The organism is Corallococcus terminator (genome assembly GCF_049194865.1).
Taxonomy (GTDB): Bacteria; Myxococcota; Myxococcia; order Myxococcales; family Myxococcaceae; genus Myxococcus; species Myxococcus terminator_A.
This window is the reverse complement of the sequence record NZ_JBLZWL010000036.1, coordinates 1-57,671: the sequence shown is the minus strand read 5'-3', so window position 1 is coordinate 57,671 and position 57,671 is coordinate 1. Positions and strand designations below refer to the sequence as shown.

14 protein-coding genes and 3 pseudogenes (1 of these 17 running past the window's edge) are annotated in these 57,671 nt (G+C 67.9%); 1 reads left to right on the top strand and 16 read right to left on the bottom strand.

All coding sequences use genetic code 11. From position 1 onward, the window contains the following. The 15 genes and pseudogenes from ACN469_RS13200 to ACN469_RS13130 all read right to left on the bottom strand — a co-directional run. Positions 1–778, bottom strand: the 5' portion of a protein-coding gene (locus tag ACN469_RS13200; RefSeq protein WP_498767722.1) for a DUF6178 family protein. The gene continues 974 nt to the left of window position 1, outside the view; 778 of the gene's 1,752 nt are visible here — the first part of the coding sequence; its start codon is at positions 776–778; its stop codon lies beyond the left edge, outside the window. 97 nt (positions 779–875) lie between these two features. Continuing rightward, positions 876–8,228, bottom strand: a pseudogene (locus ACN469_RS13195) (SDR family NAD(P)-dependent oxidoreductase); the annotation flags it as partial. A gap of 45 nt (positions 8,229–8,273) precedes the next feature. Beyond that, positions 8,274–8,972, bottom strand: a pseudogene (locus ACN469_RS13190) (beta-ketoacyl [acyl carrier protein] synthase domain-containing protein); the annotation flags it as partial. 255 nt (positions 8,973–9,227) lie between these two features. After that, positions 9,228–18,980, bottom strand: a pseudogene (locus tag ACN469_RS13185) (SDR family NAD(P)-dependent oxidoreductase); the annotation flags it as partial. Then, positions 18,977–30,475 (bottom strand): SDR family NAD(P)-dependent oxidoreductase, encoded by an 11,499-nt coding sequence (locus ACN469_RS13180; protein WP_498767720.1) that lies wholly within the window; start codon positions 30,473–30,475, stop codon positions 18,977–18,979. The gene ACN469_RS13180 and the pseudogene ACN469_RS13185, both read right to left, overlap by 4 nt. Then, complete coding sequence (locus ACN469_RS13175) at positions 30,472–42,168, bottom strand: amino acid adenylation domain-containing protein (RefSeq protein WP_498767718.1); 11,697 nt, start codon at positions 42,166–42,168, stop codon at positions 30,472–30,474. The genes ACN469_RS13180 and ACN469_RS13175 overlap by 4 nt, the downstream gene beginning before the upstream one ends. Beyond that, positions 42,165–43,025, bottom strand: a complete 861-nt coding sequence (locus ACN469_RS13170; protein ID WP_498767716.1) for a class I SAM-dependent methyltransferase — start codon at positions 43,023–43,025, stop codon at positions 42,165–42,167. The genes ACN469_RS13175 and ACN469_RS13170 overlap by 4 nt, the downstream gene beginning before the upstream one ends. Positions 43,026–43,059: 34 nt before the next feature. After that, complete coding sequence (locus ACN469_RS13165) at positions 43,060–43,824, bottom strand: polyketide synthase (RefSeq protein ID WP_498767714.1); 765 nt, start codon at positions 43,822–43,824, stop codon at positions 43,060–43,062. Beyond that, positions 43,821–44,582, bottom strand: coding sequence for an enoyl-CoA hydratase-related protein (locus ACN469_RS13160; RefSeq protein WP_498767712.1), 762 nt, complete (start codon positions 44,580–44,582; stop codon positions 43,821–43,823). The genes ACN469_RS13165 and ACN469_RS13160 overlap by 4 nt, the downstream gene beginning before the upstream one ends. 1 nt (position 44,583) lies before the next feature. Further along, the gene (locus ACN469_RS13155; protein ID WP_498767710.1) at positions 44,584–45,816 is read right to left on the bottom strand and encodes a hydroxymethylglutaryl-CoA synthase family protein; all 1,233 of its coding nucleotides are present in this window, start codon (positions 45,814–45,816) and stop codon (positions 44,584–44,586) included. Between the two features lie 2 nt (positions 45,817–45,818). Then, positions 45,819–47,090, bottom strand: a complete 1,272-nt coding sequence (locus ACN469_RS13150) for a beta-ketoacyl synthase N-terminal-like domain-containing protein (RefSeq protein WP_498767708.1) — start codon at positions 47,088–47,090, stop codon at positions 45,819–45,821. 14 nt (positions 47,091–47,104) lie between these two features. After that, the gene (locus tag ACN469_RS13145) at positions 47,105–47,356 is read right to left on the bottom strand and encodes a phosphopantetheine-binding protein (protein ID WP_498767706.1); all 252 of its coding nucleotides are present in this window, start codon (positions 47,354–47,356) and stop codon (positions 47,105–47,107) included. A 19-nt stretch (positions 47,357–47,375) separates the two neighbouring features. After that, entirely contained in the window at positions 47,376–48,383 is a 1,008-nt protein-coding gene (locus ACN469_RS13140; protein ID WP_498767704.1) for a 3-oxoacyl-[acyl-carrier-protein] synthase III C-terminal domain-containing protein, read from the bottom strand. A gap of 31 nt (positions 48,384–48,414) precedes the next feature. Further along, positions 48,415–50,781, bottom strand: coding sequence for an ACP S-malonyltransferase (fabD, locus tag ACN469_RS13135; RefSeq protein WP_498767702.1), 2,367 nt, complete (start codon positions 50,779–50,781; stop codon positions 48,415–48,417). A 369-nt stretch (positions 50,782–51,150) separates the two neighbouring features. Then, complete coding sequence (locus tag ACN469_RS13130) at positions 51,151–53,391, bottom strand: hypothetical protein (protein WP_498767700.1); 2,241 nt, start codon at positions 53,389–53,391, stop codon at positions 51,151–51,153. Between the two features lie 482 nt (positions 53,392–53,873). Between ACN469_RS13130 and ACN469_RS13125 the strand changes: the two genes are divergently transcribed. Continuing rightward, positions 53,874–55,703, top strand: coding sequence for a DEAD/DEAH box helicase (locus tag ACN469_RS13125; RefSeq protein WP_498767698.1), 1,830 nt, complete (start codon positions 53,874–53,876; stop codon positions 55,701–55,703). A 50-nt stretch (positions 55,704–55,753) separates the two neighbouring features. On the opposite strand, the gene ACN469_RS13120 is transcribed toward ACN469_RS13125, so the two are convergent. Continuing rightward, the gene (locus ACN469_RS13120; protein ID WP_498767696.1) at positions 55,754–57,340 is read right to left on the bottom strand and encodes a DUF6119 family protein; all 1,587 of its coding nucleotides are present in this window, start codon (positions 57,338–57,340) and stop codon (positions 55,754–55,756) included. Positions 57,341–57,671: the final 331 nt, after the last annotated feature.

Below are 57,671 nucleotides of genomic sequence, written 5' to 3'. Positions count from 1 at the left end.
ACGCGGCGAGCTGCTCCGTGGGCGTCACCCGCGCGAGGTTCAGGAAGCTCGCCGCCGACGAAGGCGCCACGTAGCCCTCCTGCTCGCGACGGTCCTCCCGCTCGGCGGCCACGTCGGACTCCAGCATGTCCTCGCTGCTGAGCACGTTGTGCAGACCGCCGTTGTCCTCGATGTACTCGGTCGAGGCATAGCAACAGCGATCAAGCATCCTCGTCATGAAGTCATGACTGTTCTTATCCAGCTCGATGAGCACGGCGACGATGGCATCCCAGCTCTGATGGTCCTTCGCGATGACTTGATACTCCGCGAACTCCTCATACAGACAGCTCTCCAGCGCCTTGTCCGTCAAGTCATCATCGTCCGACCGACTGTTGCCCGACATCCGCTCGGCGAGCTCGTCGATGTTGATGACCAGGACATGTTTGCAGAGCGCCAGGGTGACGAGGTCCTCGTCCAGCTCCGTCAGCTTTTGCGCCGTGAACTCCACCCCGGCTTCCATCATCACCTGGAGCCAGAGACCAAACCGCTCGGCGTCGAACGTCGCGTCCTTGCCCGGCTTCTGACTCTTCCAGAGGTCTTCATCGAAGATCTGCTTGAGCTGCTCCGTCGTCGCCAGCGCGACGAGCTCGCCCGAGTCCTCCAGCCCGATGTGGTCGATGAGCTTGGAGAGCACGGGGGCCTCCAGGCTCTGGACGATGCTGACCAGCTCTGGCTCTTCCAGGATGCGCGTCAAGAGTTGCTGCGGACGGGTCGAAGAAGTTGAAAGGGCTTTCGTCATGGCGGCTCCCCACGAACCGGGTCGAAGCGGTGGTCATTGCCAGAATCCATACTAGAACACCTCGCGGTCCAACCACTGATTCCGTTGTGGTCTGACTTCAGGCACACCACTCATTTTCAGCCGCGCCATTAACAACCGTCTCTGGGACTGGCGCCTGGAGGCGGGCCACGTACTCGGCGAGGGATGCGAGTGTCCGGTGCGCGACGACGTCGCCCGGCTCGAGTTGGACGCCAAAGTCCTCCCTGAGCTTCGCCACCATGAACATGACGTTGATGGAGTCCAGGCCGTACTCACTGATGTCCACGTTCATGTCGACCTCGGACTCGTCGACCTTGAGAATCCTGGCGGCGGCCGCCCGCACTCGGGGAGCCACTCGAAGCCGGGCATCCGAGTCCAGGCCCTCCGTGGAGTCAGGGGCGCCGGCCTTGGGAGCCTCCTCGCGGGGCGACTCGAACGCGCGGATGGCCGAGGCGATCTCGGCGACGCTCTTCCCCGAGACGACCGTCATGGGCTCGAAGGCCGGACCGAAGAGCGCCTTGAGGCGCAGGATGATGGTCATCATGTCCAGGTGGTCCACCCCCTGGTCCTGAAGTGACTTCAGCACATCGAACTCGGAGAGCTGCCGCTTCATCACCGCGGCGACAATCTGGATGATCTGCCCCTGAATCGTCGACGGTGGTTCGACGATGGTCTGGAGGACGGACGGCGCGGTCACCGGAGGTGCCCCTGTCTGAACCTGGGGCCTGGCGTCCTCTCCCGTGAACCAACAACGCCGCTTCTCGAAGGCATACGTCGGCAGTGGGACGCGATGCGGCCGGGTCGGGTAGAGCGAGTCCCAATCGAACGTCACCCCCTCCACCCAGCGGCGGGCCACCTCGCGCGGCTCGAGGCCCCGCGTTGACTCCTGACCCCGCTTCTCTTCGGACGCGGTGCCCTCGAACACGCCCTGAGCGGCGCGTCCTTCGCAGAAGGCATCCAGTTTTTCGATCAGCGCGTCAACGGACGTGACAACGACAGCCAGACGCTCGGGCAGCTCTCTGCGGCCCACTTGCAGCGTGTACAGCACCTCCGCGAGCGAGAGCCGACCACTCCTCCGACGGAGGAAGGCCCGCATCCGGGCCGCTGACGCCTTGAGCCCCTCCGGGCGCTTCGCGGAAAGGACAAACACGCCCTCGGCCAGGGGGACCTCTTGCCTTCCCTCGCGAGCCGCCGCGTCGCCGACGTACTCCTCCAGGATGACGTGCGCGTTGGCCCCTCCCGCGCCAAACGAGCTGAGCCCCGCGCGTCGCTTCGCCGAGGGCCCGGCGTTGCTCGGGAGCACCCACGGCGCGAGCCGCTGCTGGACTCGGAAGGGCGAGCCGTCGAAGGCAATCTTCGGGTTCGGGACGTCCGCGTGCAGCGTGGGCACGAGCGTGCGCTCCTTGAGTTGAAGGATGACCTTCGTGAGACCCGCGATGCCCGCCGCCGACTCCAAGTGCCCGATGTTCGACTTGACCGAGCCCAGGGCGCAGAAGCCCACGTCGGACGTCTGAGTCCGGAAGGCCTTGGTGAGCGCAGCCACTTCAATCGGGTCCCCCAGCGCCGTCCCGGTGCCGTGCGCCTCCACGTAAGAGATGGTGTGCGCCGGGACGCCGGAGCGCTGGAGCGCCGTGGCGACCACCTCCGCCTGCGCATTCAGGTTGGGGACCGTGAAGCCGCTTGTCTTTCCTCCGGAGTTGACCGCCGTGGCCTTGATGACCGCGTAGATGAAGTCCTGGTCCCGGATGGCCTCACGCAGGGGCTTGAGCAGCACCGCGCCCACGCCCTCACCGTCGACAAAGCCATCCGCGCCCTCTCCGAACGTCTTGTTGCGGTCGCCGCGGGAGAGCATGTTCACGCCGCAGAGCCGCTTGTAGTGCAACGGGTGCAGGATGAGATTGACGCCCCCCGCGATGGCCAGGCGGCACTCACCTCGCCTCAGGCTCTCCACCGCGAGGTGCAGCGCCGTCAGCGATGAGGAGCACGCGGTGTCGACCATCAGGCTGGGGCCGTGCAGGTCCAGGTGGTATGAGACGCGGTTGGCGATGGCCCAGGGCGAGGCGTGCGCGCGAGTGAAGCCGCCCTTCCCATGGACCTCCCCGCTGAACAGCTCGTAGTCATGGTTCATCGCGCCGACGAAGATGCCCACCCGACGCTCGATGGCCTCCAGCGCCCTGGGCCCCTGGCCCCCGTCCTCGAGCGCCTGCCAGGCCGTCTCCAGGAAGAGGCGGGCTTGCGGATCCAACGCGTTCGCGTCCTCCGGCACCATGTTGAAGAAGCCGTAGTCGAACTTGTCCGCATCGGTGATGAAGCCGCCATGACGGCTGTAGACGTCACGCCCCTGCTCCTCCGGATTCCACCGCTCCGAGGGCACGGGCCCGATGCAGTCGCGCCCCTCCCGCAGGTTCTCCCAGAAGGCCTCCACGTTCTCGGCCTGGGGGTAGCGACCGCTGCACCCAATGATGGCGACATCGCCCTCCGCGCTCTCGAGCGGCGACGAAGCGCGGGGCCGCGACCGAGGCTCCGCGTCAAGCGGCGGTGGCGCGAGGGGTGCCCTCTGCTCGGCGGGGCGCTCCTCGGCCCCGAACAGCCTTCCGAGCGCCTCGGGGTGCACGGCGACGAAGTGCTCCGTCAGCTTCAGGAGCGTCATGTTCTCGAACAGCAACGTGGACGGCTGCTGGCCCAGGTCGTCCTCGAAGCGCCGGACGATCTTCAGGTTCACCAGGGAGTCGACGCCGAACCGCTCCAGCGGGGCATCCTCCGGCAGGCGCTCCTTCGCGATGCCGAGGACCTCGGAGAAGACCCTCCGGACGTAGTCGAGGACTCGCGCCTGGATTGCGCCAGGCGCGGCGACGGAGGGCTGCGTCCGGGGCGACGGGGTCGGGGACTCGGGGCGTGGAGGTGCCCGCATCGCCACCGCGTCACCATCGACCTGGGTGAGCCCGTCGCTGACGGCGAGCAGCAGACACTGTCGCGACAGCTCGGGGCCGCCCGCCACGGGAGAGCCGAGCGCGCGCACCGGATGGAAGCCGCCGCCCTGGAGCACCCGCAGCCACTGCCCCGCATCAAGGAGGGGTGAGCCTTCGAGTCGAGCCGCCGGGTCGTCGAAGCGCCACCACCCCTTCATCAGCCCGAACGTCATCGTGACGTAGCCCTGCACGGCCGTGGTGTCGCTCACCAGCAGGAGCCCCCGGGCCTTGAGCAACCGCTTGAGGTTCGCCACGGTGCGGCGGATGTCGCGGGTCGCGTGCAACACGTTCGCGCCCAGGACGATGTCGACACTCCCGGGGGAAACAGACTGCCGATCCACCGGGGTCTCCACGTCGAAGGTCACGAACTCGGCGAAGGGATGCTGCGCGCCGTACCTCGCGGCTCCATGCCGGACGAAGGCCTGGGAGATATCGGTGTAGAGGTACTTCACCCGGCCGCCCAGGCCCTTCAGTCGCGAGAGCACGAACTCGCTCGTGCCTCCCGTTCCAGCGCCCACCTCGAGCACCGTCACCGTGGCGGAGGCATCGAGCGCGAGTCGGCGCTCGACCTGGTTTCGCACGGCCTCGGCGGACAGGTGATTGAAGTAATCCGAGAGCGCCGAGCCGCGGTAGACCCCCTCCACGAGTGACGTCGAGCCCCCGGGGAACATCACCTCCGTGGAGTCGATGCGCCCGGAGAGCACCTCCGGATACGCCTGGACGCACGTCCGCAGCAGCCGGACATGCGGCTCCAGCTCCGGGAACTCCTGGACGAACCGCGCCTGCTCGGAGGCTCCCGCGCTCGCGGCCTCCACGCGCGAGGTGGTGATGAACGAGCGCCCCTCCCGCTGGAGGAGTCGCCCCCGCTCCAGCATGCCCAGCAATGCCTGGAGCAGCCGCTGGTGAGTGTCCACGACCTCCAGCCGCGCAGTCAGCTCGGAGAGCGTGGTCCGCTCACCGGCGCGGTGGAACACGCCCATCCGCTGAAAGGTCCCCAGCAAGAGGTCCTGGCTCAACACCTCGAGTCGCTCGAACGCGCCCTCCAGGTCACGCAACCTCCTCGGGTCTGCGGAGACCACCGGCAGCGGGTCCAGGGGGATTGCCTCGCTGTTCGCTGGGAGCAGCTCCTGGCGTCCGGCGGCATGGAGGTGCAGGGTGCCGAGCAGGGACAGGTCTCCCTTGAGGACCACCACCTGGCCCAGGCGCTCACGCTGCGCGAGGACACGGCGGATGATCTCCAACCCCTCCGCGGGCTCGATGGAACGCACACCGCGCTTCGCGAGCTCACTCCGGTAGCGCTCGGTGGCGACGATGCCGACGCTCCCCCAGTAGCCCCAGTTGATGACGACCACGGGGAAGCTGGCGTCGCGCCGAGACAGGGCTGCCTGGCCGTCCTCGAACCGTGACGCCGCTGCGTAGTTGCTCTGCCCCGCCTCACAGATGAAGGACTCGGCGGAAGAGAAGAACAACATGAAGTCCAGCGGTGCGCCCCGGAACACCTCAAACAGCGCCACGGTGCCAGCCACCTTGGGCCCGAGCACCTCCTCGAGGACCGGCTCGGTCATGTTCGCGAGGATGGCGTCCTTGAGGACGATGGCGGAGTGAACGACTCCGTCGACGGCGCCAAAGCGAGCCCGCGCCTGCCCGTGCGCGTCCTGCATCTGCGCGAGGTCGCTCACGTCCGCCGCCAGGTAGAGCACCTCGGCTCCGAGCCCCTCCAACTGGCGAAGCTGCTCCTGCATCCTCACGTCAGCGGGGCGACGGCCCACGAGCACCAACCGGGCGCGCACGGTCTCCGCCAGGCTCTTGCTCAACTCGAAGCCGAGTCCGCCCAGCCCTCCCACGATGAAGTACACCCCACGCTGTTTGAACGGCGCGGCACCGGGAGCAGGAGGAAGGACGAGCCGCTCCAGCACCTGCTCGTAGCGCCGCCCTTCGCGAAGCGCGACCTCGGCCTCGTGCGCCCGCGCCTGCTCGTCGATGAGGGCCCGCGCCATCGTGGGACTCGCGGGCTCCTGGGCGCCCACGTCCACGCAGACGACGTTCCAGCGGAGGAACTCGCGCGACAGGGAGCGCACGAAGCCGCTGACCGCCGAGGCCATGGGCCGGACCTTCTCGTCTCCCAGCGCACGGTGCGCATCCCGAGTCACCACCTTGAGCTCGAGCGAACGCGCGGAGAACCCCTGCGACACGAGGGACTTCACCAGACGGAACAACATGTGGAGCTGCTGTTCCTGGGCCGCGCGCACGTCACGAAGCGGGGCCAGCCCCTGAGAACGAGCCTGTCGCTCCCCTCCTCCCGCGGACAGGAAGTAGATCACCCCCGGCGCGACGGAGCGGTGAGCATCCCAGAGCTCGCCGGGCACCTGGTCATCGCGCAGCGGAATGCTCCGCACGTCCTCACCACGACGAGCGTGCTCCGCGACGAGCTCCGCGGCCAGCGCCTGCTCTTCAGCGTCGTGGGGCCGGAACAGGACGACTCCGGTACGCGCTCTCACGGAGGGCGCATCCCCGCCCGTGTCCGGGCGCGCCCGCTCCAGCCAGCGAGGGGCGAACAAGAAGCCCTCGAGGTGGTCCGCCAGCGGCCTCAGCACCACCTCGTCGAACACGGCCCGGGTGTCGCCGGCTTCGTCCAGCAGGACGACCTGGTAGGACGCTGCGCCCGGCCCCTTGCGTCGCGCATGCGCGAACCCCTTGGAGGGTAACGGCTTCAGGAGCCGCGCCGCGCCGATGGTGAAGGGGACGAGCGCCGAGGTCTGCTCCCGCGCCACTCCGCCCAGGCCGAGCACCAGGACTGACCGCAGCACACAATCCAGGAGGATGGGGTGCAGCGGCCGTCTCGCCAGCTCATTCGCTGTCTCGGGCGGGAGCTCCAGGTCGACGAGCGCCTCCTCTTGACCGGCCCAGCACGCCTTGAGTCCTCGGAAGCGCGGCCCATAGAACAAGCCCAGTGCCTGCGCCCGCGCATGGAGCGCCTCCACCGCCACGGGCTGCTGGCAGCGCGCCCTGAGCTCGGAGAGCACGAGCCGGCTGGCGGGTCCGCCCTCCTCGTCGGGAACGAGGTCACCGGACGCATGGGTGAGCTGCGTGCCATCGACGTCGCGGCTCCGCAGCACGAGCCGGTATGTGCCGCCCTGCTTCGTTGCCACGACTTCGAGGTCTCGGTCCTCACTCACGAACAGCGGTTGCAGGAACGCGATGTTGGCGAGCCCGAGGCGCCGTGCGCCCCCCAACAACCGCGCTCCCTCCGTCGCCAGCTCCAACCAGGCCGTGCCGGGAAACACCGGACGGCCATGCACCTGGTGCTGGCTCACGAGCACGTCTTGCGCCAGGACTCGGGCCTTGAAGACGACCCCACCCTCCTCGAGCCCTCGCGCGAGGTCGACCTGAAGGAGCGCGGACCCGGTGCCCACGTCCACGGCGGCGGTCCCGGCGCCTTCGGAGGCACGGAACCAGCAGCGCTCCCGTGCGAACGGATACGTGGGCAGGGAGACGACCTCGGGCCGGTGGGCTGCCTGATCGTGCAGGCGCGACCAGTCCAGCCGAACCCCCATCGTCCACAGCTTCGCCACCTTCTCGAGCGCTCCACCTGAGAGGAGCGCCTCCATGTACCGATCTCCCTCACGGCCCTCCAGGAGCCAATCGGCTTCTGACGAACCCTCGGTCAGTCGTCGGTGGTGGAAGCCCGCGTCGCCAGCAACCGCCGCTCCTCCCTCCAAGAAGCGCAGGAGTCGCGCACGGACCTCCGGCAAGGAGGACGCCACGAACGACAGACGCTCCTCCATGGCGGTCCGTCCCGATTGCAGCGTCCACGCCACCGCGTCTAGTGAGAGCCGCGCCCCTTGCTCCGCGATGAAGTCGGCGAGCTCCCGGGCGCGGACCTTCAGTCGCTCCGTGTCGCGAGCGGACAGGACCATCACCTGCGGCCCCACCGGGACCGAGGACCGAGAAGGCGAGGCGCTGGGGTACTCCTCCACCACGAGGTGCGCGTTGGTGCCGCTGAACCCGAACGAGCTGATCGCCGCCCGCCTCAGCATGCCGGGAGCGGGCACCCAGTCGGACAACTCCGTGACGACCCGGAACGGCGTGGCCTCGAAGCCGATGAGGCCGTTCTCCTGCGCGAAGTTGAGCGACGGAGGGAGCTGCCGATGCCGGAGCGCCAGCAGGACCTTGATGAGGCCCGCGACCCCCGCGGCAGCCGACGTGTGGCCAATATTCGTCTTCACCGAGCCGAGCGCGCAGAAGCGCGTGCGCGGAGTAAACGCCCGGAACGCGTCCGTCAGCGCCTTCACCTCGATGGGGTCTCCCAGCTTCGTGCCTGTCCCGTGCGCCTCCACGTAGGAGAGGGTCTCCGGGTCGATGCCGAAGCGGCGATAGAGCCCCACCTCGAGCGCCGTCTGCGACTGGGCGCTCGGCGCTGTAATGCCGTTCGTCTTCCCGTCCTGATTCGTCGCCGTTCCCTTGATGACGCCGTAGATGCGATCTCCCTCCGCGAGGGCCTTGTCGAGCCGCTTGAGGACGACGGCTCCCACGCCCTCCCCCGGGACGAAGCCATCCGCGCGCTGGTCGAACGTGTGGCACTGGCCGGTGGGTGACAACATGCCGGCCTCGGACATCCGGGCGTAGGAGGTCTCGGCCAGGTACAGCGTGACGCCGCCCACGAGCATCATGTCCGCCTCGTCGTTGACGAGGCTCTGCCGGGCCAGGTGCATGGCGACGAGCGACGAGGAGCAGGCGGTATCGACCTGCAGCGCCGGCCCCTTGAGGTTCAGGAAGTAGGCGATCCTCGCGGCGAGGATGGAGTTCGCGTTGCCAGTCATCGACTGTGCCTGACGCGCCGCTCGGGAATCCCCACAGAGCAGCTCGTAGTAGTCGTTGTTCAGGACGCCCACGTAGACGCCGCAGCGCTCGCCATCCAGCCGCTCGGCCGAGTAACCAGCGTCCTCGAGCGCCGTCCACGCCGTCTCCAGGAACAGCCGCTGCTGTGGATCCATCAGCGCGGCTTCGCTCGGTGAGATGTTGAAGAACAGCGGGTCGAACGCGTCGACCTCGTCCAGGAACCCGCCCCACTTGCAGCGGTGACCCGCGCGGCTCGCATCCCACCGCTCCGAGGGCACTTCGCGGATGGAGGACACTCCCGCCTTCAGGTTGCGCCAGTACTCGTCGACGTTCCGTGCGCCTGGGAGCTTCGCGGCCATGCCGATGACGGCGATGTCCTGGGAGGCCACCTCGACCGCACGGGCCCGCAGCGGCGGTGGGACACTCACCGGGGTCGGCGTGGCTTGCCACAACTCCAGGAGCTCGTCGCCCGGGAGCTTTTCGTCCAGGAGGTCCACGGGAGCGACCACCGGCACCGGCACGGGCTCCGGTGCCAGCTCACGCACGACCTTGCTCACGGGCTCACGCACCGGCTCCGGCTCCGACGCCAGGCCGCGCGGAGCCAGGTCCTGCAGGGCCTTCGCCAGACGGGCGATGTCGCCATGGTCGAAGATCTGCACCGCCGCCAGCGACGACCCCAACTCCTCGTTGATGCACTTCACGAACTCGAGGGCCAGGATGGAGTCCAGCCCCAGCTCCGCGAACGGCCGGGTCTCGGCGAGCTCCTCCTGCGGGACATGAAGGGTCGCCGCGAGGAGCCCCTTGAGCTTTCGACGCAGCTCTACCTGCGACACGCCCTGGGGCGGCGGCGATGACGGCCGGGACACCTGCTCCGGCTCACGGCTCGGCGGCTCGGGGCTCTTCAGAGGCACCGTCGCCTGGGGCTCTCGCGCCTGGGACTCCCTTGACTGAGGCTCCTTCAGCTTCAGCTTCATGACCGGCTTGTCCTTCCGCTCGATTTCCACAGTCCCCACCGTGTCCGCCACCGTCACTGCCGCGGCCATGGGCCGCGCGAAGAGCTTCGAATCGCACCAGAACCGCTTCCGCTCGAACGGGTACGAGCTGAACGAGACGCGTCGCCTCGGCTGCCCTCGATGCAGCGCGCTCCACTCGAGGTCCCCTCCCGCGACCCAGGCCTGGCAGAGCTCCGCCCATCGCCCGTCCCGGACCCGCTCCGCCACCCAGGAGTCATGCGACGCCGCGCCGCCTGGATGGGCGCCCTGTCCCTCGGCCCGCGCCTGGAACACACCCTCCCCGGTCGCCCCCGTCTCCGCGAACACGCGGAGCTTCGACTCCAACTCGGGCAGGTCCGACACGAGGAGCGCAAGCCGCTCGACCATGGGCTCGCGGCCCACCTGCGACGTGAAGGCGAGGTCCGCCAGCCGGACTCCGCTCAGTCGACCCGATTCGGAGTCGCGCAAGAGCCTCCGGGCATACTCGGTGAGCGCGGACCTGGTGCGCGCCGACAGCACCACGACGTGGGGTCCCACGGCTTCGGTCCGCGCCTCGGGGCCGCCGGGATACTCCTCGATGGCGACGTGCGCATTGGCACCGCCGAAGCCGAAGGAGCTGACTCCCGCGACTCGCAGCGTCTGGCCGTCAGCGCCCGTCCTCGCCTCCCACGGCTGCGGCTGCCGCACGACATGGAAGGGCGTGTCGTCCAGCCGGATCTGCGGGTTCAGCTTCGTGAGCGTGGCGTTGGGTGGGATGCGCTTGTGCGACAGCGCCAGCAGCACCTTCGCGACACCCGCGATTCCCGCGGCCGCCTCCAGGTGACCGATGTTGCCCTTCAGCGAGCCAATCGCGCAGTGGGCCGGGCCACCGTAAGGCAGCTTCCACTCGCGATAGAGCGTCTCGAAGGCCTTCTTGATGCCATTGATTTCAATGGGGTCCCCGAGCGCGGTGCCCGAACCATGAGCCTCGATGAGGGACACGCGGTCCGGAGCAATCCCCGCCTTGCGGTACACCGACATCAGCAGCTCGGCCTGGGCGTTCGGGTTCGGCGCGGTGAGCGAGTGGGCCCGGCCACCGTGGTTCGTGGCGGAGCCCTTGATGACGCCGTAGATGTGGTCACCGTCCGCGATGGCCTTGTTCAGCGGCTTGAGCAGGACGGCCGCGACACCTTCGCCACGGACATACCCGTTGGCTCCCTCGTCGAAGGCTCGCAACTTCCCGCTGGGGCTCAGCATGCCCGCCGAGTCGAACGCCACGAAGAGCGTCGGACTCAGGAGGAGGTTCACGCCTCCCGCGATGGCCTGCTCACAGCTTCCCTCTCGAATGGCCTCGCAGGCGCGATGGATGGCGATGAGCGAGCTGGAGCAGGCCGTGTCGCAGGGCTCGCTCGGTCCGTGGAAGTTGAAGTGGTAGGAGATCCGGTTGGCGACCAGCGAGTGGAAGTTGCCCGTGGGCGCAAGCGCCTCCCGCTCGAGCCCGTTCTCCTTGAGGAGGCCGGCGTAGTCCGAGGTCGCGACTCCGACGAAGAGGCCGGTGCGCGAGCCCGACAGGCTCGAAGGCCTGTAGCCCGCGTCCTCCAGCGTCCTCCAGACGGTCTCCAGGAAGAGTCGCTGCTGGGGGTCCATCAACTCGGCTTCGCGGGGAGTGACGCCGAAGAACGCGGCATCGAAGCCGTCCACCTGCTTCAGGAAGCCACCCCACCGGACCTTGCTTCTGCTCGCATCCCATCGCGAGGGGGGGACCTCCTGGACAAGCTCTCGCCCAGCTTCGAGGTGCTCCCAGAGCGCGTGGAGATCTCCGGACTGGGGCATCTCGCCCGCGAGGCCAATCACGGCGATGCCCTCGTCACCAGGGCGACCGGCCACGCTCACGGCGCCACGTACCTCCACGTGTGGCGTTGGCCGTGAAGGCGCTGGCTCCTGTCGCGGCTCGGGCGGCGACACGGCGCGCGCATGCGTCCGGATGGCCTCGCCATGGTGCTCGAGGAGGAACGCGGAGAAGTCGCGGATGGTTGCGTACTCGAAGAACAACGCCGGGGTGAGATCGAGCCCGAAGTGCTCATTCAGCTCATTGGCGAACTGGGTGAAGGTGATGGAGTCGAACCCGTACTCCCTGAGGTCGTCGGTGAGGTGGATGTCACGACGGTCCACCTTGAGGATCCGCGACATGATGCCCATCGTCTCGGCTTGCACCTTTTCGAGCAGGCCGTCGTTCTCCGCCTTGTTCCCGGTGATGGACATGCCCTGCTGCTCCCTCGATGTGAGTGCGACCTCGAACGCTTCGAGCCCCTCGTGCTCTTGCGCCAGCTTCGTCCGGAGTGCCCCGACGACAGGCCCCTCGGCCTCGGGCTCCACGTCGGACAAGGTCCGATTCAGCGGCCCGGCCGAGGGCCGCGCGCCATCGATCCAGTAACGGTCTCTCCGGAACGGATACGTCGGGAGGCTCACGATGTGCCGCGAGCGACCCGCAGCCAGTTGAGTCCAGTCAACGCTCTCGCCCCGCTGCCACGCCGCCGCGAGTCGAGACAGCTCGCCGTATCGCGCGTCACCACGAGCCCCCGCACCGGAGGACGACGCGAGCGCCTCTCGCAGCTCCACCAGACTGCTGGCCACCACCGCGAGCCTTTCGGTGAAGGCGTTGCGCCCCACCCGCAGCGTGTGCGCGATATCTCCCAGCTCGAGCCGCTTCGCCTCATCGGTCGCGAGGAAGGCGTGGAGCTGACTCACCTGCTCCGCCAGGCGCTGCGAATCCCTGGCCGACAACACGAAGACGTCGGGCTCGGCGTGACTCGCTCCAGCGACAGCAGGGGTGCTCCGCCCGTGCGGCGACTCCTCCAGGATGAGGTGGGCGTTCGACCCGCCAGCGCCGAATGAGCTGATGGCGGCGATGCGGGCATGCCCTGACTCGACGGACCAGTCCTGGTTCTGCTTCACCACATAGAACGGCGTCTGGCCCAGCTCGAGCTTCGGATTCGTCGCGTCCCCCTGGAGGGTGCGCGGAATCATCTGGTGGCGCATCGCGAGCGCGACCTTGATGACCGCGGCGATGCCGGACGCGGCTTCCAGGTGGCCGATGTTCGGCTTGACGGAGCCGATGGGGCAGGCCTGCTCCTGTCCCCGCTGCTGACCGAAGGCGAGCTGGAGCCCGCGAATCTCGAGCGGGTCCCCGAGTGAAGTCCCCGTGGCCTGGCACTCCACGTAGTTGATGTCTTCGGGCCGCACCGCCGCCCGCTCCATGGCCTTCTCGATGAGACGGGCCTGCTGCTCGGGGTTGGGAACCGTGAACCCCGCGGCCTTGCCACCGTGGTTGCTCGCCGTGCCCCGGATGACCGCGTGGATTTGATCGCCGTCCGCGAGCGCCGCCTCCAGGGGCTTGAGCAGGACCGCGCCCACGCCTTCGCCGGGCACATACCCGTCCCCGCCCTCGCCGAAGCTCCGGCAGCGGCCGTCCGAAGAGAGGAACTTCGCCTGGCTCAGGTAGACGTACTTGCCGGGGTGGAGGGAGAGGTTGATGCCACCGGCGACCGCCATGTCGCAATCGCCGGACAGGAGGCTCTGGCAAGCCAGGTGGATGGCGACGAGGGACGACGAGCAGGCAGTGTCGACCGCCAGGCTCGGCCCCTTGAAGTCCATGAAGAAGGAGGTCCGGTTCGCGATGGCCCAGTAGAGCGAGCCTGGCCCCTTGTAGTCGCCCTGAAGGAAGCCCCTCTCGTGCGCGAGCTGGGAGTACTCGTTCCACATGGTGCCGACGAAGAGGCCCACGCTCTGGTGCTGATAGCGCCGCCGATTCGCGTAGCCAGCGTCCTCCAGCGTCTCCCAGACGCACTCCAGGAAGAGGCGCTGCTGAGGGTCCATCTCCTCCGCTTCCTTCGGGGAGATGTTGAAGAACAGCGGATCGAAGCGGTCCACCTCCGTGAGGAAGCCACCCCATCTGCCATACGAGCGCGCTCCTGTGTCGGTGCGGCTCCCCTGGATGGCGCGAGCGTCCCACCGGTCGGTCGGGATGTCGGTGATGCAGTCCCGTCCCTCGATGAGGTTGCGCCAGAAGTCGCTCACTGTGCGCGCCTGCGGGAACCTTCCGCTCATGCCGATGATGGCGATGTCGTAGCCCTTGCGAACCGGAGCGAGCCTCGCGGGCTCGGGCGGCGCCACAACCTCCGGAGTCGCCCCCGGACTCTCGGCCTCGCTCGGCTCCACGGGGCTCGCCAGCCCTTCCTTCTCGAAGTACGCGACGAGCTTCTTCAGGTTCGGATGCTCGAACACCAGCGTCGGCGGCACCCCGTTGAACTTGCGGTCCAGCTCCGCCATCAGCTCCTGCAGGATGAGCGAGTCGAGTCCCATGGTGAAGAACGACTCGGTCTCGTCGAAGCCGGGCCCCGGCAGCCCCAGCCGCGTCGCGATGAGCTCCCGGAGGTAGCCCTCCACATTCCGCACCTGTGCAGGCACGGCGGGCAGCGGCTTCTTCGTGTCGGGCCGCGCACCTCCCTCCACGAGCACCTGGACAGAATCCCGCTGCGCCAGCACCGCCTCGAAGGCCCGCATGCCGGCCTCAACGCGAATGGGCCGCAGGTGGCGGACCTCGACGGAGCGGTCCTCCGTCAGACGGCTCGCCATGCCTACGCCTTCCCACAGCGGCCAGTTCACGACCAGGCTCCGTCCCGGAGCACCGCTCCGGGCACGGAAGGCCATGAACGCGTCGAGGAAGCTGTTGCCCGCGGCGTAGTCCGCCTGCCCCACGTTCGCCACCAGCGAGACGATGGACGAGAAGCCGATGAAGAAGTCGAGCGGCTGCTCCTGGGTCGCCAGATGCAGGGAGAGGGTGCCCTCCAGCTTCGGAGCCAGGACGCGCTGGAACTCCTCCCAGGACTTCGTCAGCAACAGCTTGTCGTTGAGCACGCCTCCCAGGTGCAGCACGCCATGAAGCGGACCGAAGTCCGCGGTGAGCTGCTGGATGGCCCGTTCGACCTGGCGACGGTCCGTCACATCGCAGCGCAGGTAGTGGACCTCGCACTGGCGCCCCTCCGCGCGCTCCAGTGAGGACCGCTCCGACCGTCCCATCACGAAGATGCGGCAGGACACCCGCGCGGCCAGGTGGTCGATGAGCGCACGCCCAAGCCCCCCGCCGCCGCCCACGAGCAGGTAGTTCTTCCCGCTGGTGAAGAGGCTCGCCGGGCTGCTCTGACTTGCCGGGAGCGCGCGCAGCTCTCTCACGAGCCGGCGACCTCGCCGGTAGACGACCAGGTCTTCCACGCGTCCTTCGGCCGCGCCCTCGCGAAGAAGCGCGTCCATGCCCACGGCGTCGAACGTGTCGACGTCCACCATGGACACCTGGAGGCGTGGGCTCTCCAGCATCGCGGTCTTCGCCAGGCCGAGCAGCGCCGCCGCCGCGAACCCCTCCCCGCGATCCGCATGGGTCGCGACGAAGGCCTTCCGCACAGGCACGAGGACTCGGAACTCGTGGTCGCTCGCGAGGCGGAGGTGGGCCTTCACGAGCAGGAAGAGCCACTGGAGCGCACGCTCGGCCTCCGCCGGCTCGTCGGCCCCCAGCGCATCGAGGACGTAGAGCGTGACACGACCGGGGGACTTCGTGAGCGTCTCGAACACGCCGGTGAAATCCCCGCCGCCAGAAGACACCACCTGCACGCGGCCATGCGCCCGTCGCGCGCGCTCGATGAACGGACCGGCGTGCTCGCCCCGGGAATCGACCACCACGGCGCGCACGTCCTGGGTGCTGGCCACGGGCACCGGGGCTTCCTTCCAGGACGGGACCTTCAGCTCCCAGCTCGACGGGCCCTGCTCCTTCTGCGCTCCGTCCGCGCGCTGGTAGACGACTTCTCGCAGCTCCAGGACGCGGCGCCCGCTCACGTCATGGCCTGTCACGTCCACACTGAACCGGTGCTCGCCCTTCCCCGCGGGTCGGCGCGCCACCTGGAGGCGGATGATCGAGGGCAACGTCCCGAAGAGCCGCAAGGCCCCAACGAAGGACGGCACGAACCGATCACGCCCAAAGGAGAGGTGCCCGCTCACGTACCCGGCCAGCAACCCCGCCTGTAGCGCGGTATCGAGGACATGCGGCACCTGGCCTTCGCCCTGCTCGCGCAGCCGCTCCGTTGACAGCTCCGCGTAACAGGCCGCATCCGAGCTCTCGAAGCGCCGGAGCAATCGCAGCGACTCGCCGTACTGGAAGCCGCTGGCGGCCATCCCCTCGTAGAGGGCTCCCACGTCATGCGGCTCGAGCAACGCGTCCATTCGCGAGGGCGCGCCAGCGCCAGGAGGCATGTCGACCTCTCGCGCGACCTCGGCCTGACTCAGCTGGAGACCATCGACGGAGACTCGCGCCACGTCTCCTTCGAGCTCGGCGCGCAGCTCCACGGTCCGGCTCACGATGCCAGGCGTGTGGAAGACGACGTTGCGCAGCCATGCACCGTCTCCACCGCCCGCGCCTCTCGCGGCCCGCAGGGCCAGGTGCATCATCAGCGCGCCCGGGATGAGCCGATTCCCCCCGACCACATGGTCCCGGATGATGGCGTCCGAGGGTGAGAGCGCGAGCTGCGCATGGGTCGTCGTGGGAGACTCCTGAGCGGTCCGCTCACGAATCCAGAACACCTCGCCATCGAAGGGATAGGGAGGCAGGGAGGCCTTGCGGTAGCTCCCAACGGGATGGAGGCGCTCCCACTGGATGGGCGCTCCTCGCTCCCAGAGCTCCAACACCGTGCGATCAAACAGCGCCTGGAGGTCCTCTCCCTCCCCCGCTCCGTCTGGAGCCCACTCGAAGACGTGCGGCCCTGGGATGGGTCCACCCCCCAGCGAAGCCTCCACGGCGGCCTGGAGCCAGCCTTCTTGCCCCGGCAGGCGCGCGAAGCGCTCAAGGATCGGGTAGCTCCCCTGGCTCCGCGCGGACGCGGCGGACTGCGCGGCCTGGGCCAGCTCCGCGAAGTCGGGCGTGTCGGAGAGCAGCAGCTCGACCGTGGCCGTCCTCGACAGGACTCCATCCGCGACGAGCGCGACAAGCTCGCCGAGCCGCTCATCCCGCGCGGGCGACCGAGGCTCGAAGCTCCACTTGGTGCTGAGCTTACGGAACGCGCTCTCCACCGCGACGAAGAGCAGCAGACGGGCCCGCGCTCCCTCCGCGCCAGACGTCCGGCGCTCGTCGTGGAGGAACCGCTCCAGGGTGAGGCCCAGCGGCGCCAGCGCCTCGCTCCACTCCTCCAGGAAGCGCTGGAAGGTTCGCTGCCCCTGGAACAGCAGGCGGGCGCGCCCGACGGAGGCCGCGAGCTCCTCCTCCGAGAGCTGGAGCTCCCCGCACAGGTGCTCCAGATACTCCCGCCGGACGGCCAGCGCGGGGATGAGCTCCCGACCCACCGGATCGAACAAGCTGGCGTCCGGCGCTCGCACGCGGCCCACCGCCGTCACTCCTCCGGACGCGAGCGCGAGGGCCTCCGCGGGCTCCACCATTCCAGACAGGGCGAGCGCGACGATGAAGCCATGCCTCTCGCCATGAAGCTCCCGGGCCGAGAACCCCAGCTCACCCAGGCTCGCCCAGAACGCATGGCCGACGAGGCAGGAGAGCAGCGCTCGCGCCTTCCGCGGCCACGAGGCAGCCCGGAAGGCCGTCTCCAACCCACCGCGCAGCCCTGGCACCTTGCACTCGCGCAGCAGCGCATCCACCCGGCCCCGGAAGAGCGTGTTGCCTTCATAGAGCGAGCGCACGCTCCGAAAACCAGTGAAACTGTGATGCCTCAGCACCAACGTGGAGGGCGCGGTCCTGGCGCTCACCGCCTTCACGCCCGCCCCGTCCAGGAACTCGCCCAGTTCCTCGACAGTCTCGACGAGCGCCCCGCTCCGCAGCGGATAGTGCCCCGAGGCCACGGCGTTCGTGGCGCAGAGGTCCTTCAGGTCTTCACGCGCTCCATCCGCGCCATCGAGCCACTCCCGCCACTGCGCGATCCGACGGGTGAAGCTCCCCGTGGACTTCGCCGAGAGCAGGAACAGATGCTTGCGCCCGGAACGGCTGGAGCTCCGCGCGGCCCGTGGCTCGCCGACCTCGTCCGCGAGGTGCTCCTCCAGGACGACGTGCGAGTTCGCACCGCCGAGTCCGAACGAGCTGACGCCCGCGCGCCGTGGCAGGTGCGGCTCGGCGCTCCGCCATTCGCTGTTTTCGAGCGCCACCGAGAAGGGCGTCCGCGGAAAGTCGATGATGGGGTTGAGCGTGGTGACGTTCAGGGTCTTCGGCACCTGGCCGTGCCGCATCATCAACAGCACCTTGATGAGGCTCGCCATGCCGGCCGCGGCCTCCAGGTGGCCGATGTTCGTCTTGACCGAGCCAATCTTCGCGAACTGCGTGTCCGCGGTGGAGCAGCGAAACGCCTGCGTCAGGGCCTCCACCTCGATGGGGTCTCCGAGCGAGGTGCCGGTGCCGTGCGCCTCCACGTAGCTGATGGTCCGCGCGCTGATGCCAGCGGACTCGATGGCCGAGAGGATGACGTCCCGTTGAGCAACGACGCGCGGCGCCGTCATCGAAGCCGCATGGCCGCCGTGGTTGACGGCGGAGCCCTTCACCACGCCGTAGATGCGGTTCCTGTCTCGCACCCCATCGTCGCGGCGCTGCAGGAGCAACGCGCCGATGCCATCGCCGGACACGAACCCGTTCGCATCCTTGTCGAAGGTCTTGCAGCGCCCATCCGGGCTCAGCATCCGCGACTTCGACCACGTGATGTACTTCCACGGGTGGAGGCTGAGGTTGACGGCGGCCACGATGGCGTAGTCACTCTCGCCTCGCTGGAGCGAGCACCGAGCCTCGTGGAGCGCCACCAGCGATGAAGCGCAGGCCGCGTCGATGGCGAAGCTCTTCCCCTGGAACCCGAAGGCATACGACACGCGGTTGGCCAGGATGAACACGTAGTTGCCCGTGCCCGCGAAGCTGTCCGGATGAACGCTCGGGTGGACTGCCTCCTGGTGGTAGTCCACCGACGTCACTCCGACGAAGACGGACGTCCTCTTGGCTCGCAGCTCGGCCAGCGGGACACCCGAGTCCTCGATGCAGTGGAGCGTCTCCTCCAGCAGCAGTCGCTGCTGCGGGTCCATGTTCTTCGCCTCTCTCGGCGAGATTTCGAAGAACTTGTGGTCGAACCGATCCACGTCGTCGACGAGCCCGCACCAGCGGCTGATGGAGGTGTCCGGATGGTCGATATCCGGCGAGTAGTACCTCCGGGTGTCCCAGCGGCTGCTCGGAAGCTCCTGGATGCAGTCCCGGCCACTGATGAGGTTGTTCCAGTACTCACGGTAGGTGCGGGCCAGAGGGAACCGGCAGGCCATCCCGATGATGGCCACCTCGGGCGAAGCCACCGCCTCCCGTGGGGACCCAGGCTTCTCGTCGGCACTCATGGATTCGCTCCCGTCGAGCCGTCCGCGCGCAGGCTCACCAGGAGCTGGGAGAGCTTCCCGAGCGTCTGGTTCTCGATGACCTGCATCGGGTTGAGGTTGAGCTCCAGCGCCTGGTTGAGCTGCTTCACCAGCTTGATGGTCATGATGGAGTCGAGGCCCAGGTCCTTGAAATCGATGTCATGGGTGATGGCCTTCGGGTCCGTACCGAGAATCGAGCCCAGGGCCTCGCGGATGAGCACGACCTCACGGCCTGGCTCGGGAGCCCCTCCGCTCTTCTGGGTCCCCTGCCCCTGCGGCGCGGCCCTGCCCAGCGCCTCTGCCTCGGGACTCGACTCGAACGGGACCTCGTCGAACCAGTAGCGCTTCCTCGCGAACGGATAGGTCGGCAGAGAGACCTTCCGGGGCTTCGAGCCGGAGCGATAGAGGCCCCTCCAGTCCACGTCCTCACCGGCCACCCAGCGCTGGCACAGCCCCCTGAGGCTCCCGGCGTCGGCGAGCAAGGGCTCCACCCCACTGTCCTTCCCACCGCTTCGCAGCCCCTGGAACCGTCCACGAGACGGAGCGGAGCCGACGTAGACGGAGCCGGCGCGCCCCGGCTCGTCGCGGAGGAACGCCTCCAGGTGAGCCAGCAGCTCGTGTGGGCTCTCCACCAGGAAGGCCACGCGCTCCGTCATCGCCATCCGTCCCACCTGCAGCGTGTACGCGAGACTCCGAAGCGAGATATGCGCGGGCCTGGGCGAAGCGCTCGCCACCGGCGCTCCAGCGGAGCAGAGCGCATCGAAGACGGAGCCCAGGTTCTCGGCCCCCGCCAGCGACTTCACCTGGTGCTGGAGCCCGAGGCGGGTGTTCGCCTCCTCCACCAGCCGCGACAGCGCGAGCTGGTCGAAGCCGAGGTCCACCAGCAGCTCGTCCTCATCGACGGTGCGCGCGTCCACGCCAAGAATCCGAGCCGCGAGCTCTCGGAGCTGGTCACGAAGGCCCTGGGCTGGCCGGGACTCCTTCCCCACTCCCCCCGTGCTCGCGCGGAGGTGCTCCGCCAGCGCCCGGAGGGACTCCTTCAGCACCGGGAGCGTCTGGGCGGAGACCGGCACGACGAAGGGCCCGGTCTCCTGCTCGGGAGCGACGGGCTCCTCGGGCACGTACTCCTCGAGCACCACGTGGGCGTTGACCCCGCCGAACCCGAACGAGCTGACAGCCGCCCGGCGCGGCAGCGGCTTCCCGACCTCGTCCATGAGAGGCAGCCAGGGCTTCGTCTCGTCGAGGATGTAGAGCGGCGAGTCGTCGAGCTGGATGTAGGGGTTCAGCTTCTCGAAGTGAGCGTTCTTCGGGAGGACCTGGTGCTTCAGGGCGAAGGTCGCCTTCACCACGCCGGCGATTCCAGCGGCCGTCTCCAGGTGGCCGATGTTCGTCTTCACCGCGCCGATGCCGCAAAGCTTTCGCGTGGACACCGCGCGACCCTTGCGCCGGGCGAACTCCGCGAAGACGTCCTTGAGGCCGTTGATTTCAATGGGGTCCCCGAGCTCCGTCCCCGTGCCATGCGCCTCGATGTAGCCGAGCGTCTCCGGATCGATTCCGGCCTTCTCATGCGCGGCGATGATGACGTCGCGCTGGGCCAGCGGGTTGGGCGCGGTGATGGAGGCGGTGTGGCCGCCATGGTTCGCCGCGGCGCCCTTGATGACGCAGTAGATGGGGTCGCCATCCTCCACGGCCTGACGCAGGGGCTTGAGTAGGATGGCGCCCACGCCCTCCCCTCGCACGTAGCCATCCGCCCGGCTGTCGAACGTGCGGCAGCGGCCACTCGGGCTCAGCATGCCGGCGTCACTGAAGGCCAGGTAGAGGTTGGGGCTCAGCAGCGTATTCACCCCACCGGCGACGGCCACGGTGCAGTCTCCCCGCTGAAGCGCCTCCACCGCCTTCTGCACGGCGATGAGGGAGCTGGAGCACGCGGTGTCCACCGGCTCGCTGGGCCCCGTGAAGTTCAGCAGGTACGAGATGCGATTGGCGAGCATCGAGTGCGCATTGCCCGTGGCCATGTGCGCGCGCGCCCGTCGCTCGAGCAGGAGGTTCGTGTAGTCGTGGTTGGCCACTCCGACGAACACCCCCACCCGCTGTCCCCAGTGCGACAAGGGGTGGTGCCCGGCGTCCTCGAAGGCCTTCCACACGGCCTCGATGAACAACCGGTGCTGCGGGTCCATGAGCCTCGCCTCTTGCGGAGACAGTCCGAAGAACTCCGGATCGAACAGGTCGACTCCGGGCATGAAGCCGCCCCACCGGAGCGCGGGGGTCTCCTTCGCGAGCAGCTCCGCGTTCCAGCGGCTCGCGGGCACCTCGGAGATCAAGTCCTGCCCGCGCAGGAGATTCTCCCAGAAGGCCTGGGGACTCTCCGACTGAGGGAAGACACCACTCACGCCGATGATCGCGATGGGCTCGGACGCAGCGACCGTGGGCGCCCGCGCGCGCTCCACCGTCCGGACCGGAGCACTCACGGGGACGCGGCCCTGGTAGTGCGCGGTGAGCTTCTCGCCGAACTTCTGACAGACCGTCCGCGCGAACCCCTGGATGGACACGTGGCCGTAGAACAAGGGAGGCGTCGCGTCCAGACCGAGCCGGGCGTTCAGCTCGCCCACCATCTGCACGACCCGGATGGAATCCAGGCCATACTGGCTCATGTCGTCGTCCGTGCTCACCTCATCCGGGCGAACCTTGAGGACCTGACAGACGATCTCCCGCAGGTCCTCGCTCACCGCGGAGACGAGGTCCTTCGCATCCTGGACGGCGCCACTGCCCGCGGGCTTCGTGACGGTGTCCGCCGAGCCCTCCGCGGCCGGCTCGGAGATCCAGCACCGCCTCCGCGCGAAGGGATAACCGGGCAGCGTCATCCGCGTCGGCGGGGTGTCCGCGTAGAGCGAGCGCCACTCCACCTGCGCGCCCGCGACCCACTGCGCTCCCAGTTGGAGGAGTTCCTCGCCGGAGCTCCCGGAACCTTGCCGCTGACGGGCCTCCGTCCGGCCCGCCAGGAACCCGTCGAGCGCCTCGCGCAGCTCGCCCGTCGAAGCCACGACGAAGGCGACCCGTTGTTCGAGCGCCTCACGGCCGGTCTGCAACGTGTAGGCGAGGGAGACGACGTCCGAGTCGAAGATCGTCTCGCGGTGGCGCGTGAGGTGGTCCGCCAGCGCCCGCGCGAAGGCCCGGAGTCGCTCCTCCGTCTTCGCCGAGAGCGGGACGAGCACGAGCCGGGGCGAGGACGTCGCGGATTTAGGCCGGGGGTCCCGATGCTCCTCGATGATGAGGTGGGCGTTCGCGCCACCCGCCCCCAACGCGCTGACGCCCGCGCGCAGCAGGCCGTCCCGCTCACCCGACTCGGGAACCCACGGCGCCAAGGTGCTCTGCAGGCGGAACGGCGAGTCCGACAAGTCCAGCTCCGGACTGGGCGCATTCGCGTGCGGTGACGGGAAGAGCTGCCGCGTCCTCAACTGGAGCAGCACCTTGGTCAGCGCCGCGATGCCCGAGGCGGACTCGAGGTGGCCGACGTTGGCCTTGATGGAACCAACCGTGCAGAAGCTCCGGTCCCGCGTGTGCCGGGCAAACGCCTCCTTCAACCCCGACACCTCGATGGCGTCACCGAGCGACGAGCCCGCCGCCGCGCACTCCACATAGGAGATCGTCCGGGGCGAGACCTGGGCCCGCTGGAGCGCTTCATCGATGGCGTCCGCCTGGGCGCGCGGGTTCGGCGCCAGATACCCGCTCGTCTTCCCTCCGGCGTTGATGCTGGAGCCCTTGATGACGCCGTAGATGACATCGCCGTCCGCTCGGGCTCGCGCGAGCGGCTTGAGGACCACCAGCCCCGCGCCCTCACCGTCCACGAAGCCATCCGCCTGAGCTCCGAAGCTGCGGGTCTGCTCGCCCTTCGTGAGCAGGCCCGCATGCGCCAGACGGTCGAGATGGTCGGGGTGGAGGATGAGGTTGATGCCGCCCGCGATGGCCAGCTCACACTCTCCTCGCGCGAGGCTCTGCACCGCCAGATGGATGGCCGTCAGCGAGGCCGAGCAGGCGCTGTCCACGGCGAAGCTGGGGCCGCGCAGGTTGAACCAGTAGGAGATGCGGTTGGCAATCGACCAGAACCGGCTGCCCGCGCGGTTCGCCAGGCCCGCGGCCGAGGCGCGTGCCCCGACCCATTCGTAGTCGGGATTCATCGCGCCGATGAACACCCCCGCCTTCGGAGCCTGCTTCAGCAGCGCGCCGCGCGGATACCCGGCATCCTCCAGGGCGTGCAGGGACAGCTCCAGCATGAGCCGTTCCTGGGGATCCATCTCCTCGGCTTCGGCGGGCGCGATGTTGAAGAGCAGCGGGTCGAACTTGTCGACGTCCCGCAGGAAGGCACCCCACCGGACCGAGCCTTCCCCAGCCCCCCAGCGCTCGGCTGGAATCGGACTGAAGGCGCTCCGGCCCGCCCTCAGGTTCTCCAGCAGCGCGTCCAGCGTCTCCGCGCCGGGGTAGCGACCGCTCAGCCCGGTGATGGCGATCTCCAGCTCCGTGCCCTGCCGGGGCCCCACCTCGTTGAAGCTCCCCCGAGTCGGCTTGCGCTCGAACGAGAGCGTCTCCTGGTGGGGCGCGGCGGGCGAGGCGCTCCCCGTCACTCGCGCCAGCTCCACGCCCTTGTTCTTCTCCAGGTACTCGGCGAGCGCCCGCACCGAGAGCTGCTCGAACAGCAGCGTCGAAGGCAGCTTGCCCAGGTCCTGTTCGAGACGGCGGCGGATCTCCAGGCCAATCAGCGAGTCCACGCCGTATTCATCGAAGGTCGCTCCCTCCGCGATGGCGGCGGGGTTCTGCTTGAGGACCTCGGAGAACACACGCTTCACGTAGGCGCTCGTGCCGCCCACTGCCGGCGGCGTCACCACGCTTCGCGCGGGCGCGGAGGTGGGGACGGAGGATGGACTCACGCGCGGGGCCCGCGCCGGGGGCGCCGGGTGCACCACGGGGGGAGCGGCGACACCCTCTCCCGGCAGGCGCACGGCGACGCCGTCGCTCTCCGCGAGGATGACGCTCTGCCAGACGTGCGCGGACGGGACGCCTGGGAGCCCCAGGGCCTTCGTGCCTTGGAAGCCGCCCTGCGCGAGGAGCCGCTCCCACGTCTCCTGGCTGACGACGGGAGAGCCGGGGATGCGGTTCTCCGCATCGCGGAACAACCACCATCCCTTCATCGTGCCGAACGTCAGCGTCGCGAAGTCCTTGGCGGCGATGGTCTCATTGAGCACCAGCAGGCCGTTGCGTCGCAGCATGGCCTTGATGCGACGAAGGGTGGCGGCGAGCTCGGCCGTGGCATGGAGCACGTTGGTGCCCAGCACCAGGTCCACGTCCTTCAGGTCCGCCCCGCGCTCCAGGTCGAGGATGCGGTACTCCACCGGCACCGGGCTGTGCTGGAACCGCTCGCGCGCCTTGTTGAGGAAGTGGACCGACAGGTCACTGAAGACGTAGCGAACGCGCTCGGCGTAGGGGCGGAGGGCGTCGAGCACGAAGCGCGTGGTGCCTCCAGTCCCCGCCCCCACCTCCACGATGAGGAGGGGCTGCTTCGGCGCCTGCCGCAAGCGGACCTCGACCCAGGCGCGCACGGCCTCGGCGGTGAGCGTGTTGAACAGGTCGGAGTGCAGGCTGGACGCGTAGACCTTCTCGACGAGCTCCGTGGAGCCGTTCGGGAACATGACCTCCATGGCCGAGCGCCGCCCCGTCCAGAACTCAGGCAGGGACTGGACGCAGCGGTCCAACAACTCCACATAGGGCGTCAGGTCCGGCAGTCGCTCGAGCACCGCGGCGCGGAGCTCCTCCAGGGAGCGCTCGCCCTCGGGAGCCTTCGCGCGAATGGCCTGGCACTCACGGTAGAGGCGCTCCTGCTCGGCAAGGACGTCCTCCTCCCGGACCACGACGCCCTCCAGCCTTCGCCGGAGGCCGCGCCGCGCATACTCCTCGAACAGCTCGAACCCGGACACGACCCGCCTCGCGGGCTCGTCGGACAGCGTCCCCACGAAGGCACCGAGGTGCTGAAGGACCTGAGCCAGGCTCGACGCCTGGGTCTCCCTGCTGACGGAGACGCTCGCGCGCGTGCTCGCGGAGATTCGCCCGAGCACCCGCTCATCACCCTTGATGGCCACCACCTGCGGCAGAGGCAGGCCGAGCACCTGTTCGATGGCGCGGAAGCCCTCCTCGGGGACAATCGACCCGAAGCCCTCTTCGCGAAGCAGCAGGTTGTATCCAGGGGTCGCCACCGCGCCGACGGTGCCCCAGAAGCCCCAGTCGATGACCTTCACCGGGAACGGGAGCGCGTCCGCCAGGGAGAGGGCCAGCGCATCCTGGAACCGGCTGGCCGCCGCGTAGTTGGACTGGCCCGAGCCGCCCGCGATTCCCACGGCCGACGAGAAGAACATGAGGAAGTCGAGCTGCTCCGCCGCGAGCACCTCCGCCAGCACGAGGCTCCCCGCGACCTTGGGCGCGAGGACGCGCTGGAGACTGGACCGACTCAGCTTCTTCAGCGAAGCGTCCTGGAGGACCAGCGCCGAGTGGAAAACGCCGTGAACGGCGCCGAAGCGCTCCTTCACCTGGGCCATGGCGCGCCGCAGCGCCACGATGTCCGTGACATCGGCCTGCACTCGGAGGACCTCTCCGCCAAGCGCCCGCAGGGCTTGGAGCTTGCGCTCCTGTTCCTCGCCAGGGGCGCTCCGCCCCAAGAGGGTGACCCGGGCCCCGAACCCTCGCAGGAGGTGCTCCGCCAGCGCCATGCCGATGCCGCCCGTGCCACCCACGATGACGTAGGAGCCACCCTGGCGGAACACCGGCTGCGCGGGGCCTTGGGCCTCGAGGACTCCCAGCCGTCGCTGGAACAACGCGCCGTCGCGGAGCGCTACCTCGGTGGGCCCATCCTTCTTCTCGGTGAAGAGGTACTGCTTGAGCACGTCCGACCGCAGCGCGTCGGTCCGCTTCTCGCCGCCGAAGTCGACGACGCGGAAGCGGCACTGGGGATACTCGCCAGCAATCGAGCGCAAGAACCCGCCGAGCGCGGCGCCACTCAGCAGGACCTGCTCATCCGCCCGCGTCTTGAGCGCGCCCCAGGTGAAGACGCTGAAGTCCAGCGGACGCTCGAGCACTCCACGCGCATCCAGCATCCGAGCCACTTCGTACAGGCAGTACAGCGCGCGGCTGTCCTCCGCCTGCAGGGCCTCGAAGGAGTCACGTCCCATCCCCGGGGCGAGGAAGAAGACGGAGTCCAGCGGGAAGCCACCCTCCAGGAGCGGCTCGAGGCCTCCTGCCTCCACGTCCCGAAGGGACAGGGACTTCGTCTCCGCGTACCGCTCCTCCAGCTCCTCGCTCCACGCTTGCGCGAAGGCCGCCGCGCCATCCAGGTACACGATGAGCGCGCCACGCTTCTCGACCGGACGTTCTTCCACCGCCTGCACCCGCACCGCCTCGAAGTAGGGCGCGTACAGCATCGGCACGGAGGGCTCCGCCATCTCCCGCGCCTCGAGCCCGTACACCTTGATGGCCACCCTGCCGTCCGCGCCCACGAGCGCGATATCGAAAGACAGCCCGTCCTCGCTCTTCACGTACACGGCCATGCTCGGCGCGACGGGACCCAGCACCTCGACCGCCTCCACGACGAAAGGCAGCAGCAGCTTCGCCCGCCCCGTCCCCGCCGCGACGGAGACCTGCCCCAGGACGACATGGAGCGCGCCATCCAGCAGCGCCGGGTGCAGGGTGTAGTCGGAGAAGCCCTCGGTGGCCTCCGGCGAGAGCTCCAGCCAACCCACCGACTCACGGCCGTTCGTCTTCAGCCGCTGGAGACTTCGAAAGAACGCCCCGTAGCGCAGGCCAGCCCGCTCCAGCCGCGCATACACCTCCCGGCCCTCCACCTCCTGGGTGCAGCGCTCGGCGACGGAGGCGAGGTCCAGCGTCTGCGGTGCCCCCTCCTCCGCCTCGAATTGGTACTCGCCCGTCGCGTGCCGCACCGTCCCTTCGGGCTGGTGGCTCGAGATGACGAACGACGTCGTCCCCTGCTCGCTCGTGAGCTCCACGGAGACGCGGCAGCTCTCCTCCACCGCCATCAACTGCTTGAGCACCACGCGGGACAACGAGAACCGCCGGCCCTGGTGCTCGGGCAGGAGGAAGCTCCGCCACGCCATCTCCAGGTAGCACACGCCCGGCAGCACGCCGCGTGAGCCGACGACGTGGTCGCGCAGGAACGGCTCATCCCGCGTGAGCGTCTTCTCGTAGCGGAGGGTGTTCCCCGCCAGCGTCGGGATGACCCGGTCCACCAGGGGATGAAGCGCCTGCTCCCGCGCCGCTCCGCCCCGGAGGAGCGCTGCATTCCAGTGGCGCTCCCGCTCGAAAGGATAGGTGGGGAGGCTGAGCCTGCGAGGCGTGGTGCCCTCGTACAAGAAGCCCCAGTCCACCTCGAGCCCCGCGGCCCAGAGTCGCGCCACCTTGTCGAAGCGCCGCTTGCGCAAGAGCCCCCGGACGTAGTCCTGGCCGTCGACGCCCTCCAGGGCTTCCAGCACCGTGGAGTCCTGCTCCCGAGGCGCGCCAACGTAGAGGCCCTCTGTCGGGGTCGACGTCACGAACGCCTGAAGCTTCGCGCGCAGCTCCGCGGCGGTGGAGGCGAGCATCGCCAGCCGGTGCGGCATCACCTCGCGGCCCGCGTGCAGGGTATGGCTCAAGGACTGGAGCCATCCCCCCTCACGAGCGCGGTCTGCATCCGGAGTCCTCCGCGCGAGCCACTCCAGCAACCGCGCGGCGTGGCGCTCCAGGGCCGCGCGCGTCTTCGCGGACAGGACGAAGGCCAGCGGCCCTTCCTCCACGACGGACACGTCGTCCGAAGTGCTGTCTTCGTACTCCTCCAGGACGACGTGCGCGTTGACGCCGCCGAAACCGAACGAGCTGACTCCAGCCCTTCGGGGGATGCCTGGGGCGGGGCGAGGCCAGTCGGTGGTCTCCGCGACGACATGGAAGGGAGACTGCTCGAAGGCGATGAACTCGTTCAGGGCCTTGAAGTGGACCGTCCCCGGCAGCTTCCGATGCCTGAACGCCAGCAGCACCTTCACCACCCCGGCGATGCCCGCGGCGGCCTCCAGGTGACCGATGTTCGTCTTGACCGAGCCCAGCCCGCAGCGATGAGGCCGCTCGGCCTGCCCGCTCCCCTCCTCCAGCGCCTTGAACGCGCTGACGAGCGCGCGCGTCTCGACCGGGTCGCCCAGCTTCGTCCCGGTGCCGTGCGCTTCGATATAGGAGACGGTGCGAGGGTCGACTCGCGCCTTCCGGTACGCCTGGGTGATGAGCTGCTCCTGGGCCTTGGGATTCGGAGCCGTGAGCGAGTTGGCATGGCCACCGTGGTTGATGGCCGAGCCCCGAATCACCGCGTGAATCTGATCGCCCTCCGCCACGGCCTTCGACAGGGGCTTCAAGACGAGGATGCCTGCGCCTTCGCCTCGGACATAGCCGTCAGCGGAACGGTCGAAGGTCTTGCACCGGCCATCCTCGCTGAGCATCCCCGCCTTGCTGAAGGCAATCGTGAGGAACGGGGACAGGATGAGGTTGATGCCGCCGACCAGCGCCTGGTCACAATCCCCGTTCTGGATGGACTCGATGGCGCGGTGGATGGCCACCAGGGAGCTGGAGCAGGCCGTGTCGATGGACTCGCTCGGGCCATGCCAGTCCATGAGGTACGAGACCCGGTTGGGCAGCATCGTGCCGGCGATGCCGGTCGCGCTGTAGGCCTCGATGCCCTCCGAGGCCGAGCCCAGGAAGGCGCCGTACTCCAGGGCGCCCACGCCCACGAACAACCCCGTGCGGCTGCCACGCAGCTCGCTGGCGCGGTGCCCGGAGTCCTCGATGGCCCGCCAGACCAGCTCCAGCAGCAACCGCTGCTTCGGGTCCATGAGCGCGGCCTCTCGCGGGGAGATGCCGAAGAAGGCCGCGTCGAACTTGTCGACATCGGAGATGAAGCTGGCCTGCCAGGAGCCTCGCCCATCAATCTTGAGGTAGGGACGCTCCTCGGGCACCGGCGTGACGAGGTCCGCGCCGCGCGCGAGGTGGTCCCAGAACTCCTCCAGGTCCTTCGACTGAGGGAAGACACCCGCCACGCCCACGATGGCCACGGGCTCGGCCCGGGTCCCGGTGTCAGGCACGGGGGCCGCCCGAGCCACGGGCTCCGTCACCTTCACGGAAAGGGGCCGCTGCCGCTCGATGACGGGAGCTTCCTCGCGAGGCCTCGTCAGGAGGGAGGCGTGCTCCTGGGCCAGGTGGAGCGCCAGCGACCTCGGGCTCTGGAACTCGAACGCGAGCGTGGGATAAAGCGTGACACCGAGCTCATCCCCGAGCGCCCTCATGAAGCCCACCAGCGCGAGGGACGTGAGCCCCGTCTCCATGAAGTTGCGAGTCGGTTCAATCCGACTCTCGGGGACCTCGAGCAGCGCGGCGATCCGCTTCCGGAGCCGGAGCTCCAGCTGCCGGGCCAGGTCCTCTCCCGAAGCGAAGGCCGGAGCCTGGAACGAAGCAGGAAGCGGCACGAGAACTGGAGCCTGCACCCTGGCGCCGGGAGCGAAGGGATTGCCGGGCACGGGGACGTTCTTCAACGTGACGCCTGTCATCTCGACGAGCGGCTGCCCCGCCGCGTCGAGCAGCTGGGTGTCGACCACGAGCACCTCGTCGTTCGCCTTGCGCACCACGCAGTGGCAGTAGCAGCGAGCGCCCGGCACCTGACGGATGACCAGGCGCTCCACGAACATGGGGATGCACGGCTTCCCACGCGCGACGAGCTGCTCGAAGGCTCCGGCAACGATGGCGCCGTCCAGGAGCGACGGGGGCAGCGAGAACTCGAAGCCGGCCGCGGCCTCGTCCGAGACGACGAGCTCTCCCAACACCTCGCCGGCCCGATGGAACGTCCGCCGAGCCGTGAAGAGCGAGGCGCCATAGTCCACGGCGACCTTCCGCATCTCCTCGTAGACACGCGGCCCTTCAGTGGTGCGCTCGGCCTCACGCAAGAAGCGCGCGACGTCCAACACACCCTGTGGGCGTTCCCGTCCACCCTCCACGTCGAAGAGCAGCTCCCCTGAGGCACAGGGCGTCCCAGGCGCATCAGGCTCCTTGTGGTAGGCGACCTCGAACGAGTTGCCCCGCAGTGACACCACGAGCCGGGCGGACTCTCCCTGCCCGAGGACGAGCGGCTGAAGGAAGAGCAGGTCCTTGATGCCCACAGGTGGCCGGTCAACGAAGTGCCACCGGCCCACCTCGAGCGCCAGGGACGCGTACGTCACGCCCAGCAGGACGCGCTGGCCGAAGACGGTGTGGTCCCGCAGGGCCGCATCCTCGTAGCCCAGCTCGAAGCCGTCATGCGGGCGCGTCCCCGTCATCCTCAACGCCTTGCGCGTGAGGAGGCCGTGTCTCCTGCGCGACGGGACCTGCGACTCCGAGGCGTTCGCGCTCGGAGCCCCCCTGTTCAGCTCCTCGGTCATGATCTCGCCTCGGGCGTCTGCTCACCGGCGCTCGGCACGGCGATGCGTTCACGGCTGCCTTCTGAAGTTCCGTTGGAGGAGTGCTTGCGTCCCGCCTGGGGCGCGTCTCCATCGAACCAGTAACGGATGCGCTCGAACGGATAGGTGGGGGCTGGGATGCGCGAGGGCGTGCGACCGGCGTGCAACGCTTGCCAGTCAAGCTCTCCCCCGCGGACCCACCGCCGGGCCAACGCGGGCAACCCGTCCTCCGCCGTCGGAGGAGACTCGCCCACCACACCCTCGTAGGTGCTGTCGTCCTTCGTCCCCGAGCAGAAGCTCGCGAGCGAGGCCTCCAACTGGCGGAGGTCTCCCGCCAGGATGACCAGCCTCTGCCCCAGCGGCTTGCGTCCCGTCTGGAAGGTGTACGCGAGATTCTCCAGCACCCGCGCGGGCGGCTCGTGCGTGAGCAGCTCCGCCACGTGTTCGCGAAGCGAGGCCGCGTACCTGCGCAGCGTCCCCTCATCGCGAGCGGAGAGCGGGATGAGCTGAGCACCCACCGCCGCCTCGTCCGAGACGCGCGTGGGGGGCAGATACTCCTCGAGCACCACGTGGGCATTGGAGCCGCCTGCCCCGAAGGAGCTCACTCCCGCGCGGCGCGGCAGCCGATTCCCCGCCGCATCCAGCGGCTCCTTCCAGGGCTCCGGGCGGGTGACCAGGTAGAAGTGCGAGTCCTGGAGGTCCAGGTACGGGTTCACCTGATGGAAGTTCGCGAGCGGGGCCAGCGTCTTGTGCCTCAAGGCGAGCAGCACCTTGAGCACGCCGGCGATGCCCGCGGCGGACTCCAGGTGGCCCACGTTCGTCTTCACGCAGCTCACGGCGCAGAAGGGCCGCGTCCCCAAGGCTCCGCCTCGCGCGCGGGCCAGCTCCTGGAAGGCGCGCTTGAGGCTGTTCAGCTCGACCGCATCACCAATCTCGGTCCCCGTCCCGTGAGCCTCGATGAGCGAGACGGTGCGCGGATCGATGTCCGCCCGTTCGTAGACCTGGCGGAGTAGCTGCACCTGCGCATTGCCATTTGGAGCGGTCAGCGCGTTGGCGCGGCCCCCGTGGTTGACGCCCGCCGCCCGGATGACGCCCAGGATGGAGTCCCCATCCTGCTCCGCGGCGCGGAGGGGCTTGAGGATGAGCGCACCGGAGCCCTCGCCTCGGACGAAGCCATCCGCCCCTTGCGAGAACGAGCGACACGCGCCCGTGGGGCTCAGCATGCCCGCCTCGCTGAAGGTGATGTCCATACGAGGGCTCGCGATGACGCTCACGCCTCCGACGATGGCCAGCTCACACAGTCCCCGGCGCAGATCCTCGACGGCCTTGTGGATGGCGACGAGCGAGCTGGAGCACAGCGTGTCCACCGGCTCGCTGGGGCCGTGGAGGTTCAGCAGGAACGAGACGCGATTGGCCAGGAAGGCATGCGCATTCCCGAACGTCGCCGCCGAACGCACGCCCTCCGAGGCGGATTCGACCACGTCCGTGTAGTCGCGGTTGGTGACTCCGACGTAGAGCCCCGTCTGGGAGCCCGACAGCGACGACGGGTCATAACCCGCGTTCTCGATGGCGCCCCACACCGTCTCCAGGAACAAGCGCTGTTGTGGGTCCATCAGGCGCGCTTCCTCGGCGGGAATGCCAAAGAAGGGAGCGTCGAACTTGTCCACCTCGTCCAGGAACCCGCCCCACTTCGAGACGCTCTTGTTCCGCCCCTGCTTCGAGTCTCCGTGGAACTCGCGCCAGTCCCAGCGGTCCCCCGGCACCACCCGGATGAGGTGGCGCCCTTCCTCCAGGTTCTTCCAGAACTGCTCGAGGCTCGGCGACCGGGGCATCTTCCCGCTCATGCCGATGATGGCGATCGGCTCATCCGCTCGCGCGCGCCGGTCCGATGACGCCTGGGATACCGGAGCATCGAGGGGCGCCTGCGGGGAGGGGGCCTCCGCGGAGGCTCGCGGCTTCGCGCTGGAGCGCTCCTCCAGGTACGCCACGAGCGCGTTGAGCGTCGGGGGCGTGAGCTCGAAGAACACGGCCGGCGTCAGCTCCGCGCCGAAGGCACCATTGAGCGCGGTGGCCAGCTCCGTGAAGGAGATGGAGTCATAGCCGTACTCGGCCAGATCCTTTCGCTCGTCGAGCGCCTCGGGCGCCATCTGCAGCAGGCCGGCGGCGATCCGACGAACCTCCTCGCGAATCGACCGCTGCGCGGGGGCGGACTCGGGACGCGGAGCAGCGACCACCTCCGGCGTGGCCACGGCCGAGCCCTTCATGAAGCGCGCGGGCAGCACGGCGCCAGGGCTCAGTACGAGCGCCTCGCGTATCCCCCGCCCCACGATCTCCTCGAACGCCCGCAGGCCGACGGAGGTCTCCAGGGGCTGCGTGCCGAAGAAGCCCTGGATGAACTGCTCGGTGGCCGCGTCGACCTTCATGCCCCCCTCCTTCCAGTAGGGCCAGCAGATCGCGTGGTTCGTGCCGTGGCGCATCCCCTTGAGGACCAGGCCCTCGCGGAACGCGGTGAAGCCGTTCAGGAACGCATTCGCGAAGGCGTAGTCCGTCTGGCCCACGTTGCCGGTGAGCGCCACGATGGACGAGAACACGACGAAGAAGTCCAGCCGCTCCGCCGCGAAGGCCCGGTCCAGGTGAAGGGTGCCGAAGACCTTGGGAGCGATGACGGCCGAGAACCGCGCGGCCTCCTTCCTGGCGAGGAGCTGATCCCCCCGCTCGCCAGCGGCGTGGATGATGCCCTGGAGTCCTCCGTACCGGGCCCTCAGCGTGTCCGCGAGCATCTCCACGTCACTGAAGTCGCTCACGTCCGTGACGAAGTAGTCGACCTCGGCGCCGCGCACCCTGAGCCCGTCGAGTTCGCGCTGCTGGGCCTCCGACAATCGCGAGCGGCCACAGAGCGCCACGCGCGCACGCACCCGCTGGGTGAGATGTCTCGCCAGGTGCAGCCCGAGCGCTCCCGCCCCTCCGGTGATGAGGTAGGCACCGCCGTCCTTGAAGCGCGGCTGTGCGGCCCCTGCCTCCTCGAAGTGAAGAGGCTCGAGGGTCTCCACGTGGCGCAAGGCGCCTCGATACACCACGAAGGCGTCCGCCTCCGCGCCAGGAGCCAGCTCCGCGACGGCGGCGTCCGCCATCTCCTCGGTGCTCTCGACCTGGACGACCTTGAGCTTCAGTCCATCGGTCTCCAGTCGAACCGAGCGCGCCAGCCCGGTGAGCGCCGCTGACAGGGGCTGCGGCCGGAGCTCCGTGGCCGGGAAGACGTAGAGGAATGAGACCGGACGCTCGTGCCTTTCACGCAGCAGCGCCTTGGACAGGTGGAACACGCTGAGCGCCCCGTCCTGGAGCTGCGCCTGGAGTTCATCACGGCCGTAGGAGAACGCGGCCGTCGAGCAGCCATGGATGACGACCGAGGGCGCCAGCTTCCGGGCCCGCAGGGTGTCCACCAGTCGCTCCAGCGCCTCGGGTTGCCGCGCATCGAAGTCGAAGGCCAGGCCGCCATCCCGCTCGGCGAACCGGTCCGCGGGCCTGGCCCACACGAGGTGGGGCTGGTCGCCCGAGTCCGTCGTCAGCCGCTCACGCAGCCGCTCCACGAAACGGGCATCGCGCGCCAGCACGAGCAAGGGGCCCAGCCCCTTCCCACGCGACGGCGCGCCATCCACGGCCAGGTCCGAGCGCACGAGCACGGAGCGATACAGGGCGGCGGGCGCGTCCCTGACAGCGTCGTCCTTCTTCACGGGCCGGACGCTGTAGTCGTGGACCCGGACCAGCACCTCGCCGCTCGGGCTCAGCAACGCGAGGTCGAACCTCGACTGGAGCGAAGGCCGGGCGTGCTCGTCGCGCATGCTCACGTGCACGAAGCAGGACGCGGGGAGGCGACGCCCGAGGATCTCCAGCTCCTTCATCGAGAAGGGCAGGAACGCCGCATTGCTCTCGCTCTCGGGATTGAAGAGCAGCCCGGCGAGCGCCTGGAGCATCCCCTCCATCATCGAGGGGTGGAGCACGAAGTCGTCGCCAGCTTCAGCGCCGTCCGGAAGCTGGAGCTCCACCAACGCCTCGCGGCCGTTGCGGTAGACCTTCTGGACCGGCTTGAGGCTCGAGCCGTAGCCGTAGCCGAGCCCAGCGAAGGGCCCGTAGAACCGCGAGCGGTCATGGACCGTGGGGCATCGACGCTTGAGCTCCTCCACGTCCACACGCTCCGGGCTCGCGTCCCGAGCGAGCCCGTACTCGAGTCCTCCCTGCATGTGGACTTCAGCGCCGTCGGTGACGACCTTGAACCCGACAGCCCCGTCCTTGCGCTCCAGCCGCACGGCCACGTCGCGAAACGCTTCGTCGACCACGAGCGGCTTGAGCCAGACGAGGTTCTTCATCCGCGCGACCTGCCCCGAGCCCGCGGCGAGCTCGCCCGCCATGCGGACCATCTCCAGGGACACGACCGCGGGGAGGATCTTCTTCCCTCCGATTTCGTGGTCGCGGAGGTAGCTGGCCTCGGGGACGAGCCGCTTGCGAAACACCACCCCATCCAGCGTGGACTCATTCCGGTCCACGAGCGCTCCGAGTGCCCGCGCGGAGGCAGGCCCGGTCCGACCGCCCGAGCCCTCACCCACCCAGTGCCGCTGCTTCTCGAAGGGATAGGTGGGCAGCGAGACGCGGCATGGCCGCGCGCCTTGATGCAGGACGCTCCAGTCGACCTCACCGCCCGACGCCCAGAGCCGCGCGAGGCGATCATGCGCTCCGCCCGGCGCCGACGGCTCCAGCACCTCCTGGCCCTCCAGGAAGGAGCGCAGGCGGCGCTTCACCTCATCCACGGTGGAGGCCACGAAGGCGAGCCGCGACTCCAGCTCGGCCCGGCCCACTTGCAGCGTGTAGGCGACGTCGCCCAGCCGGGCCTTTCGGCGCAACCCCGATGAGCCCTTCTCCATCCGCTCCAGGTGCCTCAGCAGCGCCTCGGCCTGCGTGCGGAGCTGTCCAGTGGACTTCGCGGACAACGCGATGACCACGGGGCCCGGCCGTGCCTCATCCTGTCGGGCCTCTTCCGGGTACTCCTCCAGGACAACGTGAGCACTCGCCCCGCCGAAGCCGAAGGAGCTGACGCCTGCTCGACGAGCGACGCCAGGGGCGATCTCCGTCCAGTCCCGGGCCTCGCTCGCGACGAAGAGGGGGGAGCCGGCCAGGTCGATGAGCTTGTTCAGCGCCTGGAAGTGGAGGTTGCCGGGAATCCTGCGGGCCTTGAGGCTCGCGATGGCCTTGATGACGCCAGCGATTCCCGCCGCGGCCTCCAGGTGCCCGATGTTCGTCTTCACGGCCCCGAGCGCGCAGTACGCGCCTGGGCGCAGCGGGCCCTTGCCCTGGGAGGCGGCCTCGAACGCGCTCGTCAGGCTCTGCACCTCGATGGAGTCGCCGAGCTGCGTCCCGGTGCCATGGGTTTCGATGAACGAGACGGTGCGCAGGTCGACCTGGGCCTGGGCGTAGGCATCCTCCAGCAGCTGCGTCTGGGCATCCGGGTTCGGCGCCGTCAGCGAGTTCGCCCGGCCGCCATGGTTGACGGCGCTGCCCCGGATGACGGCGTAGATGGAGTCGCCGTCGCGGCGGGCGTCGCTCAGGCGCTTGAGCAGGAGCGTCCCCACGCCCTCGCCCCGGACGTACCCGTTGGCGGACTGGTCAAACGCCTTGCAGCGACCGTCAGGGCTCAGCATCCCGTTCTGGCTCAAGGCCAGATAGAGGTTGGGACTGAGGATGAGATTCACCCCGCCGGCGATCGCCGCATCACACTCCTTGTTCCGCAGGGCGCCCAGCGCGCGATGGATGGCCACGAGCGAGCTGGAGCACGCCGTGTCCACCGCCTCGCTCGGCCCGAGCAGGTTGAAGAAGAAGGAGACCCGGTTGGGAACGATGGACCCGGCGAACCCGGACAACGAGTAGCCCTCCAGGTCCACGCCCCGCTCGCGCTGCAGGTCCCAGTAGTCGGAGCTGATGGCCCCCAGGAAGACGCCTGTCCGCGTGCCGGAGAAGTCCGCCGGCTTGTAGCCCGCGTCTTCGAACGTCTTGTAGACGGTCTCGAGCGAGAGGCGCTGTCGCGGGTCCATCGTCCGCGCTTCGCGAGGGGAGATGTTGAAGAAGGCCGCGTCGAACTTGTCCACGTCCGAGATGAACCCGCCCCAGATGGCGTCGGACTTGTTCTTCTCCGTCTTGGGGTTGCCGTAGTACGCGCGGAAGTCCCAGCGGTCCTTCGGAATCTCACCGATGCTGTCCTTGCCGGACAGCAGGCCCTCGAAGAAGCCCTCCGGGTCCTCGGAGCCCGGGAAGCGGGACGCCATCCCGATGACCGCGATGGGCTCGGGGGCCTCCTCCCTCACCGGAGCGCTCACGGGCGGCGGCGCGGAGCGCGAACCCAGGCGCTCCGCGAGGTGCGCCCCCAACGCACGGAGGGAGGGGTACTTGAAGAGCACGGGAGGATCGACCTGGAGGGACAGCCGCTCCAGGATTCGCGCTCGCAGCGCCGTCAGCGTCACGGAGGTGAAGCCGCTCTGGGCAAAGGTCGCTGAAGGGTCCAGGCGCTCCGCTTGGACACCGAGCACGGCCGCCGCCGCTTCCCGGAGCACCGCCTCGACGCTGCTCGCCTTTGACGTGCTCCCACTCCGCGAGACGGGCGCGGCGTGCGTCTGTGCCCGCTCTGAACCCGTGCCATGGAGACGGAGGAGCTCATCCAGCTCCAGGCTCGCGAGCACCTTCCGGTCCACCTTCGCGTTGAGCGTCATGGGGAACGAGCGCATCCGGTGGAAGGCGGTCGGAACCATGTACTCGGGGAGCCGCTGGCCCAGCCGCGCCTGGAGCTCCTCCACGGCCAGGGCCGCTTCATCCTCGCTCAAGCAGAAGGCGTGCAGCCCCTGCTGGCCCAGGCGATCTCCGCGCACCACGACCACGGCCTTGGTGATGCTGGCGACGGCCTGGAGGACCTTTTCAATCTCCTCCAGTTCGATCCGATAACCCCGGAGCTTCACCTGGTTGTCGATGCGCCCCGCGTACATGAGCGCGCCATCTGGCCGGACATAGGCCAGGTCCCCGGTCTTGTAGATGCGCTCGTCACGGCCTGTGACGAAGGGGTTGTGGATGAAGCGCTGTGCGGTCAGCTCGGGCTTGTGGAGATAACCCTTGGCGACGCCGTCCCCTCCAATGCACAGCTCCCCCGTCTGGCCCATCGCGACGGGCGTGCCGTGCTCATCGAGGATGTAGAGCTTCGTGTTCCCGATGGGCCCGCCAATGCTGATCTCCTCGCCCGGGACGACCTTCCAGAGGGTGGACCAGATGGTGGTCTCGGTCGGACCGTAGAGGTTCCACAGCCCGGCGACCCGCCCCAGCAGCGTGTCCGCCAGCTCGCGGCTCAGGGCCTCTCCGCCACACAGGGCCGTGAGCGAGCGCTTCCCTCGCCACCCGGAGGACACCAGCATCTGCCACGTCGCGGGAGTCGCCTGCATGAACGTCGCGGCACCGCGGTCGAGCGCATCCTTCAGGCGCAGGCCGTCCTTGCAGCTCTCCTCCTGGAGGATCTCCACCCGGCCTCCGCACAGCAGCGGGAGGAACAGCTCCAGCCCGGCGATGTCGAAGCAGAGGGTCGTGACCGCGAGCAGGTGTGCATCGGCGGTCATGCCCAGATGCCGCTCCATCGCGCACAGGAAGTGGGTGAGCCCCCGCTGATGGACTTGGATGCCCTTGGGCTCTCCGGTGGAGCCCGACGTGAAGAGGATGTAGGCCACATCCTCCGGCGTCGCGCGAGCAGGCGCCGCCTGCCGCCACGTGCCTCCGAACCGGCCACGTGCCTCCTCGAAGAAGGCCTCGTCCACGGGAATGACTCGCCCCGAGAACCAGGGAGGCGTCCCTGACTTCAGCCGGTTCGTCAGCAGCAGGCCCAGGCCCGAACCCTGGGCGATGTACCGGAGCCGCGCATCGGGGAACGTGGGATCCAACGGCACATACGTCCCGCCCGACTTGAGCACGCCGAGCAGGCTGACCAGCATCTCCAGCGAGCGGTCCAGGAAGAGGCCGACCGGCGTCCCCCGCGTCACTCCGAGGTCATTCAGGGACGCGGCGAGCAGCGAGGATTGCTCGTCCAGCTCCCGGTAGGTGATGGAGCGACCGGCACACAGCGCGGCGATCCGCTCCCCTGCTTCACGGGCTCGCGCGGTGAAGAGCTCCGCGAAGGTCTTCTCCCGAGGAAAATCCAGGAGGGCTTCGTTCCACCCGACGGGCGCCTTGTTCCGCGTCTCCGGAGCGAGCCCACCGCCACCGCCGCCACCACCGGATGGGCGACGCTCGGTGAACCAGTACCGCCGCTTCTCGAACGGATAGGTCGGCAGGGAGACCCGGCGCGGAGTGCTCCGCGTGTAGAGGCGACGCCAGTCGAGGTCCTGCCCCGCCACCCAGGCCTGGCCCAGCTCTTCCACGCGCCCCGCGGTGAGCGCCTCCTCGAGCTCGCGCGTCCCCACCTCGGGCCGCTTCGAGACCTGCCCCGTGAAGACCCCGCGTGCGCGTGGCTCGCCGGAGAGGAACGCGGACAGGGCGCTCACCACCTCCGCCCGGCTCGCCGCGACCAGCGCCAGCCGGTGGCTCATCGGCTCTCGCCCCACCTGCAGCGTGAAGGCGAGGTCCCGAAGGGCCAGCCCCGCGCTCAGCTCATCCTCGAGGAAGGAGCGGAGCATCTCCGCCTGGGCTCGCAGGACCCCCTCCGACGAGGCCGAGAGGGGCACCAGGTACGGCCTCCCCTGCTCTTCTGCTCCTGGCTCCGCCCTGGAGGCGACCTCTTCCAGCACCACATGCGCCAGCGCGCCACCGAACCCGAAGGCGCTGACCGCGCCGCGCCGCACTCCACCCCCCGGCCGGAGCCATTCGCGCGCCCGCTCCACGACGTAGAACGGAGAGCCCTCCAGGTGGATGTAGGGGTTGAGCTCGCTGAAGTGCAGGTTGCCGGGGAGCCGGCCGTAGCGCATGCCGAGGAGGACCTTGAGCACGCCCGCGATGCCCGCCGCCTCTTCAGCGTGACCGATGTTGCTCTTGAGCGAACCGACGCCGCAGCTCTGGGGAGTCCATTGGACGGGCCCTCGTGCCGCCGCCGCGCGCTCGAACGCCGAGGCCAGCGAAGAGAACTCGATGGAGTCGCCGAACGACGTCCCCGTGCCATGGGCCTCCACGTACTGGATGGAGCGCGGGTCCACCTTCTGCCGCCCGTAGATGTCGAGGAGGAGTGCCTCCTGGGCATTCGGGTTGGGTGACGTCATCGAGTTGGAGCGTCCGCCGTGGCTGACGGCGCTGGCTCGGACGATGGCGTAGATGTTGTCCCCATCCTCTCGCGCCTTGCGCAGCGGCTTGAGCAGCACCGCGCCAATGCCCTCGGCTCGGGTGTAGCCAGCCGCGGCCTTGTCGAAGGCCCGGCACTTGCCGTCGGCGGCGAGCACTCCGCCCCGGCCGAACGACACGTGCATCGCGGGCGAGAGAATCAGATGGACCCCGCCGGCAATCGCCATCGAGCACTCTTCGCTCCGGAGCGACTGCAGGGCCCGGTGGAGCGCCACCAGGGAGCTCGCGCACGCCGCATCCACGGCCTCGCTGGGCCCCTGGAAGTCGAAGAAGAAGGAGACGCGGTTGGCCAGGATGGAGTTGGAGCGACCGGTCGAGCTCTGCTCCTCGATGGCATTCCCACTCGCGCGATACAGCTCGTCATACTCGGGCAGTCCCGCGCCGATGAACACGCCGGTCCGGGAGCCCGCCAGCTCCGACGCCCGGTAGCCCGCGTCCTCGAGCAGCCGCCAGGTCGTCTCCAGGAAGAGACGCTGGCTCGGGTCCATGATGGTGGCCTCCCGCTCGGAGATGCCGAAGAACGCGGGGTCGAACTGGTCGATGCCGTCGAGGAAGCTGCCCCACTTGATATGGGTCTTGTTCGCTTCCCGGGAGGGCTCGCCGAACCACGCCCGCCAGTCCCAGCGCTCGGCGGGAATCTCCGTCACGGTGTCCCGGCCCGAGGTCAGCGTCTTCCAGAAGCCGAACACATCCTGCGCCCCCGGGAAGCGCCCGCTGACGCCGATGATGGCCACGTCCATGGGGCCGTCGGCGGCCTCCTGACTCGACGAGGTCTCCAGCCAGCCCCAGCCCTTCTCCGAGGGCGCGGCGGTGCTCGCCACGGCCGAAGGGCCTGGCTCCACGACCTGGGCGGCTGGAGCCTCCACCGGGGCGCGCCGGGTGACGAGCCGGAGCGCGTAGTGGTCCGCGAGCGCCGGGTACCGGGCCTCATGCAGGTGGGTGATGAAGGCGCGGAGCTTCTTGTATTTGAAGAAGAGGACCGGCGTCAGGAAGAAGCCGAGCTTCGTCCCGATGCGATCCGCCAGCCTCGTGAGCGAAATCGAGTCGAAGTGAGCGCCGCCCGCCGAGTCGAGGTCCATCGACAGGTCGAGGGAAATCGAGGCGACTGGCACGGACAGCGTCTCGGCGACGATGCCCATGACCTCGGCGGTGAGCAGCCGCAGCACCTCGCGCCGGGTCTCCTCGCTCTCGAAGTCGACGCGCGTGGCTCCAGCCGACGCCTGGGCGTCCTTCGCCTCCCGCACCTCCACGCGCGGGGCTCCGGCCACGAACAGCGACTCACCGGTCCTGCGCCCCGCGCCGGTCAATGACGAGCGGAGCTGGCTGAAGGAGCGCGCGAGCTCTCGCGCCATCCCCGCCGAGGAGCGCGGCGCGGCGACGACGAAGAAGTCCAGCGGCAGCTCGGCCGTGATGTCGTCGAGCGCCAGCACTTCGTCGAGTGAGCGGGAGATCGGCTGCGCGGCGTCGAGGAAGTGGATGACGCCGTCCAACCGCCCGAAGTCGTTCTTCACCTTGGCGCGAACGAAGCTCCGCAGGCCCTCCACGTCATCGAGCATGCCCGCCTGCGCGAGCATCACCTGGCAGCCGTGCTGCCCCGTGAGCTGCTCGACCCAGTCCTTCGAGACCCCACCGGACGGGTCGACGACCAGGTAGACACCTCCCCGGCGGCAGGAGATCCGCTCCGCTTCGGGCAGGACCGCCTGAAGGGGGCACCCCACCACGGGCTCACCCCGCACCACCGAGCCCAGCGCGGCCAGCAGGAGTCGGCTCGCCGCATCCAGGTCCGGCAGTCGCCTCTCCAACGGGAGGTTGCACAGCAGGAGCCCTGAGTCGTCCTCGGTGCCCGCGCCCACGATGACGTTGTGGGGCTGCAGTTCCAGGCCGTCGCCGTGGTGCGCATAGAGCATCCGCACCGGGGCGCGCCCACCCGGCTCCCGCAGCGCGCCGCGCAGCTTCTCGACGGCCCCCAGCGCGAACTTCCAGTTGCCGGCGAGCGAGTCCGTCAGGCTCTTGAGGTTCCTGCGCCCCACGTAGTCGACGTTCCAGGCCTCGTAGTTCCAGAGGTGGAGGATGACGTGGACGCGGCCATGCGCCGCTTCGACCTCGGACAGCAGTCGAGCGAAGTGCTCCGCCGACTCCGGGGCGACCTGGAAGAGCCGCTCGCCCAGCCGACGGAACAGCCGCCCGGGCTTGACGAGCACGAAGGTCGCGCCCGCGAGGGGACCGCCGCGCTTCGCCTGCTCCACCAGCTTCGCGTGGAGGTCATCCCGACGGGCCAGCACCAGGACGACCTCGCCTGCCCGCGCTTCACCCGCGCCATGCGTGCTCATGAGTGGCCCCGGCCGACCTGGTCGAGCCGCCCGGCGGCGTTCGCGAAGGTCGCAATCGAGTAGTCATCGAACAGGGAGCGATCCACCTTCATCTCGAGTCCCGCCTCGTTCGCGTAGTCCGCGATGAGAAAGTTCCCCGCGACCTCCAGGTCGACGGTGCGCGCGAGCTCGCGGATGTCATCGAACCCGGTGTTCCAGGGCGCCCCGAGCTGACGGAAGCCATCGAGCAGCGCCTCCGACTTCCGGTACCCGGTGCTCTTGGTGATGAGCTTCTTGGAGAGATAGTCGAAGGTGATCTCGAACCGCTTCAGCCGCTCCCGGAGCGAGGTGAGCACCTTCACCGCGCTCTCGTATTCCAGATAGAAGACATTCCCCTCCCACAGGATGAATGTCTGGGCTTCGAAGTCGAACCCCTGCCGCGCGAGCAGCTCCAGAAAATCCACACTGGTGTACTCCGCGGGGACGAAGGTGCTGGCCGGAGCGTAGCCGTGCATCTCCAACTGCTTGCGCTTGAACTCCAGGACGTGTCCCTGCTCGACCTCGAAGAACCGGACCCCCTCGGTCCCCAGGCGGATGGGCCGGGTATCCAGGCCCGAGCCCAGGATGAGGAACTGACGGACCCCCGCGTCCATCTTCTCCAGGAAGGTCTGGTCGAAGTACCGCGTGCGGTAGCGCACGAGGTAGCGCGTGGACGGCGAGGCGGAGGCAATCGCGTTGGACGCCTGCGTGGCCTCCTCGTTCAGGAAGGCATTCGCCACATGGTCGCTGAACAGCGGGCTCGCGGCCTCTGTCTCCTCCGCGCGCCAGTTCGCAATCACAAACGCAGTCCGGCCCACCAGCTCATAGGCAGTGCTCATCAGGATTCCCCAAGGCCGCTCGCTCAGTCGGCCGTCATGCCCCGAACAGCTTCTCGATTTTTTCTCGAACCTCCGGCTGAGCGAAGCTCCGCCGGTGCATGGCTCGCTCACCCGCGATCACCCGCTGCAGCTCCTGTCGGGTGGTCTGCGTCAGGTGTGCCTTCAACAGCGCCAGGGAGAGGCGAGGCTTCTGCGCCAGCTCCGCGGCGATGCGCAGGGCGACCTTCACCACGTCCGCCTTCTTCTCCACCTGGACCTGGGCACCTCGCGCCTTGAGCTCCAGGCCGTAGTAGTTCCGGGCGGTGAAGAGCATCTCCGCCCCGAGCGCCTCGCCCATCCGCTTCGGGAGGATGTACGTGGAGCCCATGCCGGGGGTGAAGCCGTACTTCATGAAGACCGCGCTGTAGAGGGACTCCTCCGCGAGGATGACGATGTCGGCGAAGAGGCCCAGGGCCAGCCCGCCGCCAATGGCATGCCCTTGCATCGCCGCGATGACAGGCACCTCGCACCGCAGGAAGAGGTCATAGAACAGCAGCCCGTCGAGCGAGGCCTCCTGGGCGTCCTCCGAACGAACCCCCTCCACGAGCGCGATGAGCTCCTCCTTCGTCCCACCGCAGCAGAAGTAGTTGTCGAAGCCATGCACCACCACGACGTGGAGCTCCGGCATCCGGGCGATGGTGTCGAAGGTCCGCTTCAGCTCCTGCACGAAGGCGGGCGAGAAGGTGTTCCTGCTCTCGCGGTCCTCCAGCGCCACCACGCCGATGGCGCCACGCCGGGTCAAGGTGACGTTCGGACTCATCGGCGAGACTCCCCTTCCCACGGCAGGCGCTGGTGGGTGAGGAAGTCGTGGATCCGGCGACGGACCTCCGGCTCCTGCGCCAACCCCGAGGTCGTCCGAACGGCCAGGCTCTCCACGCGCTCGTCGATGGGGAAGGCCTCGTTCACGTAGCGCTTGAGCTGGTGGATGCCCTCGGCGGGGATTCGCTGGAAGCGCAGCAGCAGGCGATGGAGGGCGCGCTCCGCGTCCTCGCCGAGCTCGTCAACCAGTCGGAGCGCGAGCGCCCGCTCCGCGGTGAGCTGCTGCGCCGTGAGGGCCAGCGTGCGGGCCTCATGCAGGCCGACCCGGCGCGCCAGGAAGGGCAGCACCATGGCCGGCAGGAGGCCCCAGAGGATCTCCGGCAGGCTGAAGGAGGCCGCCGGGGTCGCGAGCACCAGGTCGCTGGCGGCCACGAGCCCCACGCCTCCCGCGAGCACCTTTCCATCCACCAGCGAGACGACGAGCTTTGGAAAGGTGGCGAGGCGCCGGAGGGTCCGGAAGTAGAGCGCGCTGGTGGCGGTCATCTCCATCAGCTCGGTGAAGTCCATCCCGGCCGAGAAGGTGTCCCCGTGCGCCGAGAGGACGACCACCTTCGTCTCCCTGGAGTGCTCCGCCTCGTCGAGCGCCTCATTCAGCGCGACGAGGAGGGCCTGGTTGATGCTGTTGCGTGCCTCGGCGCGGTTGAAGATCAACCGCAGCGACAGCTCGCCCCGCTGGCGGAGGATGACGGGGGTGCTCATCTCAGCTCCACTCGTATTCGCGGTGGTAGTCCTTGATGCGCCGGAGCACGAGCCGCTTCTCCCCGGCGAACCCCTCCTCGTAGATGCGACCGAAGCGGGAGACGCCCACCTCCAGGTCCTTGGCCCCGAACGGGAAGCTCCCCGCGCTGTCCAACAACGCGTCGTACTCCTCCATGGACAGCCGATAGCGCCGGTCAAGCCGCGCGCCGATGTCCATCTCCGCCATCACCCGCCGCGACGAGGGTCCCAGGAGGCCGCTGAAGAACTCCGACGAGCAGCCCGAGCCGTACGAGAAGAGGCCCACCCTCACCGGGAGCGCGGCGCGGAGGTTGTCGACGAGGCCCGACAGCGCCAGGTAGAGGGAGGCCGAGTACAGGTTCCCCACGCGCACGCAGTACTCCAGCGAGGGACCGACTCTCGCCGCGAAGTCGCGCTCGATGCCACCGCTGTCCAGCGCCGCGAACTTGCGGAGCAGCTTGCGGTGCGCGCCCTTGACCATGCCGCCAAACGGCGTGTGGAAGGCCAGCGCGTCGAAGGTCTTCACCACATCCGCGCCCTCGACCCGGTCCGCGTAGGCCTCGAAGCAGCGCTCCAGGCAGTCCAGGTAGGAGAACAGCGAGAGGTCGGGGTTGCCGGTCTCGATGTCGTAGGCGGGCCGGCAGGTGTCCATGACCTCGTAGCCATGGAAGCCGGTGGCGCCCACGTCGATCTCCAGGACCTCGGGAGACGTCCCCACCAGGGATGCGACAGCGCCGCTCCCCTGGGAGGGCTCGGCGTAGTTGAGCTTGTCCACCGAGCGCGCCACGTCCGTGGCGATGACCAGCACCTTGGGGTCGTAGTCCGCATGGGCGATGACGTGGTTCACCGCGATGCCCAGCGCCGCCGTGCCCCCGTAGCAGGCCTGCTTCACCTCGAAGAGCTTGCAGCGGCGGCTCAACCCCAGGTGGTGATGCACGTAGGTGCTGATGGACTTGCCAAAGTCGATGCCGGACTCGGAGGCCGTGACGACCATCTCGATGCGAGCCTTCTCGGACTCGCTCAGGCGGTCGATGAGGGGCCGGGCCGCGTTCACGGCGTGGGTGACGGGGTCCTCCCACGGGAGGCCCACGGACTTCTCCCGCATCATCAGGTTGTCGAACCGCTGCAGGTTCAACCCTCGCGCCACGAAGAGGTCCCTGACGCCGATGGCGGCCGCCCCCCCGTACACATTCATCCGCTCGATGCCGACTCGCATGCTCAGGTCCTCGCCCCGCCCACGACGATGCAGGAGTTGATGCCGCCAAAACCAAACGAGTTGCTGACGGCGCGCTGGAGCTCCCGGGGCCTCGCGCTCGCGCCCGCGAAGCGGCACTGCCCGTCGATGGGCTCCTCGAGGTTGGCGTTGGGGTGGACGAAGCCGTGCCGCAGCTGGGTCACCGTCGCGATGGCCTCGACCAGACCGGCGGCGCTCAGGCAGTGCCCCACCAGCCCCTTGGTGGAGTTGATGTCGACCTTCGCGACGTCCTCCCCCCACACGCTCTTGAGGGCCTCCACCTCCGTCCGGTCCCCGAGCGGAGACGCGCTTCCGTGCGCATTGATGTAGTCAATGGCTCGCGGCTCGAGGCCCGCCTGCCGCAGCGCCTGGCGAATGGTCCGGGCCTCGCCGGCCGCGCTCGGGTCCGAGGAGGCGTTGCCATCCAGTTGGACAGCCGTCCCCAGGAGCATGGCCTGGATGACAGCGCCCCGCCGCCGGGCGAACTCCGCTCGCTCGAGCACGACACAGGCCGCCGCTTCGCCCGGAACGAACCCGTTGTGCCGCCTATCAAAAGGCCGGCACGTCCGGGACGGCTCCTCCACGAAGTCCTTGCAGAGCGCGGCCGTGTTCGCCAGCGCCTGGACCTCCAGGATGGACAGCTCGGCCGGAGGGGCGGCCACCACGCAGACATCACACAGGTCGAGCGCGAGGAGCTGGTGGGCGCGAGCCAGCGCCACATTCCCGGAGGCGGATGCCCCGCCGACGGTGCACCCCTCCCCCTGCGCGCCGAGCACCTCGGACAGGACTCCCAGATGGAAGGTGTCCAGGAACTGCAACGCGAAGCGGGGGTTGATGAAGGTGGGGTCGCGGCCGTACTCCTCATGCATCCGGAAGACATATTCCTGGGTGAGGTTGCTGCCGGCCACGACCAGCCCCACCCGCTCCGGCGAGACAGGCGCCGTCTCCAGCCCCGCGTGCGCCCACGCCTCGAGCGTCGCCACCAGCGCCGTCTGCACGGTGAAGGGGGCGCGCCGGCCCAGCTTCAGCGCGCGCGCCCTCGGCGGCTCCACGCGGAGCTTGCACTGCTCAAGCGCGGCCTCGAAGGAGAACGCCCGAATCTCCGCCGCGATCCGCGCCCCTCCCGCGAGCGACGTGGCGAGCCGGCTCCGGAATCCAATCCCAGAGCGCCCCGCCCGCAAGCCCTCGGTGAGCGCCTCGACCCCCTGGCCGAGCGAGCACACGATTCCCATGCCTGTGATGGCCGTCGGGCTCACTGGAAGTCCATTCCTCAGGCAGCGCCGCGCTTGGACTTCTCGTGGAAGAAATCCACCAGGGCCTTGATGTTGTCGACCTCGGAGAGCTCGACGAGCGAGAACTTCAGCCCGAGCGTCTCCATGGTCATCGTCACGATCTCCAGCCGGTCAATCGAGTTCGCGCCGAGGTCCACCAGCCGCCCCTCCGAGGGAACCAGCTCCGCGGAGATGGAGAGCACGGAGGCGGCATGCTCCTTCACGATGGCGAAGATTTCCTCACGTCTCATGGCAGTCATTGCTCGCATCTCAGTAGGTGAAGACCATTCCCACGAAGGAGACTCCGGAGCCCGTGCCAGTCAGCACGGCCTTGTCCCCCCGCTGGAGGCCCCGCAGCTTGACGGCCTCGTAGAGCGCCATGGGCATGGAGGCGCCAATGCAGTTGCCGAAGCGCTCAATGATGCGGATCAGCTTCTCCTCCGGATAGGAGAGGCTGAGGTAGTCGAGCACCACCCGGCTCGGCTGGTGGGGAATGATGTACTTGACGTCACGAACCTTGATGTCGGGGCACTGCTTCCACAGGGACTCGGTGAACTTGGGCAGGTACTCGAAGCCGATCTTCAGCAGCTCCGCGCCATTCATGTGCAGGTAGTTGTCCTCGGGCCGGGTGTCCTTCGAGTTCGGCGGCTTTCGCGAACCGCCGCCGCGCACCTCGCTGAACTCGGCCCCAAAACCATACGTCCGGAGGTGGGTGGCGTGGATGCAGCTCTTCTCTCCGGGCTCCGGCAACGTGACGACGGCCGCCGCCGCGGCATCACCGAACAGGGTGAAGTTCTCCGGCTTGCGGAAGTCCAGGGAGACCGAGGCGATGTCCGCGGAGACGACGAGGACTCTCCGGTAGCGCCGCATGTTCAGGTAGTTCGCGGCGACCTCGAGCGCGACGAAGAAGCTCAGGCAGGAGGCATTGACGGTGATGGCGGGAGTCCCCGACCGCCCCAGGCCCAGCTCCCGCTGCACCAGCGGACCGCCGTCCGGCACCGCCTGCTGGGGTGCGCCGGAGGCGCTGATGATGAGGTCGATGTCGGTGAGCTGAAGGCCCGCGTCGCGAACCGCCTCCTTCGCGGCCTCGGCGCCCATGAAGGCCGCCGTCTCCCCCTTGACCCACCTCCGCTCCCGGATGCCTTGCTTCTCCAGACACCACCCCTGGGGAAGGTCGTACTTCTTCTCCAGCTCGCTGCTCAGGACGACGTCTTCCGGCACATACCGACCGAGCCCGGAGATCTTGAATGGCAAAGCGAAGGAACCGCTGTTGTTCATCTTCCACACTCCGAGCAAGGATGAATCGATTTCAGCCCGCGAGAGCCTGCCGGGTCCCCGGGCCATACAATCCAAGCGCCGTGAACCTCTCGCCAAGAAACATCGCCGTGTCAGACATTAATTTCGACGTGATCTGGGAGACGTGACGGTTCCGCCACGGCTCCAGCTCCGTCCCCTTGACCCAGGCGTTGAAGGAGCCCATCGCGGGTCCGGAGTGGACCTGATAGTCGACGCGGCCGTCGGCATCTCCCGCGAGCGCGAGACGCGTGGAGTAGGCGAAGTACCAGCGGAACACCAAGGCCATCTTGTGCTTGGGGTTGGCCTCGGCCTTCTCCAGCTCCTCCGGCGCGCGGGCACGGAAGTATGCCTTCGTCTCCTCGTAGACCTGGGCGATGGAGCGCTTGAAGTACTTGGTCTCCAGTTGAGCCCGGGTCTTCTCGTCGATCTGCTCGAGGGAGTCGTACCGCCTGTACAGCTCATAGAGCTTGTTGGCGCGGGCCGGGAAGAAGAGCCCTCTGCGGAGGACCTGCACCCGCGCGCCCAGCTCGAACATGTCCCCCGAGGGGGCCATCGTGGTGTCCTGGACCCCGGCCTCCTGGAGCAGGGACTTCACCTCCGCGGAGGCCCCGCTCTCCACCGTGCACTGGTTGATGCTGCCCGTGACGATGTAGTCCGCCCCCATCATGAACGCCGCCGCGGCGGCCTGAGGCGTTCCGATGCCGCCAGCCGCGCCCAGATGGATTCGCCGGGCCCCCGGGTGCTTGTCCGCGAGGCGGTCCCTCAAGGCCATCATCGCGGGCAGCAAGGCGAACGCGACGCCCTGGTCGGTATGGCCGCCCGAGTCCGCCTCGACGGTCAGCGCGTCCACCATGGGCACCGCGCGGGCGAGCCGAGCCTCATCGGCGGAGAGCTTCTTCGCGGCCACGAGCTGCTCCAGCAGCCGCTCGGGCGCGGGACTCAGGAAGGCCTGAGCCACCTCGGGCCGGGACACCTTGCCCAGCACCCGGTGGCGGATGGTGATGGAGCCGTCGGGCTCCTCGCGCAGCCCCCTGGCGCGGTAGCGGACCAGGGCGGGCGTCACCTGCATGAACGCGGACGCCTCGACGATGCGCACCCCTCGCTTGAGGAAGAGGTCCACCATCGCCTCCTCGGTCTCCGGGTGGTTGATGTCGTGGAGCAGGTTCATCCCGTAAGGCGCCTGAGTCCCGAGCGCCGCCTGGATCTCCTGGATGGCCTTGTCGACGCGGTCGGGTGACAGGCCCGCGCTCCCGAAGATGCCCATGAACCCCGCGCGCCCCATGGCGATGACGAGCGCCTCCGACGCGATGCCCCGGTACATGGCGCCGGAGACACACGCGCAGCGCAGGCCGAAGTCGCGGAGGAAGTCCGCGGAGCCCAGGCGCTCGGCGATCAGCCTGGGGGGGCTCCCGGGCTGGACGGGCTTTGCGCGGGGCAGCTCGAGGCTCACCACCGGGGGCTCGACGCGCGCGGGTGGGCTGGGGGAGACAGGCGAGGGCTGGGGTTCACGCGACGGGCGCCAAGGCAGCGGCTCCGACTCCGCCCGGATCTTGCGAAGCAGGCCCGCGAGGACGTTGCCAGGTCCCACCTCCTCGAACTCAGCTCCGTCCAGCGACAGGAGCCTCCGGACGATCTCCGCCCACCGAACAGGCCGGGAGATCTGCGCCGCCAGCGTCTCGTGGATGCGCTCCACCTCGTAGGGCAGCGCGTGGACGTTGGAGAACACGGGGAAGCGCGGAGGAGCGAAGCGGAACGCGCCCAGGAACGACGTGAACTCCTGCTCCGCCTCCACCATGTAGCGCGAGTGGAAGGCCGCGCTCACCCGGAGCAGCACGAAGTGCCGGGAGCCGGCCTCCTTCAGCGGCGCCTCAGCCCGGGCGATGTCCTCCTTCAGTCCGGAGATGACGAGTTGGGTTGGGGTATTGAAGTTCGCGATGTCGACCCCGGCCAGGCCTTCGCGCTCCAGGACCTGCTGGACCGCCGCCGCCGAGAGGCCAATCACAGCGGCCATGCCCCCACCCCGCGCGCGCCCCATGAGCTGGCCGCGCTTCTGGACCAGCCGAAGCCCCGTCTGGAAGTCGAAGACGCCCGCGGCGAACAAGGCGTTGTACTCGCCCAGGCTGTGACCCGCGGCGTAGGTCGGAGTCAATCCAAGCTCCTGCTTCTGCAGGTAGCTCAGGGCGTTGACCACATACAGCGCCGGCTGCGTATAGGAGGTGTCCTCCAGACGTTTGTCCGGGTCCTCCAGACAGAGGCTGCGAATCGAATAGCCGAGGAGCTCATCCGCGTCACGGATCAGCTTCGGGTACTTGTCGAAGAGCGCGGCGCCCATTCCTCTCGACTGAGCGCCCTGCCCAGGAAAGACAACGGTGCAAGTCATGGCAGGCCTCCGTTGCAAAGCCTCGTCCCCGTCGTGCCTGTGTTCTCCTCCTGTAACTGTCCGCCCCTGGCGAACAAACCCAGACCCTTCACAGGCGAGGCCCCCCTTCTCGTCAGCGTCTCTTACCCATAACGGCAACCATTGAACAGGTCAATCATGCTCAAGCCGCATTTCGGGCGAATGAAATTTCGCATTGCCCAAGAAATCCGGCGACCTCCCGCAAAGATTTCCAGTGTGGCAACTCTGTTACGGAATATTTCGGCGGCGATATGGCAACTCTGTTACGGAATATTTCGGTGGCGAGGCTTCAGCGCCGAATGGCTGCCTGGACACGGGGCAGCAACCTCCATTGCCGCATGCCGCGTCCTTTCAGAAAGGCTTCGCGAGCAGGATGGCCGACACCGTGGGGACCATGCCCGCGACCTTGAAGGCCCGGCGGACGCTGTGGCTCACCACGGGCTGCTTCACGTAGGCGGGCTGCTGCTTCAGCGCGTCGAAGCACTTCCTGAGCGTGGCGGTCTGCTTCGCCTTCACGAAGAAGCGCACCGTCCCGTACGCGTTCTTGTCCGTCCCCAACTGCTCGTTCTTGAGCCCACTGCTGACCAGGACCAACACCACCTCCGCGGGCAGCTCCTCGCGGAACTTCTTCACGAATGCGTGCATCGCCTGCATCGTCGCGCTCGTGACATCGACGATGAGCGCGCGCTTGCCCGCCCAGCTCGAAACCCCGCTGATGTCGAACGTGTCCATCGCCGACAGTGACGTCACGCAGTGGTTGTTGTCGCCCAGGATGACCTGCGCTTCAGCCAGCGTCTTCACCGGACTCAACCAGCGGTTGATGTCCAGCAGGTGGGGCGACTCGAAGTACATCTGCTGCATGTAGATCTTGACGGTTTCGACCAGCGTCGCCTGCGGCATCCGACTCTTCGGGGGCCTGAAGAGGATGTTGGGCTGGATGGCCTCCCCCTTCAAGGTGATGGGCTTCATCGGGTCCTGGGGAGCGAGCTTGACGAACTGGTACGTGCTCTTGCCCTCGGTGACGGGCTTCTCGGACTGGACCACCGCATTCCCAAGGTCCTTCTTGTCATAGGCCATGGGAATGACGTCGAGCACCTCGACCGCGCGGCTGTCCACCTCTTCAATCCAGAGCTTCGTGAAGGCGAGCGCGAGTCCAATCGCATTCAGGCCTCCCTGAGAGATGAGCTTGAGGTGGAAGAGCTTCTCATCGTTCTCTCCATCCTCATCCTCGGAGTCGCTCCCGTCCTCGTCGTCAGCCGTCTCGCCCACGCGCTTGTGATAGGCGCTGACACCGGAACGATAGATCTCCTCCGCCGCGAAGAGCGCCGCCGCCCAGGCACTGTCGAGCGTCAGCTCCTTCGTGCTGTCGACCTCCATGGTCGCGGCCACGAAGATGGCGGAGACCATTTTCTTGAAGTCAGGGTCGCTGGACCACGGCCAGTCACCCGCGCGAGGCTTGGGGGCATCGAAGGCATAGCGTGTCTTGCCGGGGACGTAGCTCAAGGTCCCCTTCTGGATGCGCCACCGCGAGTCGTCCTCGAGCGGTGCCTTCACGGCCGCGAGGACACCATTCTCGCCTCGCTCCAATGCGTCGAAGCAGGTCTGCGTCGCGAACGCGCCGCCCTCGAAGGTCCTCGTCACGTTCGTCATCAGCTTCTTCATCGAGCAGATCTTCTCGTTGAGGAAGTCATGGAGGGTCGAGCTGGGCTTGAACGGATTGGTCCCCTTCTTCTCCTTCCGATAGTCGGAGTACCCGGTGCTCGTGAAGAACGAGGCACCCGGCTTGTCTGTCTTCGCCGCCACCTTCAGTCCCTTGAGGTCCTTGAGGAAGGCGTGGATGGCCAGGTCGACCGCGCCGAGGAAGTCCGTCGGCGCGAGCCCCAGGTTCAAGCGAATCGAGTTCACCGTCGGCGCGGTCGTCGGGGTGAGGAAGCCAAAGCTGGAGCGGCACACACACGGCATCTTGTAGGCGAGCTTCTGGGACTCCAGGTCGACATAGGCATTGAAGACGAAGCACATGTACTCGACGAAGGAGTCCGGATCCCCGACGACGTCTTCCATGTACGACGTCAGGTCCAGGTGGACGCACGGGTAGTCATTGACGAAGTAGACCTCCTTGAGCTTCACCTGGGCGACCAACTGCTGGCACCGCATCAAGCTGTACTGCCGCAAGTGCTCGTACAGCAGCCCGCTGCCCCGCCAACGCTCTCGCTCGTCGACGCGGCAGTTGGAGGTCCTCACGTTGAACTCCGAGAGGTAGTTGAGGAAGCCGCCCACGTTGGCGGTGATGACCTTCTCGCGGGAGACCTCTTTCTTCTTCGTGTCGTAGTGAAGCCCTGCGTCGAGCGCGCCAAAGGGTGTGAACTCGTTACCGTGGTTATTGCTCTTCGCCGACCGCGTGTAGGTATGAGGCTTCTCTCCACTGGGCCCCAACTTCAGCTTCTTCTTGAAAGGTGAGGGGTCCACGTCGTCGAGCTTCCGCTTCACCTCCGGGGGTTGCTCGAAGCCTCCGAAGGGGTCATGGAAGTCGCAGAGGACGTCGTCGAACATGTCGGTGAAGGAGGCGGCCGACTTGCTCTTCGCGGGCTTCATGACTTTCCGGACCCCATGCCAACCGTCCACCGGGCAGAGAGCAGCATCGGATTCGAACGGCTTGGAACAGGTCATACAATAGAAATGCATGGCAACCTCATGGGGTGGCATGCGTTTCAATTGCAAACCAGGGGCCTGCCGTAACCCCCTGGAGTGAGGGCAATGCCTTCTCCTTCGCGTCGGGGAGGCACGCAGCCGCTTCCAAACCAGACGCAGGCGTGGCCCAAACACGGCAAACAGGGATTGCTCTTGATATTCCATGAACCCTTGAATTCCCAGTTCACTTGTCCTGAGAATCCAAGGCGTCGGCACACCCGAGGGCTGTCATGCGCTCAACAGTCCAAGAAGGAGGGCCCGGCATTCTGGTCCTGAAGTGAAGGACTGGAAACGAGAGCCCACCCATTGGTTGGGTGTGAGCGCCGCCGGAAGCCGAGGATGAGGCCTCGTTCCATATTCCCCGCACCTGGGACTAGCATGAGGCCATGGCGACCCTCATCCCCGCCCTGAACCAGTGCCTCCCTCGGATGCAATCGGGGGAGAAGCGCGTGGCCCGGCGGCTCGAAGAGAAGCTCGAAGACGACTATCTCCTCTGGTACGACGTCGCCATCGGGCAGACGGGCCACCACCCTGACTTCATCGTCCTGCATCCCCGCCGAGGCATTCTGGTCCTGGAGGTGAAGGACTGGAAGCGCGACGGAATCCACCGCATCGACAAGAACAGCGCGACCCTGCTCACTCGCGACGGGCTCAAGGAAGTCGCGAATCCGTTCGAGCAGGCACGGCTTTACGCCCAGGACATCGCGTCCCTGCTCCAGAAGGACGCGTCCCTGGTTCTCCCCGAGGGGCCCCACCGGGGCAGGCTGGCCTTCCCCTGGAGCTACGGCGTCGTCTTCTCCAATCTGACCCGAGCGCAGTTCGACGAAGCGGGGCTTGGCGAGGTCATCGCGTCAAGTCGGACCCTCTGCAAGGATGAGCTGACCGAGAGCGTCGACCCCGAGGCCTTCCAGCAACGGCTCTGGGAGATGTTTCCCTGGGTTCCCGCCCGCCCGCTGACACTTCCACAACTCGACCGGATTCGCTGGCACATCTTCCCGGAACTCCGCATCGGAGGAACACAGCTCAGTCTCTTTGAACAGCCAGACGCCGAAGCAACCTTGCCCGACCTCATCCGCATCATGGACCTCCAGCAGGAGCAACTTGCTCGAAGCCTGGGCGAAGGGCACCGCGTCATCCATGGCGTCGCGGGCTCCGGCAAGACGATGATTCTGGGCTACCGCTGCGTGCAGCTCGCGAAGGTCATTCAACGACCCATCCTCGTGCTGTGCTTCGGCCGCCACCTGGCGGAGTGGCTGGAGCCCTATCTGACCGCACGAGGCATCTCCCAGCAGCAGGTGAGCGTGCGTACCTTCCACGCTTGGTGCCGCGAGCAGCTCGTGACCTTCCACGCGGGACTTCCACCTCAAGGGCTTTCCTCCTCCGAGTATTCCGAGCAGCTCGTTCAGCGCGTCATCCACGCGGCCGACCGGGGCCTCATTCCTCGAGGGCAGTACGGGGCGGTGCTGATCGACGAAGGGCATGACTTCCAGCCCGAATGGCTCAAGCTAGTGGCCCAGATGGTCGCGCCGGAGACCAACTCACTGCTCGTGCTCTATGACGACGCCCAGTCAATCTATCGACGCGGACGCTTCAGCTTCCGCAGCGTCGGCATCCACGCCCAGGGGCGAACCACCATCCTTCGCCTGAACTACCGCAACACCTCCGAAATCCTCCAGTTCGCCTACCACTATGCCAAGGACGTGCTTACTCCCGAGGATGCGGATGAAGACGGAGTTCCATTGCTACTCCCGCAGAGCGCGGGCCGCCATGGGCCACCGCCCCAAGTCATTCCGCTGCCCAGCCTGAGCGCGGAGCTGACCTGCATCGCGGGGCATCTGCAACAGCTCCACTCCGAGGGACTCCGCTGGAATGACATGGCGGTGCTCTACCGCACCGTCGATGTCGGGGACGCGGCCATCCACCAACTGCGGCGGTCGGGCATTCCCTACCAGTGGGTGGGCAAACGCGCGCCCCAATCCGCGCTGAAGCCCACCGAAGATAGCGTCAAGGTCCTCACCTTCCATTCCAGCAAGGGCCTGGAGTTTCCAGTCATCGCGATTCCAGGGATCGGCCGGCCCTCCAGACATGCGACTGACGCCAAGGAGGAGGCCCGCCTCCTCTATGTGGCCATGACCCGCGCCGTGGACAGGCTGGTGCTCACGGGGAGCCCAGAAGCGCTTCGCGCCACCCTCCCCTCTCAGCGGGCTCCTCCCTGAGTCACGATGGGCGCCGCCGGTCATTCCCCTCCACGTCAGCGGCAATTTCGTCAGACTTCATCAATCCGGAGCAAGGAGACTCGGTACCCCATTCGCTCCAGGCGGTCATGTGCGTAGCTCAGGTTGAGCTGGCTGAAGAACGGGAGGGAATGCGGCCACTTCGGATGGTTCTTCGTGATGACCGCGAACACGACTTCGAACTCCGCCGGGTTCGGGCGCTCCTCCGGAATCAGGTTCTTCAACGTCGGATGGGTCTTCAGCACATGATTCCGGGCATGGCTCCTGAACCGCGGATCCATCCAGAACGCGTCCGCCGAGACGACGCCTTGGGAGAAGAGGTGACTGAGCGTTGAAGACCGCGTCTTCCTCTTCACGTGCACGAACTGCCGATCCTTCGTGAGCAGGTCACAGACCTCGATCGACGTCTTGCCCTCTGAGACAAACGAGTTCTTCTTGTCCATCAAGATGAACTTTCCCGACTTTGCCGCCTGGATGTTGTAGTCGTCTTCCCGGTCCGTGCTCTTCGCGGGAGGAAGGACGAGCGTCGACTTCTTGATGCCTCCGACCCGGCCTCTCACCTCATCAGCAAAGTTCTTGGCGACTCGGAACCAATCGCCCCCAGAGAGCACGAAGACCTCTCCCTTTTCCTCGGCCTCGAAAACAATCGAGTCATACACACTCCACTTGGACACGGGAGCATTCGCCGCGCCGGAGTGGACCTGGACATGGTCTCGCTTGAGCTCGGCGATCGACACCTCTTCTCCATCCTTCGTCTTGAGATAGTCCTCCATCAACAAGTCATGGCGCGGCGTCGGGTCCGCTTCCGTCGAGAACGAGAGCCCCGGGGAATCACTCCAGTCGATGACCTCGGGAGTGGCCAGGTGTAGACCGTCGGAAGGGCCGGACAGAATCTTCTCGATCAGCCTGCGATTCAACTCCCCAAGCATCGCCTGGTCTCGAACCGACCGGAGATGATCGAACCAGGGGAAGTGCTTCTTGTACTCCTGGCTCTGGTAGGCGGTGAGGAGTTCCTCGCACTTCGCACCCAGTTGCTCCACCTCGACCTTGGCACTCAGCGACAGCGAGTCAGAGCCGACTATCAGCTTCGCGAACTCCTCACTCTTCGGCTTCCCCGCGATGACACGAAGGATGTCCTGATTCAGGTTGAGCGCGAACGCATCCAGGGGCGAGTTTCTGCTCAGTTGCTTCCGCGTCTGTGTCGTCAGGTCCTCGACCTTGCGGGCATCGACGCTCCGCAACTGTGTCGGATCGACCGAGTTCAAGACCACCTTGAGACCGAAGTCCCGCTCGAAGCAGTCGGCGCGTAGAAGGTTCCGGCCATGACCCTGCGTGAATGCGACGATTCTCTTCTTCAGCCGGACAAAGAACACCCCACACACGTTCTCGTTCTTGAGGTTCGGAAGCTTCTTCGTCACGACCTTCTCCAGGAACTCCATCCACGGAGGTGACCGAGCCCTCTTCAACTGGAGGTAGAAGTCGGCCGCGTATGAAAGTCGCGGTGACAACTCCACCTTCTCCACGGCGTCGACGTCCTTGAGACAGTCCTCGGGCTTCTTGAACTCGTCCTTGATCAGCAGCGCAGTCAAATGCCGGACACGCACCCGATTCTTCTGCATGGCCATACTTCACCCTCTCGGGCGCGCCTCGCCGCAACGCGCCGGTTGCTCTCGACACACCGTACCGACACACGGGGAGGTCACGACATACCTCCCGAGGAGTAGACCCTCCGGAACAAACCCGCTGAGTGAGTTAACACCCACCCGGGTAACAAAAATCAAACGCATCAACCCAACCTGGGGGCATGTCTTTGTACGATCGACTCCGCTAGGATCGACGCATGCTCAGGCGAACCACCAGGGTGGCTCGACTCCGACCCGACAGGCGGGAATGGCACCTACCACTGGGGTGGTAGGGACAGCCTTCCCTCTTCTGTCTATGGAGCGGGAA

Bases quoted from the DNA above. Each gene is read 5' to 3' on its own strand.
- ACN469_RS13155 (WP_498767710.1), bottom strand. From the start codon at position 45,816: ATGCGAGTCGGCATCGAGCGGATGAATGTGTACGGGGGGGCGGCCGCC.
- ACN469_RS13120 (WP_498767696.1), bottom strand. From the start codon at position 57,340: ATGCAGAAGAATCGGGTGCGTGTCCGGCATTTGACTGCGCTGCTGATC.
- ACN469_RS13145 (WP_498767706.1), bottom strand. From the start codon at position 47,356: ATGAGACGTGAGGAAATCTTCGCCATCGTGAAGGAGCATGCCGCCTCC.
- fabD (WP_498767702.1), bottom strand. From the start codon at position 50,781: ATGACTTGCACCGTTGTCTTTCCTGGGCAGGGCGCTCAGTCGAGAGGA.
- ACN469_RS13170 (WP_498767716.1), bottom strand. From the start codon at position 43,025: ATGAGCACTGCCTATGAGCTGGTGGGCCGGACTGCGTTTGTGATTGCG.
- ACN469_RS13125 (WP_498767698.1), top strand. From the start codon at position 53,874: ATGGCGACCCTCATCCCCGCCCTGAACCAGTGCCTCCCTCGGATGCAA.
- ACN469_RS13140 (WP_498767704.1), bottom strand. From the start codon at position 48,383: ATGAACAACAGCGGTTCCTTCGCTTTGCCATTCAAGATCTCCGGGCTC.
- ACN469_RS13160 (WP_498767712.1), bottom strand. From the start codon at position 44,582: ATGAGCACCCCCGTCATCCTCCGCCAGCGGGGCGAGCTGTCGCTGCGG.
- ACN469_RS13165 (WP_498767714.1), bottom strand. From the start codon at position 43,824: ATGAGTCCGAACGTCACCTTGACCCGGCGTGGCGCCATCGGCGTGGTG.
- ACN469_RS13180 (WP_498767720.1), bottom strand. From the start codon at position 30,475: ATGACCGAGGAGCTGAACAGGGGGGCTCCGAGCGCGAACGCCTCGGAG.
- ACN469_RS13175 (WP_498767718.1), bottom strand. From the start codon at position 42,168: ATGAGCACGCATGGCGCGGGTGAAGCGCGGGCAGGCGAGGTCGTCCTG.
- ACN469_RS13130 (WP_498767700.1), bottom strand. From the start codon at position 53,391: ATGAAGCCCGCGAAGAGCAAGTCGGCCGCCTCCTTCACCGACATGTTC.